Here is a 57,671-nt window from a genome sequence, read left to right on the forward strand (position 1 = left end):
GTATTTTTCGCTCGATGGCGGCCTCACGCGCGGACCGCTGTTTGCCAACGGCGCCTACCACGGCGACGGCCGCCAGGCCAGCCACTGGCGCGACCAGCTCGGTCTCGGCATCATGGACCCGACCGTCGCCTATGGCGAACGGCTGGTGCTGAGCGCCAGCGACCTGATCGCCCTGGACGCCATCGGCTGGGACGTCAGCCTGTTCGCCGTGCCCGTGCCGGGCACCCTGCCCCTGCTGGGCCTGGGACTGGCGCTGATGGCCTTGCTGCGCCATAAAAACAGGCAGTTTTCATAGGGAAGGCGCTTTTTTCACGTGAAAACAGTCTTTCTTGAAGAAAACAGCAAATGTTGATTGACCGAATGCGCGCCAACCCTTATGATTTTGTCCGTCGCTGCAGAACACGCAGCGATGAGCAAGAAAGCAGCAAAGCAGCACAATGCCCACGTGGCGGAATTGGTAGACGCGCATGGTTCAGGTCCATGTGCCTTCGGGTGTGGGGGTTCGAGTCCCTCCGTGGGCACCAGCAACGGGCAGTTTTCGTTGTTATCCGCAGTAAAGCAGCAGAAGTAAGGTAATAGTAGTCGGTAGCACATATGCCCACGTGGCGGAATTGGTAGACGCGCATGGTTCAGGTCCATGTGCCTTCGGGTGTAGGGGTTCGAGTCCCTTCGTGGGCACCAGCAACGAGCGGTTGTCGTTGTTATCCGCAGTAAAGTAGCAAGGCAAGAGCAGTCAAGTAATAAAGTAATACAGCAGCATCAGTGCCCACGTGGCGGAATTGGTAGACGCGCATGGTTCAGGTCCATGTGCCTTCGGGTGTAGGGGTTCGAGTCCCTTCGTGGGCACCATTACCTAATTCGCAAAAAAGCCGCAGACTTTCATGAGTCTGCGGCTTTTTTCATTCTGCCGCCCCTTTTATTTCGCCAGCGCCGTCTTCACGGCATCGGCCAGGCTGGTGGTCGGACGCTGGATCAGGGTGCTCAGCTGCTTGCCATGCTCTTCCAGGCCGCCCTTGGCCGTGCCCGCGTCGGAATCGGCCAGCAGTTCGGCAAAGCCTTCCGGCACGCCCACGCTCACCAGCGCCGCCTTGAAATCCGCTTGCGGCAAGTCCTTGTACACGATGCTCTTGCCCGACTGGCGCGCCACTTCGGCCGCATAGTCGCTCAAGCTAAAACTGTCGTCGCCGGCCAGCTCGTAGATGGCTTGCGGCGCGGCGGCCGTCAGCACGGCGGCGGCCGCTTCAGCGTAATCACGGCGCGCGGCCGACGAGAAGCGGCCGTCCTGCGCCGCGCCCAGCACCACGCCGTGCTCCAGCACCGGGGCCAGGTGTTCCGTGTGATTTTCCAGATACCAGCCATTGCGCAAAAAGCTGAACGGCAGGCCCGAGGCACGGATCGCCGCTTCGGTGATCACGTGTTCGGCCGCCAGGCCCAGCGGCGTGGTGTCGGCGCGCAGGACGCTGGTGTAGGCCAGCAATGCCACGCCGGCGCGCCTGGCCGCATCGATCACGTTCTGGTGCTGCTGGGCGCGCCGCCCCACTTCGCTCGACGAGATCAGCAGGATTTTGCGCGCGCCCTGGAACGCCGCGTCGAGGCTGGCGCCGTCGTTGTAGTCGGCCTGGCGTACCTGCACGCCTTGCGCGGCCAGGCCGGCGGCCTTGGCCGGATTGCGCACGGCGGCGATGATGGTGTTGGCGGGAACGGTTTTCAGCAGTGAGGCGATAACGTGCTGGCCCAGCTTGCCGGTGGCGCCGGTGATGACGATCATGATGAGTCCTTTGTTGTTGGGTGAGAACAATCTATAATAGCGCCACCACTTACGAAATGTAAGTACGTACCTTTTGGTAAGTATGAACATTTATTCTTTCAAGGTCACTACCATGTCCACAGACACTCCCGGCGCCAGCATGCGCGCCGCGCTCGCCAAACAGAACCAGGGCGCCCACCTGATGGCGGCCGCCTGCCCTTCGCGGGCCGTGCTCAGCCACCTGACCAGCCGCTGGGCGGTGCTGGTGCTGGTGCTGCTGCTGAGCGGCACCAGGCGCTTCAGCGAACTGCGCCGCGAAGTGGGCGGCGTCAGCGAAAAAATGCTGGCGCAAACCCTCGACGCCCTGTGCAGCGACGGCTTCGTGCTGCGCCAGGCCTATCTGGTGATACCGCCCAAGGTGGAATACAGCCTGACGCCGCTGGGACGCGAGGCGGCCGAACGGCTGGCCGTGCTGGTCGACTGGATCGAAGACAACTACCCGCGCATCGAACAGGCGCGCGCCGATCTGGCGCAGGCCGCGCCGGCGGACCTGGCCGCCTGACCTGCCGGATACCACTGCCGGATACTATTGCTTTTTGTTACCAGTCGAACATTTACAGTGAAGGGCCTTGATGTAATACTAGGCCCACGAACAGGCGTCATGATTGCGACACCATGAATCAGTTGATTTCCCCCACCGCGGACCGCGCCAGGGTCTTGCTGGTCAGCAGCGCCACCAGCGATATGCGCGAACTGCTGTATGTGCTGGACCGGCATAACCTGGGCACCGGCGTGGCCGGCGATATCGATGCCGGCGTGGAGCTGGCCGCCGGTGGCACCGACCTGATCCTGCTTGACGCGGCGCTGGCCGGCGCCAATATCGATGCCACCTGCCTGCGCCTGCGCAATGCCACCGAACGCCATGGCGTACCGCTGCTGCTGATGTCGTCCTCGCCCAGCGCCGAAGAACAGGGCCGCAGCGTGGGCGCCGGCGCCAGCGACTATATCAAGATGCCGTTCAATGCGCGCGACGTGGCCGAAAAAATCCTGATGGAACTGGCGCTGCACAAGACACATCAAAGTGACCCTGCCGCCGCGCCGCCGCGCCCCGTCCATCCGCAAACGCTGGAAGTCAATTACCACTCGATCCTGGCCGGCTCGCCCGATGCGGTGCTGCTGTTCGACATCGACAATGCCCTGCTGATCGACGCCAATCACCTGGCCGAAAAGCTGTTCGGCATGCCTCAAGCGACCCTGCTGCAAGGCGGCATCGAGCGCGTCTTTCCCGGCCGGCAGGCGGACGGCCGGGCCTCGACCCAGCTGCTGCAGGAAAAAATGCACGATACGCTGCAAGGCAAGATCGTGGTCTTCCGCGCCGAGTGCTGCCACCGCGACGGCCACGCCATCGCCTGCGAAATCCGGCTGATGCGCTTGTCGGTACCGGGCCGCCAGCTGGTGCACGCGCGCATCATCGACCTGACCGAGCGCAACCTGGCCGAAGCGCTGCGCGCCGGCCAGAACGCGCTGCTGGAAATGATCGCCAAGGGCGCGCCGCTGGTGCCCACCCTGGAGCGCCTGCTGCTGCTGATCGAAGGCCAGTCGCGCGGCGTGTATTGTTCCGTCATGCTGCTCGACGAAGATGGGCAGCACATGCACAGCGTGGCCGCCCCCAGCCTGCCGCGCGAGTACATGGACCTGCTCGAAGGCGTGCGGATCGGCGCCGGCGTCGGCTCCTGCGGCACCGCCATGTTCCTCGGCGAGGCGGTGGTCGTCAGCGATATCGAACACGATCCGCTGTGGGCGCCCTACCGCGGCATGGCCGCCGCGTTCGGCCTGCGCGCCTGCTGGTCGCAGCCGATCTTCGGCCAGGACGACACGGTACTCGGTTCGTTCGCCATGTATTACCGCGAAGTGCGCAGCCCGGTGCCGCAGGAACTGGTGCTGATCGACGTGGCGGCCGACCTGGCCGGCATCGCGATCGCCCGCATGCGCCACGAGCAGGAACTGCAGCGCCACCGCGCCCACCTGGAAGACCTGGTGGCCAAGCGCACGGCGGCGCTGACCCTGGCCAAGGAACAGTCGGAACAGGCCAACCGCGAACTGGCGGCGGCCCTCGAACACTTGTCGATTACCCGGGATGAACTGGTGCGGCGCGACAAGCTGGCGGCCCTCGGTGCGCTGGTGGCCGGCATCGCCCATGAACTCAATACGCCGATCGGCAACGGCCTGGTGGTGGCCACCACCATGGCCGAACGCACGCGGGCCCTGCAAGCCGGCCTGCAGGACGGCTTGCGCCGCTCGGAACTGGAAACCTATCTGGCGCAGGCCGGCGAAGCGGACGCCATCGTGCTGCGCAACCTGCAGCGCGCGGCCGACCTGGTGTCGAGCTTCAAGCAGATCGCCGTCGACCGCGCCAGCTCGCAGCGCCGCCACTTCCTGCTGCGCCAGTTCATCGCCGAACTGATGCTGCCGCTGTCGGCCACGTTGAAGGGCGCCGGCCATGTCCTGAGCCAGGACGTGGCGCCGGAGCTGGCGATGGACAGCTACCCCGGCCCGCTGGGCCAGGTGCTGAGCAACCTGGTGGAAAACTGCGTGCGCCACGCTTTCGAAGGGCGCAGCGGCGGCGCGATCGGCATCACGGCGCGCGCCAGCGCCGACGAGAAAACCATCAGCATCGCGATTGCCGACAATGGCGCGGGGATTGCCGCCGGCGACCTGGCGCGCATCTACGACCCCTTCTTTACCACCCGGCTCGGCTCGGGCGGCTCGGGCCTGGGCCTGCACGTGGCGCACAATATCGTCACCGGCGTGCTCGGTGGCCATATCGAGGCGGCCAGCAGCGAGGCCGGCACCACGTTTACCTTGCACCTGCCGGTCGTCGCGCCACAGGCCGGCGCCTTCACTGGAGAACAAGATGAAGCAGCTGATCGCCGCTAGCCTGCTGGCCGCCTGCACCGCCGCATGGGCCGCACCGGCGCCCTGGTACAAATGGCGCAGCAAGGTCGATGGCACCCTGTCGTGCGCGCAATCGACCCTGGGCTTCGGCTGGGAACTGGCCTCGGGACCGTACAAAGATAGCCGTTGCGAAAAACCGGCGCTTGTTAAATAATGGGGCACAACAACACGGGGCAACCGGCTTGACAGCAAGCGATGGCAATGCAGTGCCGAAGAGTATTGGAAGATAAAAACGTATCTATTCAAACCGAGGAGACCACATGTTTACCAATCCCGAACAATTCGCATCGGCCACCAAGGCCCTGTTCGAATTCCAGCTGATGACCTTCAACACCCTCACCACCAAGGCGGTGCAGGGCGTGGAGCAAGTACTGGCCTTGAACATGGCCACCGCCAAATCCGGCATGGAAGACAGCATCGCGGCCGGCAAGGAAATCAGCCAGGCCAGGGATCCGAAAGCGGCCATGGCCGCCGCCGCCGCCCAGCTGCAGCCCGGCGTGGCCGGCGCCAAGGCCTACAAGCAGCAGCTCGATGAAATCATCAAGGACATCCACACCGAGTTCACCACCGCCGCCGAAGCCCATGTGGCCGAAGCCAAAAGCAACTTGAGCGCCCTGATCTACGACGTGACGAAAAACGTGCCGCCCGGTTCGGAAAACGCCGTCGCCATCGTCAAGGCCGCCATCGACAACGCCTTCCTCGGCTACGAGCAAGTGACCAAGGCCACCAGACAGGCCGTGAAAACCGTGGAAGAGCAGATCGCCAAGGCTTCGGCGCAGGTAGCGCAGGCGTCGGACAAGGCGACGGCCGGCGTGCAGGAAGCGGTGGACAAGGTCACGCCGAAGGCGGCGAAAGCGACGAAGAAATAAGCGACACTGGGGTCAGATATCGCAAGTTGGCGTCCCGGAGCCACAGGCACACCGGCGAACCGTATTACAACCCCAGTATCGCGCGCAGGCATTCCGGGCCAAGCGGGCCTGAAAAATGTCGAGGGCAAGGCGCAGCGACGCAGACAGTACGCCAGTACGGCAAGGAGCTGCAACGCCGCCATCGGCATTTTCTCAGACCCGCGTCTCGGCCCGCCGTTTCTACGCCTTGTGCTTTTAGATACATCGCACAGTTTAACTTGACGGCATAAGGGCCTGACCACGCAATTTGCGGGTTTTACGTGGTTTTATATATCGGCACGATCCGGTACACGCACCTTCTCCCCCCTTCCAGCAAATACTCGCTGCGCTCCACCATGCAATCGTCGCCCAGCACGCGCTGAAAGATCGCCAGTTCCGAACGGCAGAATTTCTGGCACGCCGTTGCCGCCGCGCAGATCGGGCAATGGTTTTCCACCAGCAGCACGCTGCCGTCCGGCTGTGCCTTGCTGTCGGCCATATAGCCTTCGCCATCGCGCGCCATGGCCAGGCTGGCCACGCGGTCCGACAGCTGCGCGCCGTCATCGATCAGCGCGCGGTAGGCCGCTACGCTGCCCGCCTCGCGCGCGGCGATCAGTTTACCCAGTCCCTCGTCGCCGAACAGCTGGCGCACCTGGCTGATCAGTTCCAGGGTCAGGTCGGCGTGGCGGTCGGGAAAGCGCGCATGGCCGGCGTCCGTCAGCGACCAGCGCCGTGACGGCCGCCCCACCTTGTCGGCCACGTCCTCGAAAGTCACCAGGCCTTTGCCACGCGCCGCTTCGAGCTGGCGCCGCGCGCCCATCGAGGTCACATCGAGCAAGACCGCCAGTTGCTGCGCCGTTTGCGAGCCGCGCATTTTCAGCAGGAACAGCGTCTGTTCCGAGGTGGCCACAGTGGCGCTCATGCCGCCGCCTTCAGCTCCGGCGCATCGGTGGCGTTCAAATGCCGGCGCCAGCCATGCATGCGCCAGGCCGACCAGGCCGCGCACAAGGCGCCCACCACCAGCACCAGCCGCGTGTCAATCAGGATCAGCAGCGAGCCGCCCAGTGCGACGATGATATTGGCGATGCAAAAGGTGGTCGACAGCAAGCCCATCACGGCGCCCTGGCCGTGCGCGCTGAAACGCTCGGCGCACCAGCCTTGCAGCACCGTGTTGTACAGCGCGTTGGGAATGCCGAACAGCACGATGGCGGTAATGCCGACCCAGATATTGCCCATCGCCAGGATGGCGATCGCCAGCGCCACGGCGCAGGCATACCAGCCGGCGCGCAGCAGCGGCGCATGGCGGCTGGGTCCGCCGGCCAGCAGCGAGGTGATGGTCATGGTGCCGCACAGGCCCACGTTCACCCAGGCAATCGCCTGCGCATTGTAGTGCGCCGTTTCAACCAGCCACAGCGGATAAAACTCATAAAAGCTGGCCACGCCGCAGGTCAGTGCCAGTTGCACGATGAACAGGGTGCGCAGCTCTTCGTGGCGCAGCAGGTTCAGCGAATGGCGGTCGCGCGCCACCTGCCACCACGAGGTCGTGAGCAAGGATGGCGTTTCGCGCGGCAAGCCGACCGCCGCCAGCACGGCCACCAGCATCAGCGCGCCGGCGGCGATCCAGAACGGCACCGTCACGCCCCACACCAGGGTGGCGCCGGCCAGGATGGGCCCCACCAGCCAGCCCAGGTAAAAAGCGCCGTTCAGCCACGACATGGCGCGCAGGCGCAGCGGCCCCTGCAACTGGTCGGCCAGCATGGCCCGCGCGACGGCGCCATTGCCTTCGAGCAGGCCGGTGATAAAGCGCGCGACAATAAACAGCGGGTAGGACTGGATCACCAGGGCCCAGGCCGTGATCGCATGGCCGATGGCGGCGCCGACGGCGGTGCGCATCAGCAAAGGACGGCGGCCATAGCGGTCCGACAGCGGCCCCAGCAAGGCCGAGCCGATCAGCAGGCCCAGCGGATTGATGGTCAGCGCCAGGCCGAACAGCAACTTGGACGGCAGCCCCATGAAGTTATTGAAGGCATTCGGCGCCTCGGCCGCGAACAGCGGTGGCAAGATCGGATACGGCAAGGAGGCGCCGATGGTGGACAGCAGGGCCAGCAGGCAGGCGGCGGTGATCAGGATGACATTTTTCATATGCAGAATATACCGGGCGACTTGCAATAAGTAAACAAATTTGATTATTTATCAGTTCCCGCGCAACGCCTGGCGCACCCGCAGGGGAAATCGCTGGGCAAGCGGGCCGACACGGTTTAAACTGTATATAAACACAGTAAAACCATATCCAAGTAACATCAAAGAGCCTGCCTGCCCCATCATGTTGAGAGTCCTGGACAATCCCTTGTACTATCTGGAGAACTTCCAGGGCGTGCTGAACTGGATCAGCGAGCGCTATGCCGATCTGCTGAGCGTTGAAGAAACGCAATTCATCGCGCAGTTCGCGCAACTGCCGCAAGCGTCGCGCGCGCTGTTCGTGCGCCTGGTGATGCGCAAGGGTTGTCTGTTTCGCGCCAGCAAACTCAACTACGCTGAAATCGGCGACACGCGCAGCGCCGCCCTGCCCCTGCTGGCCACCGGCTGGGTGGTGGCGGACCCGGCCATCGATATCGCCACCCTGTTCGAGCTGCTGCTGAAACCCGAACTGCAGCAGGTATTCCTGCTCGCCGGCCCCTTGAAAGCGGCGCGCAAGACGGAACAGCTGGACGCATTGCGCGAGCAACATCCGGGCGAACAGCCGTTTTCCGCCTGGTATCCGGCCTCGAACGACGTGCTGTACAGCATATGCAACCAGCCCCTGTGCGACCGGCTGCGCCTGATTTATTTCGGCAACTACCACCAGGACTGGTCGGAATTCGTGTTGTCCGACCTAGGCGTGTATCAATATGAAAAAGTGGAGTTTTCGCTGGCCTCGCGCGGCTTTCGCACGCGCCAGGATATCGCCCACTACGAAGTGCTGCATCAGTGCCGCGAGCGCTTCAACGACGAGGCCGCGCCCGCCGCCCCCGACGAGGTGCTGCGGGAACTGGCGGCGCTGGCGCCCGTGAGCGACAACGCCTGGCTGGCCAGCCGCCGCGACAAATTGCAATTCCAGATCGCCCAGCAGCTGGAAAAATCGCAGGACTGGCCCGCCGCCTACCGCGCCTACGCCGACTGCCGCTATCCGGGCGCGCGCGGCCGCGCCATTCGCGTACTGGAAAAGGATGAACAGCCGGGCGCCGCCTACGAGCGATTGTCGATCGCCCTGCAGGCGCCCGAAAGCGAGGCCGAGCGCCAGTTGCTGCTGCGCATGGCGCCCCGCTTGCGGCGCAAACTGGGCCACGCGAAACAGGCCGCCACGCCAGCCGCGCCGGTCGAGCGCCTCGATCTGCTGCTGCCCTTCCCGCAAGAAAGCTGCCACGTGGAAGGCGTGGTGCTGCAGCACTTGACGCAGCAGGACGCACCCGTCTATTACGTGGAAAACACCCTGATCAATTCCCTGTTTGGCCTGTTGTGCTGGCACACGATTTTCAAGGCGATCCCGGGCGCCTTTTTCCACCCGTTCCACCGCGGCCCGGCCGACCTGCACAGCGCCGACTTCCATGCGCGCCGCCTGGACGACTTTGCGGCCTGCCTGGCGCAGCTCGACAATGGCGACTACCGCGCCAGCATGCGCGCCACCCATGCCGCCAAGGCCGGCATCGTGTCGCCGTTTGTCAGCTGGCAGGTGCTCGACAGCGAATTGCTGGAGCTGGCCCTGGCCTGCATCCCGGCCACCCATCTGAAAAAGGCGTTTGAACGCATCTTGCTCGACATAAAAAGCAACCGCACGGGATTTCCCGACCTGATCCAGTTCTGGCCGGCCGAACAGCGTTATCGCATGATCGAAGTGAAAGGCCCGGGCGACCGCCTGCAGGACAACCAGCAGCGCTGGATCGCGTATTGCGCCCAGCACGCGATGCCGGTGACCGTGTGCTACCTGCAATGGTCGCAGGCGGTGGCGGCGTGAAGCGATACACCATTGCCGTGCGCGCCCTGTGCGAATTTACCGCGAAAGTCGGCGACCTGGACCTGCGCTTCACGCCCTCGCCCACGGCGCAGGAGGGCATCGCCGGCCACGCCACCGTGACCGGCCGGCGCGACGATGATTACCAGCGCGAAATCAGCCTGGCCGGCGACTTCGGCCCGCTGCATGTGCGCGGCCGCGCCGACGGCTACGATCCGGCCCGCCGCCAGCTGGAAGAAATCAAGACCTACCGGGGCGACCTGTCCACCATGCCGGCCAACCACCGCCAGCTGCACTGGGCGCAGGCGCGCATCTATGGCTATTTGCTGTGCCAGCAACTGAACCTGCCCATGCTGCGCGTGGCGCTGGTGTATTTCGATATCGCCAGCCAGAAAGAAACCATCCTGCACGAGGAATGCACGGCGGAAGCGCTGCGCATCTTTTTCGAACAGCACTGCACCCTGTTTATCGACTGGGCCGAGCAGGAACTGACCCACCGCGACAGCCGCGACCGGCAACTGGCGGCGATGGCGTTTCCCCACGCCGATTTTCGGCCGGGCCAGCGCCAGCTGGCAGAAGCCATGTACAAGGCCAGCAACCGCGGCTGCTGCCTGCTGGCGCAAGCGCCCACCGGCATCGGCAAGACGGTGGGCAGCCTGTTTCCGATGCTCAAGGCCACGGCAGCGCATGGCCTCGACAAATTGTTTTTCCTGGCAGCCAAGGTGCCGGGCCGGCAGATGGCGCTCGACGCCTGCGCCATCCTGAAAAACAGCGCGCCGCTGCTACCGCTGCGGGTGCTGGAACTGAGCGCGAAAAGCAGCGCCTGCGAGCACCCGGACAAAGCCTGCCATGGCGAATCGTGCCCGCTGGCGCGCGGCTTTTACGACCGATTGCCGCTGGCGCGCGAAGTGGCGCTGGCCAGCGGCCTGATACTCGACAAGGAAGCCGTGCGCGCCATCGCCCTGCAGCAGGGCGTGTGTCCCTACTACCTGGGCATGGAACTGGCGCGCTGGAGCGATGTCGTGATCGGCGACTACAACTATTATTTCGACCTCAGCGCCATGCTGTACGGCATGACCCTGGCGCATGACTGGAAGGTCAATGTGCTGGTCGACGAAGCGCACAATATGGTGTCGCGCGCGCGCGGCATGTACACGGCCGAGCTTGAACATATCCAGCTGAAGGGCTTGCGCAAGTTCGCGCCCGAACCGTTGAAAAAACCGCTGGACCGGCTCAACCGCCAGTGGAACGCGCTGCTCAAGGAACAAGGCGAAGACTACCTGGTGCATGCGGCCCTGCCCGACAAATTCTTCGGCGCGCTGCAGGGCGTGGCCACCGCCATCGGCGACTACATGGCCGAGCATGCGGCGTCACTCGATGAAGATTTGCAGCGTTTTTATTTCGACGTGCTGCTGATCAACCGCCTGGCAGAGAGTTTCGGCGACCATTCGCTGTTTGACGTCAGCAAGACGGCCGGCGGCTCGACCATCTGCATCCGCAATATCGTGCCGGCACCGTTTTTGAAACCCCGCTTCGAGGCCAGCCACAGCACGGCCCTGTTCTCCGCCACCTTGAGTCCATGGAATTACTACAACGACACCCTCGGCATGCCGGCCGGCACTGCCTGGGTCGACGTCGACTCGCCCTTCCTGGCTGAGCAGCTGGCCGTGCGCGTGGCTGACAATATTTCCACGCGCTACCAGCACCGCGCCGCCTCGCTGCTGCCCATCGTCCAGCTGATGGCAAAACAGTATGCGGAAGCGCCGGGCAACTACCTGGCGTTTTTCAGCAGCTTCGACTACATGGAAAAGACCGCCACCCTGTTTGCCCAGCATTTCCCGGACGTGCCCACCTGGCAGCAGCCGCGCCGCATGGATGACACGGCGCGCACGCAGTTCCTGGGGCGCTTCGGACTGGAAACGCGCGGCATCGGCTTTGCCGTGCTCGGTGGCGCCTTTGGCGAAGGCATCGATTTACCGGGCGCGCGCCTGATCGGCGCGTTTATCGCCACCCTGGGCCTGCCGCAGATCAACCCGGTCAATGAACAGATACGCCAGCGCATGGGCGACATCTTTGGCGCCGGCTACGACTATACGTATCTGTACCCGGGCATGCAGAAAGTGGTACAGGCGGCCGGCCGCGTGATCCGCACGCAGACCGACAAGGGCGTGGTCTATCTGATCGACGACCGCTTTGCGCGGCCCGAAGTACGCCAGTTGCTGCCCACCTGGTGGGACGTGCGGATCGAGCCGCGAGCTAGCCTTCCAATATCTTGAGCTTTTGATAGCCTGACTTGCTGACCGGAATGCGCGTGCCGTCGTTGAGGATGGCCACATGGCTGTCCCTGGTCGCCGGTTCGATGCGGCTGATGACCTCGATATTGAGCAGGTAGGACCTGTGCACGCGCAGGAACTTTGCGGGGTCGAGCTGGGCTTCCAGCTCGCTCAGGCGCTGGCTTTTCAGCCAGCACTTGCCATCGGCGCAGATGCTGACGTAGTCATCCTGCGCCTCGACATAGGCAATGCTGGCGGCCGGGATCACATGCACCGTGGCGCCATCGCGCGTCAAGATGCGCGACAGGGGCGCGGCCCGTGTCGCGGCTTCGTGCACCACAGCTTGCAAGGCCGCCGCCGGCGCAAGGTGACTGCGCGCATGGGCCAGGGCCTGCTCGAAGCGCTGCTCGCTGTAGGGTTTCAGCAAATAATCGAGCGCATGGCATTCGAAGGCCTTGAGCGCATACTGGTCGTAGGCGGTGACAAAGATCAACCGGGTTTTCGCACCGATCAGCTCGGCCACTTCGAAACCGTCCAGGCGCGGCATCTGTATGTCGAGAAACACCAGTTCCGGCGCCAGCTCGGCGATGGCTTTCACCGCTTCAAAGCCATTCGCGCATTCGGCCACGATCTCGATATCGTCATGGCGCGCCAGGTATTCGCGCAATACGGCACGCGCCAGCATTTCATCGTCGACGATGGCCACCCGCATCTTGCTTTGCATTTATGCTTCCTCCGTGGAACCGGTCTGTGCCGGCATCGATATGCTCACTTCAAAACCGCCGTCCTGGCGCGCCCAGTGCACGCTGGCTTCATGGCCGTAGGCGCCCAGCAGGCGCTGGCGTACATTGTCCAGCCCGACGCCATTGCCGCGCGGCGACAGTTGCTCGTGGTCGACAGGATTGCTCACGCGAATACGCAGCAGGCTGCCCACGCGCCGCGCGTCAACCACGATCACGCCGCCCTCGGTCAGGCCGCAGATGCCATGCTTGACGGCATTTTCCACCAGCGGCTGTATCAGCATGGGTGGCAACAAACAGTCCAGCGCAGCGTCATCGATGGCCTCCTCCACTTGCAGGCGCTGGCCGAAGCGCACCTGCTCGATCGCCAGGAAGTGACGGATCAGTACCAGTTCCTGCGCCACCGTGATGTGCTTGTGCGCTTCCAGGCTCAGGCTTTGCCGGAAGAAACTGGCAAGCTCCACCGTCATGGTGCGCGCGCCCGCCGGATTAATGGACGTCAGCGCGCTGATCGAGTTCAGGCTGTTGAACAGGAAATGCGGATCGATCTGGGTGCGCAGCATGCGTAGCTGGGCTTGCTGCGCCATCAGCTGCGCTTCCAGCCCGCGCTGCTCGGCCGTCTTGGCGCGCACGAATTCGAGCAGCAGATAATGCACGGCGCCGGCCAGGCAATACAGCAATACGCCGAGACCAAAAAACAGCCACAGCAAAGCCGGGTTCAGGGACACGCCCAGCCACGGCACTTCCGGCAGCAGGCTGAGGCTGTTGATGAATTGCAGCAGGGTTGCCCACAACAAGCCGGCAAACAGGGCCGCCACCCCCATCACGCCCAGGATGGCGGCCGGACGGCGGCCATTGAGCGGATAGGCGCGGCACAGGTAAAAGGTGGAAAAGCCCGTGCCGATGGCGTACACCAGAGTGGCAGGCACCACCAGCAGCACGGCGTTGATCCAGCGCACCGGCGCCGCGCGCGACAGCACGAAGGCCAGCGCCAGGCCCAGCGCCAGGCATACCAGGAACGCCACCACGGCGGCGCGCCGTGTCGACAGGGCTGCGGTCATCCGGCGCCCTGGCCTAGTTGCGGATTTCCAGGCCGCCCATGATGGCGTAGCCGCTCACATACAGGCGCTTGTGCTGGTGCGGCGGCACGATGGTTTTTTCTTCGAAGCCGCCGAGGATGGGCGTGCCTTGCAGGATCACGCTCCAGTCGGGCGGCACCTTGATGGTGATGCCGCCGCACAGGGCGAACACATTGAGCACGGCTTCGCCTTCGATCGAGGCCTGGCGCAGGTCGATCTCGCAGCCGGCCATGATCACATTGATGTCGCCGCCGCGGAAACGCTGCGACGACACGCGCCGCACGAAGCCGCCCAGGATGGCGGACACTTCGATGATGCTGTCGTCATCCGCTTGTCCGCTGGCATCGGGCGCCGCCTTGTCCAGCGATACGGCGCCATTGCGGGCCTGGCCGAACGAGTCAGGCTGTGCCGGGCTTTCCTGGCGTGCGGCAAATCGCCGGCGCTGCTGGCGCTGGCGTGTGCCGGGCAGCGACTTGGTCACCACGGCAATACCGATGCCGATGATCACGAGCGGCCACAGCATGTTCCAGCTGATATAGAACAGGCCCATGGCGCGGAAGGTCCAGGTCACGCCCAGCAAGACCATCACGCCGCCCAGCACGTAGCCGGAACGGGTGCGGCTTTGCGAGATTTTCAGCAGGCCGAAGATGATCAGGATGGTCGGCCAGAAACGGAAGGTATAGCGCACGCTGATAAAGCCGAGGTTATCGAGCAGGAACACCAGCCCCAGGCCGATCACCAGTACGCCCAGGATGATCTGCGATGGCGAATCGAGTGGCGGTTTATTTTTCATGTTCGGACTCCCGGTAAGCCATGAAGTGTTTGTTCAGCAAGGGTTCGAGCACCATGCCCACGCCCCAGGCGATCAGCAGGGCGGGCCAGCTGTTGTAGAAACTCAGGTTCCACAGTTCTTCGTACGACACATACCACCAGGCGGCGAAAAAAATCAGCCACAGGCCACTCAAGACCTGCTTGGCCGAGACCGGCGCCACCAGCTTGTTGATGCCGAAAAGCACCATGATCACCGGCCAATAGTGCCATAGCTGGCGATAGTCGCGCAGATAGATGATGTCGAGCCGGTCGAGCAGGAAGACGGCGCCGACCACGATCAGCAGCACGCCCCACAGCAGCTGGCTGCGGCGCCAATAAGCTTGTTCAGATTTCACGATGCCCCCTGGTTGTTGGTTGATCGTAAAGATACGCGGTGGCGCGCGAAAAGGAAACGCCTGTTCGGCGAATGGCGGACGGGGATCGGTGAATGGCGCAGAAGACAAAAAAAAGGCCGGCTGAGCCGGCCCTGAAGGGGTCATTCAAAACAGACGCCGGAGAAAGCGATATCAGGCGTGGCGTCTGATCACAACATCCACGCGCTGGAAACTGGTGCCGATCCTTGAGGCGACCGGCTGACCTGCTGGAAGATCGAACATGCCGCCAACCTCACGGCAGTGCGCCTCAACCAAAGCGTAGCCATCTTAACCGCCATCTCCGCCATTCACCGTTCGCCAGCGCACATAACGCACGCTTTCTGAGCTGTATCAATAAGATGGCTTGAGCCATATCGTTATACACATTTTTCCACCGATAAAATCAATGGCTTGACGCTTCCCTGCCTCTGCTTTCAAGGCGTGCGCTGATAACTGCACGGCAAACATTTCAAGTCAGGCCACCGGATTTTCGCCTAATTTTCAGGCAAAAACTGCGCAAAACTCCGATTCGCGGTAAATGAGCGGACATCAGAAAAAGATCTGTAAAACGCTCGGGTTCGAGCATGGCCGGAATCTCGCTCATCGCTACCGCCAACTCAGCATATTTTAGAGGCATCTCTGTTATTATCGCTCGTCATATTATTAGCTACCCGCGCGACCATGCCAAACTTCTCACATTATGTCAGCGAATTGATAAAATTCTGGAATGATCTGGGATGGCTTGCCAATTTTCTGGCATTCGCCGCGATCATGTTGCCAGCAAGAGGCAAAATCAAAGCAATGATGAGCCGGCGGCGCCAGAAGAGGAGGTATGCTGCCAATAATAAAATGAACAGTGCATCTTATCTGGAATGGATGCAACGCGCCATATCAAAAATCTATGCAGGCCGCGAGCTTGTTTCGCTGTATGGCAAAAAACATCCCGCAATTATTCTCAGGCCGAGTAAAAAATTTCTTTATCCATTCAGTGATCTGTGTCATTTAGCATCCACGGATATCAAGCCCTTGCGCTTGAGTCGATTACAAAAGGATTACCTGCGCTTCCTCGGCGATTCGGTCAAACGACCAAAGATGAAGGGATTCGCCACCAAGGAAATTTTGCTGGACGAACGCGGAAAGATCGTCGCCGTGCACGCACAGGCAACAAACTATCAGCAGAATCTTGTTACGGCGCACATTCTGGAATGGGAGCTTTTCAAGCGTTACAAAAAAAATGCAGAAATCACCGACGACATCCTGTCGGAATTGAAGTTACGTTCGGCATATCACGGAGGCCAACCACCACTTCAAGCCGTATTGAAGCCATGCGACGCTTTCCCGTTAATCAGCGTTCAAGCACTGGTGATCTACAAAGACTACAAGGATCCCAACAACGTAATGTGGAAGGCGATCGTTGCGCAACGCGGCGAGAATGTGGCGATCAAGCCGGAGCTGTGGCAAATCCAGCCAGCCGGCGGCTTCGAGGTCTATGGGCACGAGGATGATGATCTTGACATACAGCTCAGACAAGGCTTTGATGTCCGTGCCGCGCTATTCAGGGAGTATGCGGAGGAGCTATATAACGTCGAGGAACTCAGCTTTCGCAGTGACGGAAGAGATTCCGGCAGCATTCTGGCGGAACCCCATATCTCACAGCTCATCACACTTATAGGCGATAACAAAGCGAGCATGGATTTTCTAGGCATCATCACCGATTTGACCACTATAGTGGATCCCGAATCTGAGACGATGGTTTAAGCTGTGGTCCGTGAAAGGATGACAGCAAATGAGTGAAGGTAAAAAACGTCGGGTACACACGGCCGAGTTTAAGGCCAAGGTCGGTCTGGAGGCCGTTCGCGGCGTCAAGACGGTGACGGAGATCGCGCAAGAGTTCGGCGTGCATCCGGTGCTGGTGGGCCAGTGGAAAAAGGAAATCCTGGAGAACGCCGGCGCGCTGTTCGACACCAAGCGCGGCCCCAAGCCGATCGATGAAAGCAGTCCCGAGGACAAACTATACGGCGAGATCGGTCGGCTGAAGATGGAAGTGGACTGGCTTAAAAAAAAGCTGGGGCCGTGAGCCAGGAGGCGCGCTTGGGCTGGATCGAAGCCGGGCACGAGAAGCTGCCGCTGACGCGCCAATGCGAGCTGGCAAGCGTGCCGCGCGCGACGGTGTACCGCCGGATCGACGCGGCATCCCGGCAGGCATGCGAGGACGAGAGCGACCTGAAGCTGAGCGCGCTGATTGACGAGGAATACACCAGTCGGCCTTTTTATGGCAGCAGGCGCATGGTCGTGTTCCTGCGCGCGACGGGCCATGTAGTCAACCGCAAGCGCGTGCAGCGTCTGATGCGCGGCATGGGGCTGGCGGGCATGGCGCCGGGGCCGAATACGAGCCGAGCGCATCCGCAGCACAAGGTCTATCCGTACCTGTTGCGCGGTGTGCCCGTGACGCGTCCTAATCACGTATGGTCGACCGATATCACCTACATCCGGTTGGCGCGGGGCTTCGCGTATTTGGTGGCGATCATCGACTGGTACAGCCGCAAGTTGCTGTCCTGGCGCCTCAGCAACAGCATGGACGCGTCGTTCTGCGTGGACTGCCTGGAGGACGCCTTGCGCCAGCATGGCAAGCCGGAGTTGTTCAACAGCGATCAGGGTTCGCAGTTCACCAGCACGGCCTTCACCGACGTGCTCAAGCGCGAAGGCGTCGCCATCAGCATGGACGGGCGCGGTCGGGCGCTGGACAACATCTTCGTCGAGCGGCTGTGGCGCAACGTGAAGTACGAGGATGTGTATCTGAAAGGATACGCCAATATGGCGGAATTGACGGTGGGCCTGGCGCAGTATTTCGCGTTCTATAACGCTGAGCGGCCGCACCAATCGCTGAGCTACCAGACGCCCGACCAAGTCTACCGCGACGGGGTTGGCGGCGGTGCGCTGATCGTCGACCGGTTTGGTGACGACAAGAAGAAGTCACAGGAAGAGAGCAATACGGGTCAGCGCCGAGCAGCTGGAGCAGTGGAAACGGGCACAGCTTAAATTAGTCGGGAAAGTGTCTTGACTGATGGATCCACTTTACACATTGCGCCATGAGCTGTCGTTTTTGATTGTCATCGATGATCCAGATTACTGCCGTTATCCCATCATCGGCAGTTCCGAGGCAAAAAGAATGTTCAGTCTCAGCATGGCCGAGTTAAAAACGACATTTTCAAACCAGAATGTGAATTCAAGCAGTGCTGGCCTGCTGCAACTGGCGATCGAAAGCGACAGACTGAAATCGCTCGGCATTTCCTCGTTGCTCGAGACTGCCGACGCGGGGACGCCCGGATAAGGCCGCGTTGTTCTTCGATCCGGACGACATTGAAGCGGCCTATCTGCTGCGGGAAAAACAGCCTTCGCCAAAGGCAACGATCAAACAGGTGCTACGCCAAATCGCTTGCCTCGGAGCTACCTGACGCGCAAAGGCGAAGGCGAGCCTGGTGTAAAAACCATCCGGCTCGGGTTGAAGGATCTACGCGTGGCCGTCAAGATGATGCGCGCCATGCGAAGAGTGGGGCAAGGATAGCGTTGCGTATCACGTGGTGGGCTTGAGCATATCGTGGGCGATCCAATCGAGCACGGTCGGTCCCGCCGGCTTCCAGCCCAGTGCACGGGCCCGTTCGCCACGCACGCGGCTATTGGAACCGAGTCCATACGAGGCCATTTCATAACCCCATTCGGCAATCGCTTCCGGCAACGGCCAGTCCTGCGCCGGCCCCAGCTGCAGGGCCTCGGCGATGGCCGCCGTCATGTCGCGGAACGCGGCTTCGCCGGACTCGACAAAGTAAAAGGTGCCGGCCGGCGATTTTTCCAGCGCCAGAAGATACAAGGCCACGACGTCATCGATATGCACATTCGACCAGACATTGCGGCCCGGCCCCACATGGCGCACGATGCCGCTCTTGCGCGCCTGCTTGAGCAAACGCGGCAGTTGTACGCTGTCGCGCGGCAGGGCGCCGTGGCCGTAGATCAAGGTATTGCACAGCACGCTGGCGCGCACGCCTTGCGTGGCGCTGGCCAATACCAGGTCGTCGATGGCGACGCGGGCCGCCTTGTCGGCGGTCGGCTGCGGCAGTTTGTCTTCGTAGTAGAGTTGCTCGCTGCCCTCGCCGCCCGAAGCATCGCCGACAATCGACGAGCCGCTGGTGTGCAGATAGGGTTTGTTGCTGCCGGCCAGCGCTTCGATGATCGCTTCCACGGCGCCGCGATGGTCGCTGCTGGCGGCGTTGATGACGGCATCGGCCGCCCTCGCCTGTTCGATGATCAGCTCACGGTCGTTGAGGGTGCCGAGCACGCCCTGCACGCCGATGCCGGCCAGTTCGGCCAGTTGTTCCGGTTTGCGCACCAGTCCGGTCACACTGTGGCCGGCGGCAACCAATCCCCTTGCGATGGAACTGCCGATAAAACCCGCCGCACCTGTCAGAAATACTTTCATGGTTTGCTCCTTGTTTGCTGTCTATCAGAGCAGGCAAGTATGCGCCGCATGCGCTGGCGCAAACAGCCTTGGCGCGGCAAATGATTTATGCATGCGCCGCAACAATGCCTCAGGTCTTGCCTTTCGCCAGCGGCAGCACGGCGATATAGCGGCTTTGATAGGCGGGGTCCTGCGGCGTCAAGATCGTCAGCCGGTCGCGCGCGCGGGTGGCCGCCACATAAAACCGGTTTTCTTCTTCCAGCGGATCGGTCTTGCTGCGCGGGAATTCGTCGACCGCCAGGTAGGGCAGGATCACGTGGTTGTATTCCAGGCCCTTGATCTGGTCGATGCAGGCGATCACCAGCCTGGCCTTGCCGGTCGATACCATCACGGCCTCTTCCATTTCCCCCAGCCAGCCGGCAAAACCACCCAGCGCCACACCCGCTTCCGTGCACACGGCAATAAAACCGTGCAGCGAGCGCGCCACCACCCTTGCCTGGGCGGGATCGACATAGATGCGGCGCGCCGTCTGTTCCAGTTGCAGCATGGCAAACACATGCTGCAAGGCGGGGCCGGCAGGCGCATCGGCCGGCTGGGTGCGCAGGTACTCGACGGCGGCCAGGGTCAGGGCCGCCTTGTCCTGGTTGACCGACTTGGCCAGCTGGTTGGTCAGAAAGCCTTCCAGCAACTCCGGATAATTCGCCACGTCGGCCTTGGCCTGCTGCAGTTCGGCGCGCGTAAACGGGATTTCCGCAAACGCCACCAGGGCTTCGAGGATCTCGCCGCGGCGCGGACCGCTCTTGATCGCATGCAAGTCCATGCGGGCGATGGCAACCATGCCGCGCAGCATCAGCACTTCCTGGTTCAACAGATAGCTGTTCATGTCGACCAGGCCATAGGCGATGCCGCTCTGGAACAGTGCCGTTTCCACGCGGATCGCCTGGTCGCGGTCGCGCAGCAAAATCGCCGTGGTGCCCGCATGCGCATGCTCGAGCGCGGCGATCAGCTGGGCGCTGCAGGCTTGCGGCTGGGTATGGTCATAGTGCAGCACCTCGACCGGCGTGCCGCGTGTCAGGGCCGACACGCTGGGCTTGTTCTTCAGCGCGCCGACGGCCTGCGCCAGCTGCGTGCCGTAGCGGTAGGACGCCGTCAGCGGCATGCGCTGCAAGGCGGGGAATTCCTGCTCGAAACGCTGGCGCAGGAAGCGGTGGTCGGCGCCCGACCAGGTATAGATCACCTGGTCCTTGTCGCCGGCGCCGCAGAAAAACGCGTTACCGCGCCGTATCAGCATGGTCAGCAGGCGGAACGACGCCTCGTTCAGGTCGTGCAGTTCATCGGCGACGATAATTTGATAGGCCGGCAACTGCTGGCGCAGCGGTTCGTCGCCGCCCAGCATGCGCACCAGGTCGTAGGTGGCGTCGAACGGCGCGCGGAACTGGATCTCGCCCGTATCGGCGCCGCGCAAGCCCTCGTATTCGCGCAGCCACAGATAATGCGTGCGCGACATGCCCAGCATCTCGAGATTGTCTTCCAGCGTATTGCTGTCGAAATCGGGCGCGTCAAAATCGAGCCGGGCCTTGGTGCGCAGCTGCAGCTTCAGGAACTCGGCGATCGCCGCATTGGTGGTGTTGATTTCGAGCGGATAGCGGTGGGCGTACTTTTCCGACACCACCTCCAGCGCTTCCCAGGCCATCGGCCGCAGTTCCTCGTTGCTGCGTATCGACGCCACCTGCATGCCTTCCATCTGCCGCAAGACGTTGGTTGCAAAGGTGTCGAAGGTATCGATCGTCAGGCGCTTGACCACGCCCAGCGGCACGCCGATCTCGAGCAGGCGCTGGCGCAGGGCCACCCGCGCCGCTTCCGTAAAGACCAGTGCCAGCATGCGCTCGGGCGGACGGCCGCGGTGCAGCGCTTCGGCCAGGCGCAGCGCCAGGGTGGTGGTTTTCGCGGCGCCGGCGTTGGCGTCGATCAGCACGACTTTTTTTTGCGCCGTCTGGATCGCCAGCTGTTCTGGCGTGGGCGTGATGCGCTTGGGAACAAATTGTGCGGCGTTATCTATACTCAAAAGAAATCCTGTGTGATGGTGTGCTGGCCGGCGTGAACGTGTGACCGTTACCAGGAACAGGTGCGCAGGCCGGTAAAACCCTCACCGCGTTCCGGCGCCTGGAAGGCGCGCATGCGCGGCGAGACAAGCCGGGGCGGCGTGGCAAACGAGGCGCCGCGCAGGACCTGGTGGTGCATGAAGTGTGGCGCCGAATATTCGCGCCAGGCAGCGGGCACGAAACCCGGATACGGTTCGAACGGCGTCGCCGTCCACTCCCACACCTGGCCCCACTGGAACAGCGGGTGGCCGGACGTCGCAGCATACTCCCATTCGGCCTCGGTCGCCAGGCGGCGCCCGATCCAGGCGCAATACGCTTGCGCCTCGTACAGATTGATGTGACGCACGGCTTCCTGCGGCGGCAAGATGGCCGGCTGGCCGAAACGCCGGGTACGCCACTGCAGCGCGTCGCGCTGCCAGTACAAGGGCGAGGACCGCTCCTGGCGCATCAGCCAGGCGCTGCCGGCCGCGCTCCAGAACTGGCGGTTCTGGTAGCCGCCATCCTGCACGAAATCGGCAAACTGGGCGTTCGTGACGGGCGCGCTGTCAATGGCAAACGGCGGCACGTAACAGGCTTGCGGCGGAGACTCATTGTCAAACGCAAAGCCCGCAGCGTGCGGCGAGCCCAGCTCGATGCTGGCGCCGGGAAATGCGATCTGGCCGCCGCTGGTTGCCGCCGGGCTGCTATCGAGCAGGCTGGCGGGCGCCTGCACGCCCAGCCACTGCAAGCCGGCCAGCATGGCTTCGCCGCACAGGTCTTCATGGGCCAGCGCCAGCCGGTACGGATACAGGGCGCTGTCGCGATTGGCCACGCGCGACAGCTTGTCGAGCACGCGGTCCAGCACTTCATGGGCATACATCCTGACCGCGCCGGTGCCCGGCAGTTCCAGGCTCCAGCGCGCGCGGTGCGCCACCAGATTGGCGTCGAACAGGTCGTCGCCACGGCTCAAGAGGCCGTTGTACACGGCATCGACCGGATGGCTGCTCGGCGCTTCGCGCAGGATGAACCATTCGGCAAACCAGGCGATATTGCCCAGTTGCCAGAGCGGTGGCAGCAGATGGGGTTCTTGCGGCAGGCGCGCGGCCACGTCGTAGCCCGCCTCCGCATAGCGGTCGAACAGCGCCAGCGTCTGCCGGCGCGCCGCGGTCAAGGCTTGCGCCAGTTGCTGGGCGCTGGCGTGGCGAAAAGAGGCATTTGAAGCAATTGGTAGGGTCATGGCTGATTGTAACGACTTTTGCCAGAACCTCCCTACTTGACCAGCAACTCCCCCTGCAGCGGACTGACGACGGACTTGGGCATGCTGACGATAAAGCTGCTGCCCTTGTCCGCTTCGGACTGGATCGCCAGGGTGCTGCCGTGGCGCAGCAGCACGTGCTTGACGATGGCCAGGCCCAGGCCCGTGCCCTGGGTTTCGCGCGAGCGACTCTTGTCGACGCGGTAGAAGCGCTCGGTCAGGCGCGAAATATGCTCCTGGCTGATGCCGATGCCGGTATCTTGCGCGATGAACTGCGGACCGGCCGGGCCGTCCTGCCAGCGCAAGGTGATGGTGCCGCCGGCCGGCGTGTAGCGCACGGCGTTCGAGGCCAGGTTGCCGAAGGCGCTGTACAGCTCGTCGTAACTGCCGAGCACGTCCGGGCCCTTGTATTCCAGCCTGATGTCATGCTTGCCACCCGACAAAGCTTTCGCATCGCGCGCCACCTGCTGCATCAGTTTCTTGACGTCCACCGGTTCGGGCCGCAGCGGGTAGTCGACCGATTCCAGGCGCGACAGGGTCAGCATGTCCTCGATCAGATGCTGCATGCGGTGGCCCTGCTCCGTCATCAGCTTGATGTGGGCCGCGCGCGTGGTGGCGTCCAGGTCGAGCTCGGTGGCAATTTCCAGGAAGCCCACGATCACCGTCAGCGGCGTGCGCAGCTCGTGCGAGGCGTTGGCGATAAAGTCGCGCCGCATGCGTTCCAGGCGTTCGGTTTCCGTCACGTCGTGGGTGACGAGGATCTGGCGGCGGTTTTCAAACGGGATGATCTGCACGATCAGCTTGCGGTTGCGGAAGGTGATCGTCAGCGGCTGGTCGTAGCGTCCCAGGATGATGTAATCCATGAACTCGGGGCTGCGGATCAGATTGGTCACGCGCATGCCCTTGTCGCGTTCATGCGTCAGGCCCAGGTGTTTCTCGGCGGCCGGGTTGCACCATTCGAGGAACAGCACGTCGTCCATGATGACCACGCCATCGGGCAACAGATGCATGGCCTGGCGGAAACGCGCCAGCCATTCGGTCAGTTCGGTCTGGTTTTTCTCGTCGTCGCGGCGCATGCGGTACAGGCGCGCGAAAATGCTGGTCCAGGCGCCCCAGCCGTCGGGCAGCTTGGCGCTTTCCGGATTGTCCAGCCAGTTACTGAGCTGGAACAGATACGACAGCTGTACGAATACCATCATCGCCATCAGCACAAAGGCGATGCCCAGCGCGTAAGTGGCGCCGAACAGATACCACACCACGGCCACGCCCACCAGCGCCAGCGCCATGCGCAGCGCGGCGGGTACCCAGAACAGCAATTTCGGATTCATATGAGACAGGCTTAAAAAAGGCTGTTAAAAGGCTAATGCCGTTTATTGAGTTAGCTTCCCGGCTGCGCCAGCACACCACAAAGCATATAAAACGCCAGTCCTCAGCACAGGCGTTCCGGGCCAAGCGAGCCTGAGAAAACGCCGATGGCGGCGTTATTATGCCTTGTTACGTGGAACAGCTTGATAACGGCATTACTATAAAAAACGCTTTATTTTTCAGACAACATGTAGCCAACGCTGCGCACGGTCTTGATCAGGCTTTCGGCCTCCTTCAAGGCTTTGCGCAAGCGCAATACGTGGACATCGACCGTGCGTTCCTCGATCACCACATGGTCGCCCCACACCTTGTCGAGCAGCTGGCTGCGCGAAAACACGCGCTCGGGGTGGGCCAGCAGGAATTTCAGCAGCTTGTATTCGGCATGGCCGATATCGATCTTCTGTTCATCCATCATGACGGTGCAGCTGACGGGGTCGAGCGCCACGTTGCCGGCGCGCATAGGCGCCTGCGCGTGTTCCGGACTCTTGCGGCGCAACAGCGCCTTGGCGCGCGCCAGCAGCTCGCGCGGCGAAAACGGCTTGGTGACGTAATCGTCGGCGCCGCTGTTGAGGCCAGCCAGCTTGTCTTCTTCCATGCTCTTGGCGGTGAGCATGATGACGGGAATGGCGGCGAAATTACGGTCGGCGCGGATGCGCGACAGCAAACGCAGCCCCGTCTGGTCCGGCAACATCCAGTCGAGCAGGATCAGGTGCGGGGTGCGGTGCTGGATGAATTCCCAAGCATCGGCGACATTTTGTACAGAACAGCAATTCCAGCCGGACTCGCGCAGCGAATAGGTCACCAGTTCAACGATGGCCGGCTCATCTTCTACAATCAATACCGTGGTTTTATCAGATGCCATAAATCTTACTCAGGGAGCTCCTCGGAAATGGCAGGGGCAGCCGATTTGGTGTGGCGGATGTCCTTGCCGTCCACCACGTAAATCACGTACTCGGCGATGTTTTTCGCATGGTCGCCGATCCGTTCGATGGCCTTGGCCACCCACAGGGTATCGAGCGCCGCCGAGATCGTGCGCGGGTCTTCCATCATAAACGTAATCAGGTTGCGCATGATAGAGCGAAATTCATGATCGATGATGGCGTCCTGTGCAATCAGGGCCAGCGCCTGCTGGCCATCGTTGCGCGCGAACGCGTCGAGCGCGTCATGCAACATGTCGGTGGCCGTATTGGCGACGCCGCGCACCATCTCGTAATGGTTGACGACGGCGTTGCCGCGCTTGTGCAAATTTTTTGCCACGCGGGCAATTTTGGTCGCTTCATCGCCCACGCGCTCGAGATCGGTAATGATCTTGATGGTGGCCATGATGGTGCGCAGGTCGTTGGCGGTCGGCTGACGGCGCACGATCAGGTGGCTGCAAGCGTCGTCGAGCGACACTTCGAGCTGGTTGACGACGTCGTCTTCGCGGATCACGCGGTCGGCGCGCTCCGGATTGCCGATGCGAAAGCAGGTCATCGCATCGAGGAACTGGGTTTCAACGATGCCGCCCATCAGGAGCACTTTCGAGCGGATCGCTTCGAGTTCGTTGTCGTATTGCTTGGATGAGTGTTCGCCTAACATGCTGTCTGTCTCCGTATTCAGTAATGGTATGCCGGTGTGCCGTTTGCGGGGCGAATCAGCCGAAGCGGCCGGTAATGTAATCCTGGGTTTCCTTGCGGGCCGGATTCATGAAGATCTGGTCCGTCTCGCCGAATTCCACCAGCTCGCCCAGGTACATATAAGCCGTGTAGTCCGAGCAGCGCGCCGCCTGCTGCATATTATGGGTCACGATGGCGATCGTGTAATCCTGTTTCAGTTCGCTGATCAGTTCTTCCACTTTCGAGGTCGAGATCGGATCCAGCGCCGAGGTCGGTTCATCGAGCAGCAGCACGTCCGGTTTCACCGCCACGCCGCGCGCGATGCACAGGCGCTGCTGCTGGCCGCCCGACAGCGACAGGCCGCTCTTGGTCAGCTTGTCCTTCACTTCGCCCCACAGCGCGGCCTTTTTCAGGGCCCATTCAACGCGCTCGTCCATCTCGCCTTTCGACAGGTCTTCATACAGGCGCACGCCGAAGGCGATATTGTCATAGACCGACATCGGGAACGGCGTCGGCTTCTGGAACACCATGCCGACCTTGGCGCGCAGCATGTTGACGTCCTGGTCGGCGTCGAGCACGTTGCGGCCGCGGTACAGGATAGTCCCTTCGGCGCGCTGGCCCGGATACAGGTCATACATGCGGTTCAGGGTGCGCAGCAGGGTCGACTTGCCGCAGCCCGACGGGCCGATAAAGGCCGTAACCTTCTTTTCATGGATGTCGAGATTGACGTTGTGCAGGCTCTGGGTCTTACCGTAGAAAAAGTTCAGGCCCGAAATCTCGATGGTTTTCTTTTTTGGCGCCAGTTCTTGGGCAGGATTCATTTGGGTATTCATGATTTCGCTTCGCTGTAATGAGCTGATAACGGCTGATAGTGATGATATTTAATTAGGAACTTTTTGGCTGAACACGGTACGCGACAGGATGTTCAGGGCCAGTACGCTGAAGGTGATCAGCAGTGCGCCACCCCAGGCCAGCGAGCGCCAGTTGTCGTACGGGCTCATGGCAAACGAGGCGATCACGGACGGCAGGTTGGCCATCGGCGCGTTCATGTTGAAGCTCTGGAACTGGTTGTTCAGGGCCGTGAACAGCAGCGGCGCGGTTTCGCCGGCGATACGGGCCAGGGCCAGCAGCACGCCGGTGATCACGCCGGCCTTCACCGCACGCAGACGCACCAGGGTGGCAACCTTCCAGCGCGGCGCACCGAGGGCAAATGCGGCTTCGAGCAGGCTGTTCGGCACCAGGCGCAGCATGTTGTCGGTGGTACGCACGACCACCGGCACGGCGATCAGCGACAGCGCGATGGCGCCGGCATAACCCGAGAAGTGTTTGACATGCGCCACATACAGGGCATACACGAACAGGCCGATCACGATCGATGGCGCCGACAGCATGATGTCGGTGACGAAACGCGTCACTTGCGCCAGCTTGTTTTCTTCGCCGTATTCGGCCAGGTAGATGCCGGCAAAGATGCCGATCGGGGTGCTGACCAGGGTCGCCAGGCCGACCATCAGGCCGCTGCCGACGATGGCATTGATCAGGCCGCCACCTTCGCTGCCGGGGGCCGGCGTGGTATTGGTGAACAGGTCGATCGACAGTGCGCCGAAACCCTTGATGATCAGGGTGATCAGGATCCATACCAGTACCGTCAGGCCCAGGGCCATGGCGGCCACCGACAGGGCGATGCCGATACGGTGCATCAGCAGGCGCTTGCGGTAGACCGGGTTCATGGCCGGCTTGGCCGGAACGTCGAGAGTGCTAACTTGGCTCATTTTGTGCCTTCTTTGCGGGACATGCCAGCCAGCATCAGCTTGGCGGCGGACAGGACGATAAAGGTGATGACAAACAGGATCAGTGCCAGCGAGAACAGCGAGGAGACGTGCAGTGCCGACTGCGCTTCGCCGAATTCATTGGCCAGCAGGGAGGTGATGCTGTTACCGGCGGCGAACAGCGACCACGACAGCTTGTTGGCGTTACCGATCACGAAGGTGACGGCCATGGTTTCGCCGAGCGCGCGGCCCAGGCCCAGCATGACGCCGCCGACCACGCCGGTCTTGGTGTAAGGCAGCACGATCTTGCGCACCACTTCCCAGCGCGTGCAGCCCAGGCCGTAAGCCGATTCTTTCAGCACGGCCGGCACGATCTCGAACACGTCGCGCATCACCGAAGCGATGAAGGGAATGATCATGATGGCCAGCACCAGGCCGGCGGTCAGCAGGCCGATACCCATCATCGGACCGCTGAACAGCGGGCCGATCAGGGGCACGTTGCCCAGCGTGGCTTTCAGCACCGGCTGCACGTAGTCGGCAAACAGGGGAGCGAACACGAACAGGCCCCAGATGCCGTAGATAATCGACGGCACGCCGGCCAGCAGTTCGACAGCCGTGCCCAGCGGGCGGCGCAGCCAGGCCGGGCAGATTTCGGTCAGGAACAGGGCGATGCCGAAGCTGACAGGAAAGGCGATCAGCAGGGCGATCACGGAGGTGACCAACGTACCGATGATGGGGATCAGGGCGCCATACTGGTCATTGACCGGGTCCCATTCGGCGGAAAAGATGAAGTGCAGGCCAAAGGTCTTGAAGGCCGGTATCGATTCGAGGATCAGCGAAATGATGATGCCGACCAGGACGACCAGCACCGACAGGGCGAACAGCATCGTCACCTTGTGGAACAGGAAGTCCTGCATGCGCTGCTTGCGCATGGTCGACAGCAATGCCGCCTGGCTGAGGGAATCGGTCATGGTGCCGCCTGGCATGGGGATCGTGGAGGAGTTGGATTGTGCGCTCATATTGGGCCATGTGTGGTGTTACTGACGGTACAGCTGAATGCCTGTTTTTTACTCGTTTAGCCGGGAGCGCCTGCCTTGCAATGCAGGGCGGGCGGTCCTGGCTAACTCCCTGCCCCGCCGCTGGCGCGGCGAAGCAAGGATGGGACGTTATGGTAACGCTGTCAGATTAGTAGATTGCCTTGCCCGATGCATCTTTCAGGTTGGCTTTCCACGATTCCTGCACCAGTTTCACGACCGATGCCGGCATTGGCACGTAGTCCAGTTCAACGGCGGCGGCGCCACCGTTTTTGTAGGCCCAGTCGAAGAATTTCAGGACTTCCTTGCCCTTGGCTGCATCAGCCTGGGTTTTGTGCATCAGGATGAACGACACGCCGGTGATTGGCCAGCTGTTTTTGCCAGCCTGGTCGGTCAGTACCACGCCGAAGCCTGGTGTCTGGGTCCATGGTGCCGAAGCAGCAGCTGCCTTGAAGTTTTCGTCGTCAGGCTGCAGGAAGTTGCCGTCCTTGTTTTGCAGCTGGGTGTGCGACATATTGTTTTTCTTGGCGTAAGCCCACTCGACGTAGCCGATCGAACCCTTGATACGCTGCACGTTGGCGGCGACGCCTTCGTTACCCTTGCCGCCCACGCCCACGGCCCATTTCACAGCCGAACCGGCGCCGATTTTCGATTTGAATTCCGGGTTGGTTTTCGACAGGAAGTCGGTGAACAGGAACGACGTGCCCGAACCGTCGGCGCGGTGCACCACGGTGATTTCCGTGTCCGGCAGCTTGACGCCGGTGTTCAGCGCGGCGATTTCCGGCGCGCTCCATTTGGTGATCTTGCCCAGGTAGATGTCGGCGACAACCTTGCCGGTCATTTTCAGCTGGCCAGGTTTCACGCCGTCCAGGTTGACGATGGTGACCACGCCGCCCATGATGGCCGGGAATTGCATCAGGCCGGCTTCTTCCAGCTCTTCTGCCTTCAACGGCATGTCGGACGCGCCGAATTCAACGGTCTTGGCCTTGATTTGCTTGATGCCTGCGCCGGAACCCACGGATTGATAGTTCAGGCCGTTGCCCGTGCTGGCTTTGTAGGTCTCGGCCCATTTGGCGTAGATCGGGTACGGGAAGGTTGCACCAGCACCTGTCATATCTGCCGCCATGACGGAAGCGGAAGAAAATGCCATCGCTGCCGAAGCACCCACGACGATAAATTTGAACATTTGCTTCATTTGCATATCAAGTCCTCAGGTTATTACAAGGTTGTTGGGGCCTCATGCCCCGGTGAATGCTGTGCAGTCTAGCAAGCGAATGTGACAGCTTTATGACATGCCTGGAATTTGTTGAAATATTTGCCTACGCCCCGCAAAACGCCTTTTTTGACGCGCTTCATGACATGCCCGAGAGCGCTTTATGACAGCTTGTGTCACGGTCTCGTCATATTTCATCATTACACTCTTGATACGTCATCATCATGTCAACGCGCCCGAATACGGCTAGAATTAACTATCTGTAAAGTTAGAAGAATATGAAACCTGAACTGCACACGGAAGTGACCAAATCGGGCATCCTGCTTGACCGGGAATTGTCGCAACTGACCTTCAACCGGCGCGTGATGGCGCAGGCCGAAGATCCGAATATTCCCTTGCTCGAACGCCTGCGCTATCTGTGCATCGTCAGCAGTAACATGGATGAGTTCTTCGAAGTGCGCGTGGCCAGCCTGCTGGCGGCCGGCAGCATCGGCGGCACCCTGGCCGGCCACCCTGCCCTGGCCGCCAATCTGCAGCGCATCGACAAGGAGTGCCATGCGCTGGTGGAACAGCAATACGAAATCCTCAATAACGACGTGCTGCCGGCCCTGCGCGCGGCGGGCGTGCATTTGCTGCGCGACCACGACCGCAACGAGGCGCAGCGCGCCTGGGTCAAGGATTATTTCGACCGCGAAGTGCGCCCGCTCCTGACGCCGATCGGCCTGGACCCGGCGCATCCGTTTCCACAAGTAATTAACAAGAGCCTCAATTTCATCGTCTCGCTGAGCGGAAAAGATGCATTTGGCCGCGGCACGGCGATCGCCATCGTCAAGGCGCCGCGGGTGTTGCCGCGCGTGATCAAGCTGCCGGACGAGATTTCCGACGGCGTTTCCTTCTGCTTGCTGTCTTCCGTGATCCACGCGCATATCTCGGATCTGTTCGCCGGCCGCGAAGTGATCGCCTATTCGCAGTTCCGCGTCACGCGCGACAGCGACTTGTGGGTCGACGAGGACGAAGTCAAGAACCTGCGCCAGGCCCTGAAGGGCGAACTGGTGGGCCGCCAGTTCGGCACCTCGGTACGCCTGGAAGTGGCGCGCAACTGCCCGCAGGAATTGTCGCAATTCCTGCTCGACCAGTTCAACCTCGACCAGAGCCGCCTGTACCGGGTCAACGGTCCCGTCAACCTGGTGCGTTTGTCGGAAATGATCGACCACGTCAAGCAGCCGGCCCTGCGCTTCGCGCCGTTCATCCCGGGCCAGGCGCACAAAGCCATCGGCAACGACCTGTTCGCCACCCTGGCCAAGCACGACATCCTGCTGCACCACCCGTACCAGTCGTTCCAGACCGTGATCGACTTTATCCGCAGCGCCGCCTACGACCCGGCGGTGGTGGCCATCAAGCAGACGATTTACCGCACCGGCATGAATTCGGACCTGATGGAGTCGCTGATCACGGCCGCCAAGCTGGGCAAGGAAGTGACCGTCATCGTCGAACTGATGGCGCGTTTCGACGAAGAAGCCAATATCAACTGGGCCGACAAGCTGGAACAGGCCGGCGCGCAAGTCGTCTACGGCGTGGTCGGCTTGAAAACCCATGCCAAGGTGGCCCTGGTCATCCGCCGCGAAGAAGGCGCGCTGCGCTTCTACGCCCACCTGGGCACCGGCAACTACCACCCGACCACCACCAAGCTGTACACGGACTTCGGCTTGCTGACGGCCAAGCAGGACCTGGCGGTGGAAGTCAATGAGGTCTTCATTCACCTCACCAGCCTGACCAAGCCGCACAACCTGAACCACCTGTGGCTGGCGCCGTTCGGCCTGCAAAGCGAGATCATCAAGGCCATCCGCAACGAGGCCAAGATCGCCCGATCGGGCCGCCGTGGCCGCATCATCGTCAAGATCAATGCGCTGGTCGATGAATCGGTGATCCGCGCCCTGTATGCGGCCTCGACCGACGGCGTGAAGATCGACCTGATCGTGCGCGGCGCCTGCACCCTGAAGCCTGGCGTGCCTGGCCTGTCGGAAAACATCAAGGTGCGTTCGGTGATCGGCCGCTTCCTGGAACACAGCCGCATCTATTATTTCAGGAATGATCTGGCGCACGATGTCTACCTGGCCAGCGCCGACTGGATGAGCCGCAACCTGTTCCGCCGCGTGGAAGTGGCGTTCCCGATCCTGGACCGTGCCCTGAAACGCCGCGTGATTGCCGAAGGCCTGAACCCGTATTTGAAGGATAATACGAATGCCTGGGAACTGGAACCGACCGGCCAGTACACGCGCCGCAAACCGCGTGCCAAGCAGACGCCGTTCAGCGCCCAGCAATACCTGATGCACAACCTGGGCACGCCCGCCCCGGACGTGGGCGAGTAAGCCCGCCGACAGCCACAGTCACTACCAGGAGGAAACCATCATGGATCTTATCTTGTGGCGCCATGCCGAAGCCGAACCGGGCGTGCCCGACCTGGAACGCGCGCTGACCGTCAAGGGCCAGAAACAGGCGCGCCGCATGGCCGAATGGCTGGGTTCGCAATTGCCCGACAATTGCCGCATCCTGGTCAGCCCGGCCGTGCGCACCTTGCAAACGGCCGAGGCGCTGGGCCGCAAGTTCAAGCTGATGCCGGAACTGGCGCCCGGCGCCGAAGCGGAAGATATCTTGAAGGCGGCCAACTGGCCCGGCAACAAGGAAACCGTGCTGATCGTCGGCCACCAGCCGACCCTGGGCCAGGCGGCCGCGTTGCTGCTGACGGGTGAAGTGCAGGACTGGGACATGCGCAAGGCCGGCGCCTGGTGGTTTTCGCAGCGCGAACCGGGCGATGCCCTGAGCGTCTATCTGAAGGCGGTGATGGCGCACGACCTGGTGGTGAAATAAACGTCAAGCCGGCGCAAGGCGACTGCGCAGTTTGCTTGTAAAGCGCCGGCTATCTGCTAGAGTTTAATTGCATCAACACCGCGCCGTATCAGGGTGACACCTGGCGCTGGCGCATTGAGCAACCCAGCGGACAGCCGTCCAACGGCGGCTGAAACATCATGTTGACCTTTCTTGTCTTTCTCTTTATCGCCATCTTCGCCGCCATCATCGGCTTTGTCGCCTTTGAACTGTTCGAAGAAACGCGCGGCAGCCACCACAAACTGATGGACCGCTATCACGAGTAGCGTACCCCGGTTACTATCAATGGCGCCAGTGACGGCAATCCCCGTCCCTCGCGCCATCGCTTTTTTCAGACTCCCGTTTTGAACTTGGTATAAATGCGCGTCATCAGGCGGCGGATGTCGGCCGTGATCGCTTCCGGCGCGGCCATGCGCTGCTTGTCGGCGTCCGGCAGGAAGATGGCCTTGTTCTCGGCGATATCCTTGCGCACGTATTTCAGGCTGGGCGTATTCGGATTGGCGTAGAACACCTTGTTGGTCAGGCTGGCATGCACTTGCGGACGCAGGATGTAGTTGATGAAGGCGTGCGCATTGTTCGGATGCGGCGCATCGGCGGGAATCGCCATCGTGTCGAACATCAGCGCCGCCGTTTTTGGCACCAGCACCTGGATCACATTGCCGTTCTTGGCGTCGAGCGCACGCTGGCGCGCGATATTGATGTCGCCCGACCAGCCCAGCGCCACGCAGACGGAACCGTTGGCCATGTCATTGATATAGCCCGACGAGCTGAACAGAGTCACGTAGGGACGGATCGCCTGCAGCACCTTGCCCGCTTCCTGGTAGTCGGCCGCCGTTTTCGAATACGCGGGCTTGCCCAGGTATTGCAGCGCGGCCGGCAGCACTTCGGAGGGCGAGTCGAGGAAGGAGACGCCGCACGATTTCAGCTTCGACACATATTTGGGGTCGAAGATCAGGTCCCAGGCGTTTTCCGGCATCGGCATGGTGCCGAGCGCGGCCTTGACCTTGTTGACGTTGATGCCCACCGTGGTATAGCCCCACAGCCAGTCCACCAGGTAGTCATTGTTCGGATCGATCTTGGCCAGCTTGGCCTGCAGGCTGGCGTCCAGGTTGCCGATGTTGTTCAGCTTGCTCTTGTCGAGCTTGCGCAGCAGGCCCGCATCGATCTGCAGCTTCGCCCATTGCGCCGTCGGCACCACGATGTCATAGCCCGACTTGCCCGCCACCAGTTTCGCATTGAGGATTTCGTTATTGTCGAAAACGTCGTAGCGCACCTTGATGCCGGTTTCCTTCTCAAAATTCTTGATCGTCTCGTCGCCGATATAGTCCGACCAGTTGTAGATATTCAGGACTTTTTCTTCCTGCGCATGCGCGGGCAGCGCCAGCACGGCCGCCGCCAAACTCATTCCAAGTACGATGCGTCGTCCTGCCTGCCATTTGCTTGCCATGTCCCGATCTCCAGAGTCGTCAAAAATAGGGTTGATGATAGCAACAAGGGCGCGGTCAGGTCCAGCCTGATCGCGCCCTCGCCCCCTGCTACAGGAAAGATTTATACCTTGTCGAGACCGACTTGCGCACCCGTAAACACCAGGTTGCCGCCCTGGGCATCGATATGGATCTCGTCTTTCGGCCCGAACTTGCCCTCCAGAATCAGCTTCGACAGCGGATTTTCGATCTGCTGCTGGATCGCCCGCTTCAACGGCCGCGCGCCATATACCGGATCGTAGCCCGCCTCGGCGATTTTCTGCAGCGCGGCATCGGTCAGTGCCAGGCCCATGTCCATGCGCGCCAGGCGTTCTTCGAGGATCTTCAGCTGGATCTTGGCGATCGCGCCGATATTTTTCTCGTCGAGGCCATGGAACACCACGATCTCATCGATACGGTTGACGAACTCGGGGCGGAAGTGCGAACGCACCTCGGCCATCACCGCCAGCTTCACCACGCCGGGATCATCGCTTTCCATCGCCTGGATCTTGTGCGAACCCAGGTTCGAGGTCATGATGATGACGGTGTTCTTGAAGTCCACCGTGCGGCCCTGGCCGTCCGTCATGCGGCCATCGTCGAGCACCTGCAGCAGCACGTTGAACACGTCGGCATGCGCCTTTTCCACCTCGTCGAGCAAAATCACGCTGTAGGGCTTGCGGCGCACGGCTTCCGTCAGGTAGCCACCCTCGTCGTAGCCCACATAGCCGGGTGGCGCACCGATCAGGCGGGCCACCGAGTGCTTCTCCATGAACTCGCTCATGTCGATGCGTATCATCGATTCTTCCGTATCGAACAGGAATGTCGCCAGCGCCTTGCTCAGTTCGGTCTTGCCGACACCGGTCGGCCCCAGGAACATGAAGGAGCCATACGGACGGTTCGGATCGGACAGGCCCGCGCGCGAACGGCGGATCGCATCGGCCACGGCCGTGATCGCCTCATCCTGGCCCACCACGCGCTCGTGCAGTTTCTCTTCGATATGCAGCAGCTTGTCGCGCTCGCCCTGCATCATGCGCGAGACGGGAATCCCGGTCGCGCGCGACACCACTTCGGCGATCTCTTCGGCGCCCACCTGCGTGCGCAGCAGTTTCGGCCGGTCCGACGGCACGCTGGCGGCGCCGCTGTCGGCCTGCTTGAGCTGGGCTTCCAGCTGCGGCAGCTTGCCGTACTGCAGTTCCGACACCCGCTGCCAGTTGCTCTCGCGCGTGGCCTGCTCCATCTGCAGCCTGACCTGTTCGATCTCTTCCTTGATATGCGTGCTGCCCTGCACCACGGCTTTTTCCGCCTTCAGGATTTCCTCGAAGTCGTTATATTCGCGCTGCAGCTTGACGATCTCTTCATCGATCAGGCCCAGCCGGCGCAGGGACGCCTCGTCCTTCTCTTTCTTGACGGCCTCTTTCTCGATTTTCAGCTGGATCAGCCGGCGTTCCAGGCGGTCCATCACTTCCGGCTTGGAATCGATCTCGATCTTGATCTTGGCCGCCGCCTCGTCGATCAGGTCGATGGCCTTGTCGGGCAAAAAGCGGTCGGTGATATAGCGGTGCGACAGTTCGGCAGCCGCGATAATGGCGGCGTCGGTGATCTCGACCTTGTGGTGCAGCGCGTATTTGTCCTGCAGGCCGCGCAGGATGGCGATCGTCGCCTCCACCGTCGGCTCGTCGACCAGCACCTTCTGGAAGCGGCGCTCAAGCGCGGCGTCCTTCTCGATATATTTGCGGTACTCGTCCAGAGTGGTGGCGCCCACGCAGTGCAGCTCGCCACGCGCCAGCGCCGGCTTGAGCATATTGCCGGCGTCCATCGCGCCTTCGGCCTTGCCGGCGCCAACCATGGTGTGCATCTCGTCGATAAAGACGATGCTCTGGCCTTCGTCCATCGCCAGCTCCTTCAGCACGGATTTCAGGCGTTCCTCGAATTCGCCGCGGTACTTGGCGCCGGCCAGCAGGGCCGCCATGTCGAGCGACAACACGCGCTTGCCCTTCAGCGACTCGGGCACTTCGCCATTGACGATGCGCTGCGCCAGGCCTTCGACGATGGCCGTCTTGCCGACACCGGGCTCGCCGATCAGCACCGGATTGTTCTTGGTGCGGCGCTGCAGGATCTGGATGGTGCGGCGGATCTCGTCGTCGCGGCCGATCACCGGGTCGAGTTTGCCCTTGCGCGCGCGCTCGGTCAGGTCAAGGGTGTATTTTTTCAGCGCCTCGCGCTGGCCTTCGGCCTCCTGCGAGTCGACTTTATTGCCGCCGCGTACGGCCTCGATGGCCGATTCGAGCGACTTGCGGCTCAATCCATTTTCGCGCGCCAGCTTGCCCGCGTCGGACTTGTCGTCGGCCATCGCCAGCAGCACCATTTCGCTGGAAATGAACTGGTCGCCGGCCTTTTGCGCTTCCTTGTCGGCCAGGTTCAACAATGCCGCGAATTCGCGGCTGATCTGCATATTGCCGTCGGTGCCCGAGACTTTCGGCAGGCGTTCCAGCGAAGACGTCAATGCCTTGGACAGGCCGCCGACATTCGCGCCAGCACGCTGCAACAGCGAGCGCGCGCCGCCGTCGTCCTGGTTCAGCAGGGCGGTCAGCAGGTGCACCGGTTCGATATAGGGATTGTCATTGCCCACGGCCAGGCTTTGCGCGTCGGCCAGGGCTTCCTGCAGTTTGGTGGTGAGTTTATCTTGTCGCATGATGAAAAGTGCTCCCGGTTAATTCGTTGTGAATCAAATTGGGGTGTGGCAGTACTTTTCAAGCATACACATTGCAACAAAATAATGCAGAGCGGCTGCGGGGAGAATCAAACCGGGCTGGCCGTCCATTTCGCCAGCGCGGCGTCATCGGTCACGCGGGCATCGACCCAGCGCGCGCCTTGCGGCGTGGCTTCTTTTTTCCAGAACGGCGCTTCCGTTTTCAGGTAGTCGATAATGAATTCGCAGGCGGCAAACGCCTCGCCGCGGTGGCCGGACGATACGGCCACCAGTACGATCTGCTCCTGTGGCCGCAAGGGCCCGACTCGGTGGATCACCAGCGCGCCGGCCAGCGGCCAGCGTGCCTTGGCCTGCTCGACGATGGCCAGGATCGACTTTTCCGTCATGCCCGGATAGTGCTCCAGCTCCATCGAAGCCACGTCCAGCCCCTCGTTCATGTCGCGCACGGTGCCAACGAATCCCACCACCGCACCCACCTTGGGGTCATGCGCGCGCAATTGTGCGATCTCTTGACTCAAGTCAAAATCGGCTTCCTGGATGCGAACGCCGATGCTCATTGCGCGCCACCGATGCGGCGCAGCAGCGCCTCGATGCGGCTGGCCGTGCGGGCATCGGTCAGCGCGGCGATGGCGCACAGCTGCATCAGCTGCGAGGCCTGCGTGAGCGGCTTCTGGCCCGATTTCAGCGACGACTGCAGCACTTCGACCTGCATCTTCAGGCGGTCGCGCGCGAACTCGGCGCCGCTGTCGACGCCGGCGACGATTTCCAGGCGCAGCACTTCTTCCAGCAGACGTGGCTGGTTCGCCTGCAGCCTGGCCACATAGGCGGCGCTGCCGTCACCGATGGCGGCCAGCGCGGCGGCAAAGCGCGTCTGCAGGCTGCGCTCATATTGCGCGTCCAGCGGCGGCAAGGCGCTCCAGCGTTCGGTCCAGTCCTGCGCGTCGAGCGCACCGGCCTCGGCCAGTTCCAGTTCCAGTGCCTGCACCAGGCGCAGCTTGTCGCGCATGGCGTTCGCTTGCGCGGCGCCGGCGCGCTGGGCGATGGCGTCGGCCTGCGCCTGCAGCGTGGCAATCGCATCCTGGTAGCGCTGCTCGATCTTCGCTTCGCTGGCGCGCGGCACGGGGCCGGTGGCGTTCCAGGCGGCGCGCGTGTCGCGCAGCAGCTGATTGATAAAGGCGGTGCGCTGCTTGTCGTCGCCTTCGGGCACGACGGCCGTTTCCAGTGCCGCGCACAGCGCTTCGCGCGCATGCAGGTGTTCGCGCCGCTCATGGTCGGCCGCATGCGCGGTTTCCTTGCGCCGGGCAAAGATATCGTCGCAGGCGGCGCGGAAACGCTGCCACAGGGCTTGTTCGGCGCGGCGTTCCAGCGGCAAGGCCTTGGCCAGTTCCTGCCATTTGTCCTGCAGGGCTTTCAGCATATCGACCGTATTGCGTTCGGACGGTTTCAGCAGGCCCACTTCGACGATCAGCTGTTCGCGGCGCGCCGTTTCGATCAGGCGCTGGGTGTCCAGCGGCTTCGACAAGGCGTCCAGCGCCGCGCCGAATTCGCCGTCCAGGCGTTTCTTTTCCTTGCGGTCGATGGTGCCCAGGCGCGTCCAGGCCTGGCGCAGGCGCTGCGAGTTCGATGCCACCTGTTTCCAGTCGGTGCTCTCCTGCGATGCCAGGGCGGTCGCCTCAAGGATCAGTTCCTGGGCCTTGGCCGCGTTGCCGTGGCGCTCTTCGGCCAGCTGCTTGAAATGCAGTGCCGCCGGCGCATAAGCCACCGTGCAGGCGGCGTCGAAACGCTCCCACAGCGACTTGGGCGCCGGGCCGGACAAGGTGTCGAGCGACTTCCAGCGCTCGCGCAGGCTGCCGACTTTTTTCGCCAGCTCGCTCATCGGCAGCGCTTGCGCCGGCAATTCCTCGCCCGCCTTGACCAATTCTTCGCGCGAGACGTTGCCGCCCCAGCGCGCCCAGTCGGCCAGTTGCTTGAATTGCGCGCGCACATGGGCCAGGCGGTCGGCCTGGGCCGGCGTCAGGCGGCCATGCTTGCTGTCGCGCAGAGTCTTGTCGTGCTCGGAGGCCACATGCAGCAGGCCTTCGGCCAGCGCCGCTTCCATGGCGTCGAGCGCCATGAAGAACTGCTCGGTGCTTTCTTTCGATACCGGTGCGGAATCCTGGCGTGGCTTGCGCGGCGCTGCAGGTTCACTGGCGACCGGCGCCTCGGGAACCAGCGGTGCGGGCGCCGTGGCCAGCAAGGCCTGGAATTGTTCTTGAAGACTGTCCGACAGCACCGACTCGGGCAGGCGCGGCAAGGCCTGCCATGCGCGCTTGAGCGCTGCCGGGTCCAGCGTGGCGGCGTCCTGCGCCTGCCATTCGGCCAGCGCCGCCTGGCGCGCATCGAATACGGCCTGGTGCTGCTGCAGCGCCTGCAAGGCCGTTTGCGCCTGCTCGCGCGCCTGGGCAAAATCAGCACCGAGGTGTTTCGGCAGCGAGGCGCGCTCGGGCGACTGCACATGCTGCGCATGCTCGGCATCGAGCGTCGCCAGCGCTTGGGCCAGCTCCTGCGCCGACTGGCCGCCAGCGGCCAGCTTGCGCGCAGAAGCGACCGCGTCGATCACCGCGCGCTGCAGCGCCACTTGCGCTTCCAGGCGGGCGGCCAGGCCGGCGCGCACGCTCGTGAATTGTTCGGCCAGTTCCGGCGTGGCCTTGATCACCTGCCATTGACGGTCCAGCTCGGCGACCTGGTTGGGGCTCAGTTTTTCATCGTTCAGCAAACGCTGGGCGGTGGCGATGCCGGCCTGGGCGCGCTGCGCCTCGGCCGCCTGGTGGCGGATCAGATCGATGCGGCCCTGCACCAGCTTGGCGACGCGGCGGTCGGTATTGCGCATGGCCTGATGGACTTTTTCCAGCAGCGGCAACGCGTGCACATGTTCGGCCGCGATCAGGCGGGCTTCGGCAAATTCACTGGCGATAATGAAGTCAAAGGCGGCCGCTTCATCGCCGGCCACGGCATGGGCGCGCGCCAGCTGTTCGGCGCGGCGCGATGCGCTCTGCGCCGTGGCGGCGGCCTGCTCTGCCACCACAGGATCCGGTGCGGTGGTTTTGCCGGCCTTGCCGGCCTTGCTGGCAGTACGCTTGAAGAGAAATTCGAACATGACGGGTTTCGCGTGGATCAAAACCACCATCATAACAAAGCCAGGGGCATTGCATCAGACAGCAATGAAGTAATTATCAAACTATAAACTTAAAGATTTTTCCATCAAACCAGGCCTGCCACCAGCCCTATGCCACATGATGTTGCGGTGCCGCGGCGTTGGCGCCGGCCCCGGAGTTAGCGGCCACTGCGGGTGCATGCACCGGTGCGGCAGCCGGGGCAAGCGCGGCTGGCGGTACAAAGGGCAGCACGCGCGCCTTGCTGCGGCGGTTTTCTTGCACCCGCGCATCGTGGGCCAGGAACTGGTAAGCGATGGCAAACCAGGCCTCGCCGGCGATCACCCGGCGCGCCAGGGCGAACAGCTCGCGCTCTTCCATCTCCAGCCGCGCCATCAGGGCCGCGCAAAAGCTGTCGATGGCCGCGCCCAGCTGCTCCACCTGCTGCTCCAGCTGTTCGGCGCTGTCGATGGCCGCCAGGGCGCGCCGCTGTACCACATTGACGCTTTCCAGCGCGGCATGGTTGAGCCTGTTAAGTTCCGCCAGCAGGCCATCGGCATGCGGCGTGGCCTGGCGGATCGCGGGCACCAGGTACTGGTCGACCTTGCGCCAGTAACCGAACTGATACAGGCGGTTCAGCCAGTCGCCCGCGTAGTCGAGGTGCGCCAGGCTCAGCTGGCACTGCTGGCGCTGCTGGCGCAACTGCGCATGCATATATTGCTGAAACGACAGCAAGCTGACACGGATGCTGGCCTGCTCGACCGACAAGGACACCAAAGTATATGTTGCTGTTAGCATGCACTCACTCCCTTACTCCCGATATGCCTTCGTTGACGCAGGCTGAAAGTGAAAGTGTAAGGATTGCCGACACACTCAGGCTTGATCCTGCACAAAACTGGTGCAGGCCAAGCGAACCCGGCCAACCATTATTTTGGCGCGCGCAGGCTGATGTGCAAGTCCACCACGCCAGGCTCTTCCGATGGCGTGACGGTGCCGCCAAAGCTTTTCACCAGCCTTTGCATGCCCTTGTTGCGCGCCATCGCCTCGCCCACCAGTTCCTCGGTGCCGCGGCTGCGGAAGTAGTCGACCAGCTTTGCAAACAGGATATGGCCCAGGCCCTGGGCTTTCAGTTTCGAGCGCACGGCGATCGCGAAATCGGCGGTGATATTGTCCGGGTCGGCCACCGCGCGCACCACGCCCAGGGTTTCCTGCTCGCCATCGGGCCGCACATGGGTGGCGATAAAGGCCATCGCGCGGTCGTAATCGATCTGCGTCAGGCGCGCCAGCTGCGACAGCGGCAGCTCGCGCATCGACGTGAAAAAACGCAGCCGCACGTCGTCCGGGTCGAGCGCATTGAACAGGTCGATATGATGCAGCGCGTCCTCGGGGCGGATCGGGCGCAGCACGATGGACTGGCCCATCCACGTCACCTCTTCTTCCAGCTCCTGCGGATACGGGCGGATCGCCAGGCGGTCGGCGCCTTGGCCCGGCTGCAGGCGGATGCGCGCGTCGAGCGCGATCACGCCATCGGCGTCGGCCACCAGCGGGTTGATGTCGAGTTCGGCCAGCTCGCCGATATCGGCCACCAGTTCGGCCACCTGGATCAGCGCATGGCAGATGGCGTCGATATTGGCGGGGGGCTGGTTGCGGTAGCCGGCCAGCAGTTTCGACACCCGCGTGCGCGACAGCATGTCGCGCGCCAGCACCATGTTCAGCGGCGGCAGGCCGATCGCGTGGTCGGCCGTCACCTCCACCGAAATGCCGCCCTGCCCCACCAGGATCACGGGGCCGAAGGCGCTGTCGGTGGTGACGCCGACGATCAGTTCATGCGACTGCGGCCGGCGCGCCATCTGCTGCACCGTGAAGCCGTCGATCAGCGCATCGGGCCGCATCTTGCGCACGCGCTTTTCCATCGCGGCGGCCGCCGTGCGCAGGATGCCGGGATTGTCGAGGTCCAGCGCCACGCCGCCGACGTCCGATTTATGCGCGATATCGGGCGAGTGGATCTTCAGCGCCACCGGATAGCCGATGTCGGCCGCCACCGCCAGTGCCTCTTCCACGTCGGCCGCCATGCGGGTGGTGGCCACCGGGATGCCGTAGGCGGCCAGGATTTCTTTCGAGCGGCATTCGCCGAGCACCGTCTGGCCGGCGGCCAGCGCCTGCGCGACGATTTCGCGCACGCGCGCGCGGCGCGGCGTGCCGGAGAGCGGCAGCTGGGCCGGCACCTCCATCAAGGTGTCCTGGTTGCGCCGGTACTGCACGATCTGCATGAAACCATGCACGGCTTTTTCGGGCGTGTCGTAGGTGGGGATGCCGGCGCGGTTGAACACCTGGCGCGCCGGCGCCACCATGGTCCCGCCCAGCATGCACGACAGCACCGTGCGCGAGGTGGCCTTGATCAAGGGCGTGACGGCTTCCGCGATCTCGATCGAGGACACCATCGCGCTGGGCGCATGCAGCAGCAGCATGGCGTCCGCTTCCGGCTCCGACAGCAGGGGCTTGATGGCGTCGACATAGCGCTGCACCGGCGCGTCGCCGGCCAGGCCGACCGGGTTGTCGTGCGACCAGCCGGGCGGCAGCGCCTTTTCCAGCGCGATCACGGTTTCCGGCGACAGTTCGGCCAGCTTGCCGCCGCTGCCCACCAGCGCATCGGTGGCCATCACGCCCAGGCCGCCGCCATTGCACAGTATCGCCAGGCGCTCGCCGCGCTGGGCGCGGATATGCGTCAGCGTTTCGACCGCGTCGAACAGCTCTTCGGCCGAATACACGCGCAGCATGCCGGCGCGGCGTATCGCCGCGTCATATACGGCATCGGACCCCGCCAGCGCGCCCGTATGCCAGGCCGCCATCGCCGCGCCTTCCGCCTCGCGCCCCGCTTTCAGCACGATCACGGGTTTGCTGCGGGCGGCGGCGCGCGCGGCCGACATGAATTTGCGCGCCGCCTGGATGTCTTCCATGTACAGCAGAATGGCGGCCGTATCGATGTCGCCGGCCAGATAGTCGAGCAGGTCGCCGAAATCGATATCGGCGCTGCCGCCCAGCGAGATGAATTTCGAAAAGCCCACGCCGTGGGCATGCGCCCAGTCCAGCACGCCCGACACCAGCGCCCCCGATTGCGACACGAAGGCGATCTTGCCGGCGCTGGCCCCCACATGGGTAAAACTGGCGTTCAGGCCGATTTTCGGCACCAGCAAGCCCATGCTGTTCGGCCCCAGGATGCGCAGCAGGTGCGGCTTGGCCGCTTTCAGCATCAGGTGGCGCTGCTTGCCGTGTTCGGCATTGTCCAGGCCCGCCGTCATGACGATGGCCGCGCGCGTGCCCATCGCGCCCAGATCGCGTATCAGGCCCGGCAAGGTGGCCGGCGGGGTGCAGATGATGGCCAGGTCGGGCGCTTTCGGCAATTGCCCCAGCTTGTGGTAGCAGCGCAGGTCGTGCAATTGATCGTACTTGGGATTGACGGGATAGATGGCGCCCTGGAAGCCGCCTTGCAGCAGATTGCCCAGGGCGATGGCGCCCAGGCTGCGTTCGCGCCGGGAGGCGCCGATCAGGGCCACCGAGGCCGGCTTGAACAGCTTGTCGAGATTACGGATACTCATGCTCTGGCCTTATGGACTGTGCTGCTGATCTGCCTGCAGCGGCTGCGACAGTGTATAGGATGCGCCGGCAAAAAAACTTGACCTTGTGGTGTCTTTTGCAAAAAAGTGCCAGCGCTGCGAAGCGCGCCGCTACCAGCGCGAACGGTGGCTTTCCGTCACGCCCGCCAGCTGGGCCACGATGCGCTTGGGCGCCTGCGCGCTGGCGCGCACCCAGCCGCTGAAGGTGCCGATCGGCTGGATATAGCGGCTGGACGCCAGCCACAGATTGCGTTCTTCGCGGCGCGCCCCTTCCGGCTTGAAATGCAGGTCCAGCAGGTCGTCGTCGGTCCAGACGTGCCAGGGCGCCATCGGATTGTCGGGATTGAAGTCGAAATGGGCACGCGCCAGCGGATACAGCTGGCCATCGAGCCACAGCGCGTTTTCGTGGGCGCCGAAATACCCTGCCTGCAGATTGAAGCCCAGGTCCAGGCCATGCGCCGAGGCCCAGCGCCATTCCGTTTCGCGCGCCAGGAGGCCGTTCGAATAGTCGAAGCTGGCCACGCCGTCGTCGAGGCTGTAGCCGATGGCGCCGCAGCGCACCGTGCCCCACAGCGGCAGGCCGCCCGACTTTTGCGTCGCATGTACGCCGCCGCCGTCCACCGGGCCGACGGCCAGCAGGATCGGCGACACGGTCGGGCCGAATTCGGCGTCGATGCCGAAGTGGCCGCTATCGAGCCGCAAGCGGTAGCGGTGCTGGGGCGCCGCCTCGATGGTGATCGTCTGCGACAGGAAACGAAAGCGGCTGCAGCTGTTGGCGGCCACATGCGGCGCCACCCTGGCCGACAGGCCCGGCACGCCATCACGCGAGAAAGACGCCACCAGCTTGCCCTTGCGCCGGTCGAAGGCGTAGGCAAAGGCGGTGCTGGTCCAGCCCAGGTCGACGATGGCGACGGCGCAAAACAGTTCCGGCGTGGCCAGCGCCACGTAATGCCAGCGCTTGTGGTGGAACAGCCGCCACAGCGCGCCGCGCGCGTGCGGCGGCGCCAGCCGTGCCCAGTCAAAGGCGTGCGCCAGGCCGGCATGGCGGCCGAACGGCGGCGCGCCGCTGGCGTCGGGCAAGGTGGCTGGCGCTGGCGGCAAGGTCATGCGGCTGGCCTCCGGCATGGAATGATTCGGCGACGCTGGCGATCGGTTTGGTTCATGCGATAAAGATACCGCATTTTGCCCGCGCCGTACGCATGTTTGACGACCGGCTTGCCGCGCCAGCGCGCCACTTCACGGCACGCTTGACAGGCCCCGGAGGCTGGGATAATGTGAGCAAATATTTCCATACGGAAATTAAATTCCCCGGCACCAATGATCATTCTGTACACGCCTCGCGCGCGCGGGCGGCGCCTTGGTGGCTGGAAAACCGTCTCTTCTTATCTCTCACTAAATAAAAATCAAGGAAGCGTGTCATGAATCAATTTCGGCATAGCCTGCGCGCAGTTCCACTGCTGCCGCTGGTATTGGCGCTGGCGGCCTGCGGCGGTGGTGGCGGCAGCGAAACAACGACGGCGGCGTTGCCCACGGCGCAGCTGGGCGCGGTAGTGTCGTCGGAAACCGTGCTCACGCCCGTCGGCGCCACGGCCAGTTCGGCCGAACGGGGCGACCTGTCGGCGGCGGCGGCCATCGACCGCAACGACAGCACGCGCTGGGGCAGCGGCTTTAGCGATGGCGAATACCTGACGCTCGATTTCGGCGTGTCGAAACCGATCACCCGCGTGCGCATCTCGTGGGAAAACGCGCACGCCAGCGCCTACCTGCTGCAAGTCTCGGATGACCTGAACAACTGGACCACCATCCGCAGCGTCGACAACAGCAGCGGTGGCGTCGAGGACATCACGGGCCTGTCGGGCCAGGGTCGCTACCTGCGCATGCAGGGCGTCAAGCGCGCCGGCCAGTACGGCTATTCCATCTTCGAGATCCAGGCGTTTACCGGCACGCCGGCCACCGTGCCGGCAGAACCGCCGGTGACGCCGCCCGTGGCGCCAAGCGACCCGACCCAGCCGGGCGTAGCGATCAAGCCGGTCGCCGCCACCTCGTCGCCGGTGGAAAACCCCGGCATGTCGGCCGCCATGGCGATCGACGGCAAGAGCGCCACGCGCTGGGACAGCAGCTTTGAAGACGGCGCCTGGATCCAGTTCGACTTCGGCGCGCCGACCGCCATCGGTTATATGCAACTGCAATGGGAAAACGCCTACGGCAAGGAGTATGCCTTGCAGACCTCGAACGACGGCAACACCTGGACCCAGGTACGCTACGTCGCGAACGGCAAGGGCGGCACCGAAGAATTCTTCAACCTGGGCGTCACCGCGCGCTTTATTCGCCTGCAGGGCGTGGCGCGCGCCACCCAGTATGGCTATTCGCTGCTGGAAGCGGTGTTCAAGTCGCCCGGCAGCGACAATTCCCTGCCGCTGCAAACCACCTCGGCGCTGAAATTCCCGCTCGATGGCAGCGCCCTGGTGCCCCTGCCCTCCGCCAGGGAACCGCTTGAAACGCTGCAGTTCTCGCTGGCCGACGGCACCCTGGTGACGCGCTTCGGCGCGCGCGGCCTGGCCCGCCATGGCCGCGAACGGGGCGAGGAATGGAACGAGATCGGCTACGGCCCGAACGAGACGGTCGACCCGGTTACCGGCCTGGCCGTCGACAAGGGGCCGGGCAACTACCTCACCTTCGTGCCGCAATACTTCAAGAACCGCACCTGGGGCGTCGAGATCATCGACAACAGCAAGGTGGCGGGCGTGACCAAACCGACCCTGATCGTCAACCAGTACACCACGGTCGACTTCCTGTCCGGCGGCGTGGCCTTCTTCCGCGGCTTCGACCGCCCCGGCGTGACGGGCTACGGCTGGATGTCGCCCGGCGAACTGGTCGACCGCAACGTCCCCGTGTGCAAACCGCTGGCCTACCCGGCCGCCGGCAAGCTCAATACCGCCAACGGCATCAACGGCGCCTGTACCCTGTTGATCAAGGAGTATCCGGGCCATGGCGGACTCGATGCCAACGGCATGCCGAATGGCACGGACGTCAAGGCGCGCGCCCTGGTGTCCGGCGACATCATCGAAGTGTCGCCGTCGATGTTTTCCACCAAGGAGGCGATGGCGGCCCAGGGCGACGATGGCGGCATCCGCTACTACTCGTATGAATGGACGTATGTGGTGGGCGCCGGCCTGCGGCCGTGGTATGGCGTGCAGCCGCGCCTCAATTCCGTGCCGCTGCCGGCCGAGACGCTGTCGGGCGGCCTCGGTTCCGTGTCCTATAACTACTCGGACAACGCGCTGTTCATGTTCCAGCAGCCGCACAACCATATCGGCATGCAGAACATGCAGCGCTTTGTCGAAGGCCGGCGCCTGGTGCACACCAATTTCCGCACCGGCGAACACAATGAAGGCGGCAACGACCGCTACGCGCCGGCCGTCGGCCTGCAGGGCCAGCGCTACACACAGTCGGCGTGTATCGCCTGCCACGTCAACAATGGCCGCAGCCCGGCGCCCGCCTCCATCAACCAGCGCCTCGACATGATGGCCGTGCGGGTCGCCGCGCTCGATGCAGCCGGCCAGCAGGTGCCGCATCCGCAATACGGCACGGCGATCCAGATGAACGCCGTGTCCGGCAGCGGCGTGCCGCAGAACTGGGGCAACAGCGTGGCCGTCGGCGGTTTCGAAACCAGCAAGGTCACCCTGGCCGATGGCACGCAAGTCGAATTGCGCAAGCCGACGCTGGCCTTCGACGGCGCCGTGCCGGCCATCGTCTCGCTGCGCGCCGCGCCGCCGATGATCGGCACCGGCTTGCTCGAAGCGGTGCCGGAAGCGGACATCCTGGCGCGCGTGCGCTCCACCCCGGACGCCGACGGCGTCAAGGGCCAGGCCAACTTCGTGTTCGATCCGGAATCGGGCGCGGTGCGCCTGGGCCGCTTCGGCTGGAAGGCCGCCAAGGCCACCTTGCGCCAGCAGGCGGCCGAGGCCCTGCTGCTGGACATGGCCGTCACGTCGCCGGTCTATCCGAACCGCGCCTGCATTGCCGGCCCGGCCGCCTGCGCGGCCGGCGGCAAGCAGGCCGGCATCTCGGAATCGGACCTGCAGTCGATCTCGCACTACCTGGCGCTGGTGGCGGTACCGGCACAGCGCAGTGTCGCCAGCGGTTTCCCGAAAGGCGTGGCGCCGATCGACGAACTGAAGGTCGATGCGCAGCAAGTGGCAGCCGGATCGAAACTGTTCCAGGGCATGCGCTGCGCCGCCTGCCATACGGCGGAAATGAAGACCGGCTCCGGCCACCTGTTCGCCGAACTGCGCGACCAGACCATCCGCCCCTACACCGACCTGCTGCTGCATGACATGGGCCCGGGCCTGGCCGACAAGTTCGCCGAAGGCCAGGCGCAAGGGGCCATGTGGCGCACCGCTCCGCTGTGGGGCATCGGCTACACGGAAAAAGTGCTGGGCAAGGAAGGCAAGGCGGGCTACCTGCATGACGGCCGCGCACGCAGCCTGACGGAAGCCATCCTGTGGCACGGCGGCGAAGGCACGCGTGCAAGGCAGCGGTTCGAAGCGCTGTCGAAGGCGGAACGCGAGTCGCTGCTGGCGTTCCTGAAGTCGCTGTAACGTTGCAAAAGGGCCGGCGCCAGCGCGCCGGCCCTCCTCTTCAGTCCTTTTTCTTGATCAGCCCCGCCAGCGCCGCGAACGGGTTGTGCGTGGCCTGCGCCACCTCGGCCGACAGCAAACCCGCGCCACGGTCCGCTTCCAGATAGCGCGAGTGCTCGTTGTCGTGACAGTACAGGCACAGCAGCTCCCAGTTGCTGCCGTCGGGCGGGTTGTTGTCGTGATTATGGTCGCGGTGATGCACGGTCAACTGCTGCACGTTGGCGCGCGTGAATTCGCGCATGCAGCGGCCGCAGATCCACGGATACATTTTCAGCGAACGTTCGCGGTAGCCGCTCTCGCGCTGGTCGGCGGCGCGGCGCGCTTCGGCGACGATTTTGTCCAGCCGGGCCGCGTCGGGCTTTTTGGTTTGCATGGCAAGCAACTTTCAAGATGGGAGGGAGAAGCCGCCATTTTAGCGCCAGCGCCAGCCAAACTGGCGGTAGCGGCAGCGTCTTGTCACGGCTGGACAACTTTTTTAGCTTAAATTGCGCCATGGGGCTTTGATTTAACGCAAAATAGACTGAGCGAACCACCCTTCCATGACTCTTGCGCGCAAACATATCGATGACAAGAACCCTGCAACGCCTGGCCAGCCGTGTTTACAACGTCAGCCTGCTTCCCCTGTTCGCGCTGCCGCTGCTGCTGGCGCTGTGGGGCGGCCTGGTCTACCAAGTGGGCCAGGAACGCGCCGGCGCCAGGCGCGACGCGGTGGCGGCCAGCCAGTCGCTGGCGCGCACCCTGGCCGACCATACCGGCTATATCCTGCGCCAGACAGATCACGCCACCCAGCTGTTCAAACTGCAATATGAAGCCACCGGCGCCCGCCTCTTGCTGGCCCGGTTCACGCGCACCCAGGGCCTGATGGACAGCGTGCTGCCGTCCAAGCTGGAGCTGCCGATCGCCGTCACCGACGGGCTTGGCAATATCGTCGACAGCGCCAATGGCCATGCGGCCGGCAACCTGGCCGGCCAGCCCTTCTTTCGCACCCTGGCGGCCACGCCCGGCGATATCGCCCTGGTCGACACGCCGGTGGTCGATGCCGCCAGCAAGAAATGGATGATACGCTCGGCGCGCCGCCTGAACGATGGCGAAGGCCGCTTTGCCGGCGTCATCGTGATCCTGGTCGACCCCACCTATTTTGTCGACGACTATGACCGCCTGAACCTCGACGAACACGGCGCGCTGATGCTGGTCTCGCGCGACAGCGGCCACTCGGTGGGCCGCATCGGCGAACGGCTGGTCATCAGCGACAGGATCGACTTTCGCATGCCGGGCCCGCCCACCCATGCGCCTGACGAAGCGGACATCACGCCGCCGCTGGACGCCACACCGCGCATCTACAGCTACCGCGACCTGGGCCGCTATCCGCTGCTGGCGGTGGTGGGCGTGAGCAGCGCCACCGCGCTGGCCCATTTCGAGCACCGGCGCCGCGTGTATATCGGCGTGCTGCTGCTGGCCAGCTTCCTGATCATCGGCTTCACTGCCCTGCTGATGCGCCAGAGCGGGCGGCTGCGGCGCAGCATCCGCCAGGCCAAGGACGCCCAGGCGCTGCTGCGCGCGGCGCACCAGGGCAGCCTCGATTCGGTGATGCTGCTGAAAGCCTGGCGCCCGGCACCGGGCAAGCCACCCGAGGACTTCATTTTCGCCGACGTCAACGAGCGCGCCGCCGAAGTGCTGGGCAAGCCGCGCGCCGAACTGCTGGGCCAGCGCGCGCTGCCGCTGGCGCCCGTGCTGCGCGACGAGCGCTTCTTCCAGCGCTTCGTGCTGGTGATGGAGTCGGGCCAGCCGCTGGAAGACGAATTCGAACTGGCCTTGCCACACGGCGGCACGCGCTGGCTGCGCCACCAGATCGTGCCGATCAGCGACGGCGTGGCCGTCACCTCGCGCGACATCAGCGCGCGCAAACGCGACGAACTGGCGCTGCAGGACAACCGCAGCTTCCTGCAATCCCTGATCGATCACCTGCCGGTCATGGTCTACGTGAAAAGTGCGCGGTTTGAGAACTTCGGCCAGATGGAGGTGTGGAACCGGGCCGCCGAAGACATCACCGGCTACCTGGCCGGCGACGTGATCGGCAAGACCGACTGCGCCGCCTTCCCGGCGGACTTCGGCCTGCACGACGAAGCGGACGACCGCGCCATCCTGGCCGAGCGGGGCGTGATCGACCATCCTGAAAAGCCGCTGCGCCTGCCCGACGGCAGCGTATGCCACCTGCACGCGGTATCGGTGCCGGTGTTCGACGAGCGCGGCCAGGTCGAGCATATCCTCGGCATCGCCGAAGACATTTCGCAGCGCCGCCAGCAGGAACAGGCGCTGCGCCAGAACCAGGCAGAACTGGCGGCCGTCAACGACGCCTCGCCACTGGGCCTGGTGCGGCTGGACCGCGAAGGCCGCTGCACCTATGTCAACCGCACTTTTGAAGCGATCACCGGCCAGCCGCGCGCGTCGGCTCTGGGCGCCGGCTGGACCAGCGCCCTGCACCCCGACGATTTTCCGCTGATGCACGCGGCCTTGGCCCAGCTGCGGCGCAGCCACACGCCGTTCCAGTCCACCCTGCGCTGGCTGCACCGCGACGGCAAGCTGGTGTGGGTCTCGATGAAGATCGCGCCCATCCTGGTCGACGGCAGCATCGAGGGCTATGTGGGCAGCCTGGACGACATCACCATCCTGCGCGAATCCGAAGTGGCGCTGCTGGAAAGCGAAGCGCGCCTGCGCACCATCGCCAACGCCCTGCCGGCCATGATCGCCTATGTCGACGCCGACGAGATCTACCGCTTCCTGAACCTGGCCTACGAGCGCGAGTTCGGCCTGACCGGCTTGCAGGCGCTGGGACGCAGCGTGCGCGAAACCGTGGGCGCCGTGCGCTACGGCACGGTGGCGCCGTATATCGCGCGCGTGCTGGCCGGCGAAACGCTGAGCTTTGAAGAGGACGACGTCAAGGAGGGCATAGCACGCTGCATGGAAGTGATCTATATCCCGCAGATCGGCGAAGACCATCCGCAAGTGGTGGGCTTTCACGTGATGCGCCAGGATATCACCGTGCAGAAGCGTGAAAAACAGCGCCTGCTGCAGCTGGCCCAGGTCGATGCGCTGACCGGTTTGTCGAACCGCGCCGGCTTCGTGCAAAAGCTCACCGACGCCATGCACGCCAGCCGCAAGCAGGGCCGGCTGATGGCCGTCATGTACATGGACATCGACCGCTTCAAGCCGGTCAACGACACCCACGGCCACGGCACCGGCGACGCCCTGCTGCGCGCCTTTGCCCAGCGCCTGACGCAAACCATGCGCGCCACCGACATCATCGCGCGCCTCGGCGGCGACGAATTCACCATCATCATGGAGAGCATCAGCCGGCCCGAAGACGCGGCCGTGCTGGCCGCCAATATCGTCTACGCCATGCGCCAGCCGTTCGAACTCGATGGCATCACCGTCGATATCTCGGCCAGCATCGGCGTGGCCTACTACCGCAACGAAGACATCTCGCCGGCCGCCCTGCTGCAGCAGGCCGACGTGCTGCTGTACGAGGCCAAGCAGGACGGCCGCAATACCTACCGGGCGGCGGCCATGATCAGCTAGGTGGGTGGTATATTGGCGCCTGTCTCTTCTCGCCGAACCCACCATGCGCCTGCTGCACACTTCCGACTGGCATCTGGGCCAGACCCTGCACAATTACGAGCGGGGCTACGAGCACCAGCACTTCCTCGACTGGCTGCTGGCCACCCTGGTGGCCGAACGCATCGACGTGCTGCTGGTGGCCGGCGATGTGTTCGACAACGCCAACCCGTCGGCCGCCTCGCAAAAGCAGCTGTATGTGTTCCTGCAGCAGGCGCGCGCCCGCCTGCCGGCCCTGCAGATGATCGTGATCGCCGGCAACCACGATTCGGCCGGCCGGCTGGAAGCGCCGGCGCCGCTGCTGGCGGACTACGGCACCCACATGCTGGGCCATATCTTGCGCGACGAGGCCGGCCAGATCGACCTGGAACGGCTGCTGCTGCCGTTGACGGGCCCAAACGGCCAGGTCGAAGCCTGGTGCCTGGCCGTGCCTTTCCTGCGCCCCGGCGACGTGCCGAAACTGCCGGCCGGCAGCGGCCAGGACGCCTACTTGGGCGGGATTGCCCTGCTGTACCGGCAACTGACGGAACTGGCGCTGGCGCGGCGCCAGCCCGGCCAGGCCATTATCGCCATGGGCCACTGCCATATGGTGGGCGGCGAGATGTCGAACGACTCGGAGCGGCGCATCGTCATCGGCGGCACCGAGATGCTGCCCTCGGGGATTTTCGATCCGGCGATCGCCTATGCGGCGCTGGGCCATCTGCACCTGGCGCAGGCGGTCGGCGGCCAGCCGCATATCCGCTACTGCGGCAGCCCGATCCCGCTGTCGTTCGCCGAAGTGCATTACCGCCACCAGGTGCTGTGCCTCGATATCGCCGGCGAACGATTGCAGGAAGTGCGCGCCATCGACATTCCACGCGCCGTGCCGCTGCTGCGCGTGCCCGACAAACCGGCGCCGGTGGCCGAGGTGCTGGCGCAGCTGGCCGCGCTCGACCTTCCCGACGCGCCGATGGAGGCCCAGCCTTTCCTGGAAGTACGCGTGCGCCTGGACGCGCCCGAACCGGGCCTGCGCACGCGCATCGAAGCGGCGCTGGACGGCAAGCCGGTGCGCCTGGCCAAGATCGAGACCTCGAGCGCGGCCAGGTCCACCGCCATTGAATCGATGACACTGGACCAGCTGGCGCAGCTGCAGCCCGACGAAATCTTCCGCCGCCTGTACCAGCAAAAATTCGGCAAGGAAGCGCCGCCCGAACAACTGTCGGCGCTGGCGGAACTGCTGTTGCCCCAATACTGAAGAATCATGAAAATCCTCAATATCAGCGGCAAGAACCTGGCCTCGCTGGCCGGCGAATTCATGGTCGACTTCGAGCAGGAGCCCCTGGCCTCCGCCGGCCTGTTCGCCATCAGCGGCCCCACGGGCGCGGGCAAAAGTACCCTGCTCGACGCGCTGTGCCTGGCCTTGTACGACGCCACGCCGCGCCTGCTCAAGGTACAGGGCCGCAACGCCCTGCCCGACGTCGGCAAGGAAACCGTCAACGCCCAGGATACGCGCACCCTGCTGCGCCGCGGCACGCCGGACGGCTACGCGCAGGTCGATTTCGTCGGCAACGACGGCCACAGCTACCGCGCGCGCTGGAGCGTGCGCCGCTCGCGCACCAAGGCCGAAGGCGCGCTGCAGGCCACCGCCATGCAGTTGCACCAGCTGCCCGCGGTGCAGGCCATCGGCGGCACCAAGACGGAAGTCAAGGAGGCGATCGAACAGCGCATCGGCCTGTCGTTCGACCAGTTTACGCGCGCCGTGCTGCTGGCGCAGAACGAGTTTTCCACCTTCCTGAAAACCGAGGACAACGAGCGCGGCGAACTGCTGGAAACCCTGACCGGCAGCACCATCTATTCCGATATCTCGATACGCGCTTTTGAACGCGCCAAGCAGGAAAAACAGGCGCTGGAACGCCTCGCCGACAAGCTGGCCGACCAGCGCCCCTTGCCCGCCGAAGAGCGTGCGCAGGTCGAACAGCAAGGCGCGCAAGCGGAAGCGGCCTTGCAGCAGCTGGAACTGCATAAAGCTGTGCTGGAATTGCAGCAGCGCTGGCACGGCGATGCGCAGCGATTGCAAGTCCAGGCCAGGCAAGCCAGCGACGCGCTCGATGCGGCAAGCGTGGCGTGCAACGCCGCCGATACGCGCCGCGACGCGCTGGCGCAGTGGGACTTGCTGCAGCCGGCCCGCCCGCTACTGGCGGACGTGGCGCGCCTGCAGCGCGACAGCGACGCCGCCGCGCTGGCGGTATCCACGGCGCGCCAGCAGGCGCAGGATGCCTTGGCTGGCCAGGAGCAACTGGCCGTGGCCGCCCTGCACGCCTCGACGCAGTTGCAGGCGCAGGAGGCGGCGCAGCGCGATGCGGCGCCGCTGCTTGACCAGGCCAAGGCGCTCGACGCCAGCATCGCCGCGCAATTGCCGGCCCACCGCCAGGCCAGGGACGCCGCGCAGGCGGCAGATACGGCCAACGACGCGGCGCGCGCCCAGCTGCTGGCGCTGCAACAGCACCAGAAGGATTTGAATACACAGCAGCAAACGGCATCGCAATGGCTGGCCGGCCATCGTCACTGGCAGGCGCTGGCGAAAGACTGGACCTTGTGGGACCAGCTGTTTGCCCAGGCCGGTCAGGCGGCCGCGCAGGCCGACACGCTGGATGCCACCCTGGCGCAGGCGGCGCAACTGGTAGCCCAGGCCACGCAGGACGCCGGCAGCGCGCAGGATGCGCTGGCGGCCGCCGTCAACAAGACGGCCACGCTGGAAGAACAAAGGACGGAGGCGGCCGCCAAGGTGCAGGTCATCGATGGCGAACAGTTGCCGGCGCAGCGCCAGCAGCTGGAAAGCCACGCCAAAGTGCTGGCGGCGGCCGACAAGACCTGGGCCGAACTGTCGCGCCAGCAGCAGCAGCTGGCGCACTGGCAAGCCAGGACGGCGCAACTGGCGCAGGCCGCCGCTGCCGAAAACGCGGCGCTGGCGCAGGAAGCGGCCAAGACGCCCATCATCGAGGCCTCGCTGGCGCAGGCCGAAAAAGCGTTAAAAGGCGCGGAAGCGGCATGCGCGGCCAGCGTCGAGCAGCTGCGCGCCACCCTGGTCGATGACGCGCCCTGCCCCGTCTGCGGCGCGCTCGAACACCCGTATCAACACGCCGACCATGCGCTGCACGCCATGCTGGCCAGCCTGCAGGAAGGCGTGCGTGACTGCCGCGCCCAGGCGCAAGTCAATACCCGACAGCTGGCGGCGCACCAGGCCGCCTTGCACGGCTACGCACGCGAACAGGCGGGGGCGGTGCAGGAGCTCGATGTGCTGCCGCCAAAGATAGCCGGCCTCGCCACCCAATGGCAGGCGCAGTCAAGCGGCCTGCAAGTGCCCGAAGAGTGCTTGCGAGGCGCATGGTTCGGCGAACAGCTCGCCGCCAATGAAGCGGGACTGCAGGCACTGGCCGCACAGGAAAGCGCACTGCGCCTGGCCAATGCACGACGCGAGCAGGTACAAGCCGCGCATGAACAGGCGACGCAGGAACAGGCACGCCTGACCGCCCTGGTATCGCAAGCACAGGCGCGGCTGGCGCAGCTGCAGGCGCAGCAGGCGGCGGCCAGCGACAAGGGACAGACGGCGCGCGCCCATCTAGACGCCTTGCTGGCGCAACTGGATAGCGCCTTTGGCGACGCCGATGGGGCGGAGGACTGGAAGGACACCTGGCGCCAGGGACCGGCGGATTTCCGCACCGCGCGGCAGGCCGAAAGCCAGCAATGGAGCAAACAGCAGGCGGCGCAGGACGAACGCGGCCAGGCGCTGCTGACGGTGGCGGCACAGCTGGAAGCGCTGGACACGGCCGTCGCCAGAGCGCGCCAGGCGGCGCAGGACGCCGATACGGCCTTCAAGGCGCTGGACACGAAACTGATCGCCACCCAGGCCGAACGTGCCGCGCTGTGGCAGGGCCAGCCGGTGCTGGATGTGGAGCGCGCGCTGGCGGGCGCCGTCGAGACGGCCAGGACCACCCTGGCCGCGCGGCAGGCGGCGGTGCAGCAAGCCAGCGAGCAGCGCACGCGGTTTGATGAAGCGCGCGCGCAAGCCATGCGGCGCCTGGACAGCCTGCAGGCACAGGCAGCAGTCGCGGCAACGGCACTGGAGGACTGGTTGCGCCAGTTCCAGCATGATCATCCTGAACACGCACCGGACGATACCGCCACCCTGCGCGAACGCCTGAACCTGGCGCCGGAAACGGTGCGCGCCGAACGCGAGGCCCTGCAGCTGCTGGACGCCCAGCTGGCCGAAGCGCGCACGGTGCTGGCCGAGCGGCTGCGCCAGCAAACCTTGCACCAGGAGCAGCCTCCGGCCAACCTGGAGATGGACGTGGCCGTGTTGCAGGCGTCGCTGGACGCCCTGCTGGCCGAACGCCAGCAAGCCAGCCAGGCCGCCACGGCATTGCGCCTGGCGCTGGCCCAGGACGATGCGCGGCGCCACAGCGCGCAGGCCATGCTGGCGCAGATCGATGCACAGGCGATAGTCGAGCGGCGCTGGGCCAGCCTGAACGAGTTGATCGGTTCGGCCGACGGCAAGAAATTTCGCAACTACGCCCAACAATTCACCCTGGAAGTGCTGCTCGGCTATGCCAACGCGCATTTGAATCATCTGGCACGCCGCTATCAACTGGAACGCATCAGCAATCCCAACAGCCCTTCGCTGGGCCTGATGGTACGCGACCAGGACATGGGCGGCGAGCTGCGTTCGGTGCACTCGCTGTCGGGCGGCGAATCGTTCCTGGTATCGCTGGCGCTGGCGCTGGGCCTGGCCTCGCTGTCATCGAACCGGGTGCGGGTCGAGTCGCTGTTCATCGACGAGGGCTTCGGCAGCCTGGACACGGAAACCCTGCGCGTGGCCATGGATGCGCTCGACGGCCTGCAGGCCATGGGCCGCAAGGTGGGCGTCATCTCGCACGTGCAGGAAATGACGGAACGCATCGCCACCCGGATACTCGTGCAACCTGGCGCCGGCGGCAAGAGCGTGGTCAGCGTGCGCTGAGCGCCGCTTGCCCCGTCAGCGCGGCACGCTGGCCTTTTTCAGCTGCAGCAGATGCCAGCCCAGTTCACGACGTATCTGTTCCGGTCCCGGCGGCGGGCGGCGCTGCGCCAGCTCCGCTTTCAGCCACTGTCTCACGAGTTCCTTGTCTGCCAGTATGCGTTGTTGCATGATGCGACCTTTCGAAAGCCCTTGATGGCTTATATTCCCATTCAACGCGCCATCGTTCCGGGCGTTGACACACACAAGCGCCGCGCGTGGCGCCTTTGCAACAGAATGTAAAGCCGGGCCGCTTGCGTTAGAATCCCGCCCTCGCCTGACCCTTCAAGCCATTCAACAAGGAATCCCATGAAAGCCGCCCGCAGCCTTACCTTCAAATGCGTCAAATGCCAGAAAGCCGTGCAGGTCTACCTGCAAAAAGTGTCGGCCTGCTCGCATATCCAGCCATACCAGGGCCTGTGCCAGTGCGGCGAACTGAAACGCCACGCCACCGGCCAGGCCGACGCCGTCAAGTCCTACCTGGAATCGGCCGACGGCAGCTGGTCGCATCACCACTGATCCGTCCACCACTGATTGTTACAAACCAACAGTTAAAGAATGCGCGCAGCCTGCCGTTAATTCCGATACAACGTTGATTTGGATATCGCCATGGCCACTACCCTGCCCCAGCTTCCCGCCCTAGGCGCGCGCCAGACCGGCGCCAGCACGCTCACCGGCCAGCAGCCGGCCAAGACCGGCGGCAACGGCGGCAACGCCTCCGCCGCCGCCAACGCCCTGATGCAGCGCACGGCGCAGGACGTGGTGGCCCTGTCGAAAAAAGGCCTGGACCTGTCGGCGCAGGGCCTGGCGCAGCGCACCGATGCGCTGGGCAACGCCACCGTCGACGTGGCGCAGGATTTCGTCGGCAATATGGCCCGCCAACTCTTCGGCGACGGCGCCAGCATCAGCTTTGACTCGATCGACTTGTCGGCCGCTTCCGGCTATGCCGCGCAGGCGTCCAGCATGTC

The 57,671-nt window shown here is 63.7% G+C and carries 45 protein-coding genes and 3 tRNA genes (2 of these 48 only partly in view); 22 read left to right on the forward strand and 26 right to left on the reverse strand.

Annotated features, from left to right (window positions below):
• The 4 genes from Q8L25_RS25515 to Q8L25_RS25530 all read left to right on the forward strand — a co-directional run.
• Nucleotides 1–295, forward strand: the 3' portion of a protein-coding gene (locus Q8L25_RS25515) for an NF038122 family metalloprotease (RefSeq protein WP_308922066.1). The gene continues 791 nt to the left of window position 1, outside the view; the window shows 295 of its 1,086 coding nt (coding positions 792–1,086); its start codon lies beyond the left edge, outside the window; its stop codon occupies nucleotides 293–295.
• Between the two features lie 144 nt (nucleotides 296–439).
• Nucleotides 440–524, forward strand: a tRNA-Leu gene (locus Q8L25_RS25520).
• Between the two features lie 72 nt (nucleotides 525–596).
• Nucleotides 597–681: transfer RNA gene (locus tag Q8L25_RS25525), tRNA-Leu, on the forward strand.
• Between the two features lie 83 nt (nucleotides 682–764).
• A tRNA-Leu gene (locus Q8L25_RS25530) sits at nucleotides 765–849 on the forward strand.
• Between the two features lie 67 nt (nucleotides 850–916).
• Here Q8L25_RS25530 and Q8L25_RS25535 read toward each other — a convergent pair.
• A complete protein-coding gene (locus Q8L25_RS25535) occupies nucleotides 917–1,768 on the reverse strand; it encodes an SDR family oxidoreductase (protein WP_308922067.1) in 852 nt (283 codons plus the stop codon).
• A 112-nt stretch (nucleotides 1,769–1,880) separates the two neighbouring features.
• Here Q8L25_RS25535 and Q8L25_RS25540 point away from each other — a divergent pair, with 112 nt between their 5' ends.
• The 4 genes from Q8L25_RS25540 to phaP all read left to right on the forward strand — a co-directional run bounded on the left by Q8L25_RS25540 (nucleotide 1,881) and on the right by phaP (nucleotide 5,571).
• Nucleotides 1,881–2,309, forward strand: coding sequence for a helix-turn-helix domain-containing protein (locus Q8L25_RS25540; RefSeq protein WP_308922068.1), 429 nt, complete (start codon nucleotides 1,881–1,883; stop codon nucleotides 2,307–2,309).
• Nucleotides 2,310–2,422: 113 nt separating this feature from the next.
• Nucleotides 2,423–4,684 (forward strand): ATP-binding protein, encoded by a 2,262-nt coding sequence (locus tag Q8L25_RS25545; protein WP_308922069.1) that lies wholly within the window; start codon nucleotides 2,423–2,425, stop codon nucleotides 4,682–4,684.
• Nucleotides 4,662–4,856 carry a hypothetical protein gene (locus Q8L25_RS25550; protein ID WP_308922070.1) on the forward strand — a complete coding sequence of 65 codons (195 nt, stop codon included), beginning with the start codon at nucleotides 4,662–4,664 and terminating at the stop codon, nucleotides 4,854–4,856. Before Q8L25_RS25545 ends, Q8L25_RS25550 begins: the two co-directional genes overlap by 23 nt.
• 106 nt (nucleotides 4,857–4,962) lie before the next feature.
• Nucleotides 4,963–5,571 carry a TIGR01841 family phasin gene (gene phaP / locus Q8L25_RS25555; protein ID WP_308922071.1) on the forward strand — a complete coding sequence of 203 codons (609 nt, stop codon included), beginning with the start codon at nucleotides 4,963–4,965 and terminating at the stop codon, nucleotides 5,569–5,571.
• 295 nt (nucleotides 5,572–5,866) lie between these two features.
• Here the strand turns inward: phaP and Q8L25_RS25560 are convergent, their stop codons facing one another.
• Both Q8L25_RS25560 and Q8L25_RS25565 read right to left on the reverse strand, forming a co-directional pair.
• Nucleotides 5,867–6,511 carry a transcriptional regulator gene (locus Q8L25_RS25560; protein ID WP_308922072.1) on the reverse strand — a complete coding sequence of 215 codons (645 nt, stop codon included), beginning with the start codon at nucleotides 6,509–6,511 and terminating at the stop codon, nucleotides 5,867–5,869.
• The gene (locus Q8L25_RS25565) at nucleotides 6,508–7,731 is read right to left on the reverse strand and encodes an MFS transporter (protein WP_308922073.1); all 1,224 of its coding nucleotides are present in this window, start codon (nucleotides 7,729–7,731) and stop codon (nucleotides 6,508–6,510) included. Before Q8L25_RS25565 ends, Q8L25_RS25560 begins: the two co-directional genes overlap by 4 nt.
• Nucleotides 7,732–7,912: 181 nt before the next feature.
• Here Q8L25_RS25565 and Q8L25_RS25570 point away from each other — a divergent pair, with 181 nt between their 5' ends.
• Together Q8L25_RS25570 and Q8L25_RS25575 are read left to right on the forward strand one after the other, a co-directional pair.
• Entirely contained in the window at nucleotides 7,913–9,580 is a 1,668-nt protein-coding gene (locus Q8L25_RS25570; RefSeq protein ID WP_308922074.1) for a VRR-NUC domain-containing protein, read from the forward strand.
• Nucleotides 9,556–11,853 carry a helicase C-terminal domain-containing protein gene (locus Q8L25_RS25575; protein WP_374694201.1) on the forward strand — a complete coding sequence of 766 codons (2,298 nt, stop codon included), beginning with the start codon at nucleotides 9,556–9,558 and terminating at the stop codon, nucleotides 11,851–11,853. Before Q8L25_RS25570 ends, Q8L25_RS25575 begins: the two co-directional genes overlap by 25 nt.
• On the opposite strand, the gene Q8L25_RS25580 is transcribed toward Q8L25_RS25575, so the two are convergent.
• Genes Q8L25_RS25580 through Q8L25_RS25595 form a run of 4 tightly spaced genes read right to left on the reverse strand, consistent with a single transcriptional unit; the run spans nucleotide 11,834 to nucleotide 14,835 of the window.
• Nucleotides 11,834–12,562: a LytTR family DNA-binding domain-containing protein gene (locus tag Q8L25_RS25580; RefSeq protein ID WP_308925804.1), complete on the reverse strand. Its 729-nt coding sequence runs from the start codon at nucleotides 12,560–12,562 to the stop codon at nucleotides 11,834–11,836. The two genes, Q8L25_RS25575 and Q8L25_RS25580, sit on opposite strands and share 20 nt — an antisense overlap.
• A gap of 12 nt (nucleotides 12,563–12,574) precedes the next feature.
• Nucleotides 12,575–13,651: a histidine kinase gene (locus tag Q8L25_RS25585; protein ID WP_308922076.1), complete on the reverse strand. Its 1,077-nt coding sequence runs from the start codon at nucleotides 13,649–13,651 to the stop codon at nucleotides 12,575–12,577.
• Between the two features lie 13 nt (nucleotides 13,652–13,664).
• The gene (locus Q8L25_RS25590; RefSeq protein ID WP_308922077.1) at nucleotides 13,665–14,462 is read right to left on the reverse strand and encodes a LiaI-LiaF-like domain-containing protein; all 798 of its coding nucleotides are present in this window, start codon (nucleotides 14,460–14,462) and stop codon (nucleotides 13,665–13,667) included.
• Complete coding sequence (locus Q8L25_RS25595; protein WP_308922078.1) at nucleotides 14,452–14,835, reverse strand: LiaI-LiaF-like domain-containing protein; 384 nt, start codon at nucleotides 14,833–14,835, stop codon at nucleotides 14,452–14,454. Before Q8L25_RS25595 ends, Q8L25_RS25590 begins: the two co-directional genes overlap by 11 nt.
• A 699-nt stretch (nucleotides 14,836–15,534) precedes the next feature.
• Between Q8L25_RS25595 and Q8L25_RS25600 the strand changes: the two genes are divergently transcribed.
• The 3 genes from Q8L25_RS25600 to Q8L25_RS25610 all read left to right on the forward strand — a co-directional run bounded on the left by Q8L25_RS25600 (nucleotide 15,535) and on the right by Q8L25_RS25610 (nucleotide 18,184).
• On the forward strand, nucleotides 15,535–16,611 hold the full coding sequence (locus Q8L25_RS25600) for a hypothetical protein (protein ID WP_308922079.1): 1,077 nt from the start codon (nucleotides 15,535–15,537) through the stop codon (nucleotides 16,609–16,611).
• A gap of 28 nt (nucleotides 16,612–16,639) precedes the next feature.
• A protein-coding gene (locus tag Q8L25_RS25605; protein ID WP_100429696.1) for an IS3 family transposase occupies nucleotides 16,640–17,892 on the forward strand; the annotation gives its coding sequence in 2 pieces (ribosomal slippage) (nucleotides 16,640–16,919 and nucleotides 16,919–17,892; 1,254 coding nt in all).
• A 25-nt stretch (nucleotides 17,893–17,917) separates the two neighbouring features.
• Complete coding sequence (locus Q8L25_RS25610; RefSeq protein ID WP_308922080.1) at nucleotides 17,918–18,184, forward strand: hypothetical protein; 267 nt, start codon at nucleotides 17,918–17,920, stop codon at nucleotides 18,182–18,184.
• Between the two features lie 243 nt (nucleotides 18,185–18,427).
• On the opposite strand, the gene Q8L25_RS25615 is transcribed toward Q8L25_RS25610, so the two are convergent.
• The 10 genes from Q8L25_RS25615 to pstS all read right to left on the reverse strand — a co-directional run bounded on the left by Q8L25_RS25615 (nucleotide 18,428) and on the right by pstS (nucleotide 29,603).
• On the reverse strand, nucleotides 18,428–19,327 hold the full coding sequence (locus Q8L25_RS25615) for an NAD-dependent epimerase/dehydratase family protein (protein WP_308922081.1): 900 nt from the start codon (nucleotides 19,325–19,327) through the stop codon (nucleotides 18,428–18,430).
• Nucleotides 19,328–19,436: 109 nt separating this feature from the next.
• Nucleotides 19,437–21,371, reverse strand: a complete 1,935-nt coding sequence (locus Q8L25_RS25620) for an ATP-dependent helicase (RefSeq protein ID WP_308922082.1) — start codon at nucleotides 21,369–21,371, stop codon at nucleotides 19,437–19,439.
• A 47-nt stretch (nucleotides 21,372–21,418) separates the two neighbouring features.
• Entirely contained in the window at nucleotides 21,419–22,624 is a 1,206-nt protein-coding gene (gene senA / locus Q8L25_RS25625) for a selenoneine synthase SenA (RefSeq protein WP_308922083.1), read from the reverse strand.
• 32 nt (nucleotides 22,625–22,656) lie between these two features.
• Nucleotides 22,657–23,970 carry a phosphate regulon sensor histidine kinase PhoR gene (gene phoR, locus Q8L25_RS25630; protein ID WP_308922084.1) on the reverse strand — a complete coding sequence of 438 codons (1,314 nt, stop codon included), beginning with the start codon at nucleotides 23,968–23,970 and terminating at the stop codon, nucleotides 22,657–22,659.
• A gap of 209 nt (nucleotides 23,971–24,179) precedes the next feature.
• Nucleotides 24,180–24,869 carry a response regulator gene (locus tag Q8L25_RS25635; protein ID WP_034755074.1) on the reverse strand — a complete coding sequence of 230 codons (690 nt, stop codon included), beginning with the start codon at nucleotides 24,867–24,869 and terminating at the stop codon, nucleotides 24,180–24,182.
• Nucleotides 24,870–24,874: 5 nt separating this feature from the next.
• On the reverse strand, nucleotides 24,875–25,585 hold the full coding sequence (gene phoU, locus Q8L25_RS25640) for a phosphate signaling complex protein PhoU (protein WP_308922085.1): 711 nt from the start codon (nucleotides 25,583–25,585) through the stop codon (nucleotides 24,875–24,877).
• Between the two features lie 55 nt (nucleotides 25,586–25,640).
• Nucleotides 25,641–26,423: a phosphate ABC transporter ATP-binding protein PstB gene (gene pstB, locus Q8L25_RS25645; RefSeq protein ID WP_374694202.1), complete on the reverse strand. Its 783-nt coding sequence runs from the start codon at nucleotides 26,421–26,423 to the stop codon at nucleotides 25,641–25,643.
• Nucleotides 26,424–26,483: 60 nt separating this feature from the next.
• Nucleotides 26,484–27,371 carry a phosphate ABC transporter permease PstA gene (pstA, locus tag Q8L25_RS25650; RefSeq protein ID WP_308922087.1) on the reverse strand — a complete coding sequence of 296 codons (888 nt, stop codon included), beginning with the start codon at nucleotides 27,369–27,371 and terminating at the stop codon, nucleotides 26,484–26,486.
• Nucleotides 27,368–28,339: a phosphate ABC transporter permease subunit PstC gene (gene pstC / locus Q8L25_RS25655; RefSeq protein WP_308922088.1), complete on the reverse strand. Its 972-nt coding sequence runs from the start codon at nucleotides 28,337–28,339 to the stop codon at nucleotides 27,368–27,370. Before pstC ends, pstA begins: the two co-directional genes overlap by 4 nt.
• Nucleotides 28,340–28,553: 214 nt before the next feature.
• Complete coding sequence (gene pstS / locus Q8L25_RS25660) at nucleotides 28,554–29,603, reverse strand: phosphate ABC transporter substrate-binding protein PstS (protein WP_308922089.1); 1,050 nt, start codon at nucleotides 29,601–29,603, stop codon at nucleotides 28,554–28,556.
• Between the two features lie 290 nt (nucleotides 29,604–29,893).
• On the opposite strand from pstS, the gene ppk1 reads away from it, so the two are divergent.
• The 3 genes from ppk1 to Q8L25_RS25675 all read left to right on the forward strand — a co-directional run bounded on the left by ppk1 (nucleotide 29,894) and on the right by Q8L25_RS25675 (nucleotide 32,767).
• On the forward strand, nucleotides 29,894–31,984 hold the full coding sequence (gene ppk1 / locus Q8L25_RS25665) for a polyphosphate kinase 1 (RefSeq protein ID WP_308922090.1): 2,091 nt from the start codon (nucleotides 29,894–29,896) through the stop codon (nucleotides 31,982–31,984).
• 40 nt (nucleotides 31,985–32,024) lie between these two features.
• Nucleotides 32,025–32,483, forward strand: a complete 459-nt coding sequence (gene sixA / locus Q8L25_RS25670; protein ID WP_308922091.1) for a phosphohistidine phosphatase SixA — start codon at nucleotides 32,025–32,027, stop codon at nucleotides 32,481–32,483.
• Between the two features lie 158 nt (nucleotides 32,484–32,641).
• A complete protein-coding gene (locus Q8L25_RS25675) occupies nucleotides 32,642–32,767 on the forward strand; it encodes a hypothetical protein (RefSeq protein WP_308922092.1) in 126 nt (41 codons plus the stop codon).
• Between the two features lie 65 nt (nucleotides 32,768–32,832).
• Here Q8L25_RS25675 and Q8L25_RS25680 read toward each other — a convergent pair whose 3' ends face one another.
• From Q8L25_RS25680 to Q8L25_RS25710, 7 genes are all read right to left on the reverse strand, one after another.
• Nucleotides 32,833–33,906, reverse strand: coding sequence for a polyamine ABC transporter substrate-binding protein (locus Q8L25_RS25680; RefSeq protein WP_308922093.1), 1,074 nt, complete (start codon nucleotides 33,904–33,906; stop codon nucleotides 32,833–32,835).
• 143 nt (nucleotides 33,907–34,049) lie between these two features.
• Nucleotides 34,050–36,656, reverse strand: a complete 2,607-nt coding sequence (gene clpB, locus Q8L25_RS25685; RefSeq protein WP_308922094.1) for an ATP-dependent chaperone ClpB — start codon at nucleotides 36,654–36,656, stop codon at nucleotides 34,050–34,052.
• A gap of 107 nt (nucleotides 36,657–36,763) precedes the next feature.
• Nucleotides 36,764–37,231: a molybdenum cofactor biosynthesis protein MoaE gene (locus Q8L25_RS25690; RefSeq protein ID WP_308922095.1), complete on the reverse strand. Its 468-nt coding sequence runs from the start codon at nucleotides 37,229–37,231 to the stop codon at nucleotides 36,764–36,766.
• Nucleotides 37,228–39,810, reverse strand: a complete 2,583-nt coding sequence (locus Q8L25_RS25695) for a DUF349 domain-containing protein (protein ID WP_308922096.1) — start codon at nucleotides 39,808–39,810, stop codon at nucleotides 37,228–37,230. The genes Q8L25_RS25690 and Q8L25_RS25695 overlap by 4 nt, the downstream gene beginning before the upstream one ends.
• Before the next feature lie 127 nt (nucleotides 39,811–39,937).
• A complete protein-coding gene (locus Q8L25_RS25700; protein ID WP_308922097.1) occupies nucleotides 39,938–40,603 on the reverse strand; it encodes a hypothetical protein in 666 nt (221 codons plus the stop codon).
• Nucleotides 40,604–40,731: 128 nt separating this feature from the next.
• On the reverse strand, nucleotides 40,732–43,401 hold the full coding sequence (locus tag Q8L25_RS25705; protein ID WP_308922098.1) for a bifunctional acetate--CoA ligase family protein/GNAT family N-acetyltransferase: 2,670 nt from the start codon (nucleotides 43,399–43,401) through the stop codon (nucleotides 40,732–40,734).
• Between the two features lie 129 nt (nucleotides 43,402–43,530).
• The gene (locus tag Q8L25_RS25710; RefSeq protein WP_308922099.1) at nucleotides 43,531–44,526 is read right to left on the reverse strand and encodes a DUF2804 domain-containing protein; all 996 of its coding nucleotides are present in this window, start codon (nucleotides 44,524–44,526) and stop codon (nucleotides 43,531–43,533) included.
• 311 nt (nucleotides 44,527–44,837) lie between these two features.
• Between Q8L25_RS25710 and Q8L25_RS25715 the strand changes: the two genes are divergently transcribed.
• A complete protein-coding gene (locus Q8L25_RS25715) occupies nucleotides 44,838–48,020 on the forward strand; it encodes a di-heme oxidoredictase family protein (protein ID WP_308922100.1) in 3,183 nt (1,060 codons plus the stop codon).
• A gap of 40 nt (nucleotides 48,021–48,060) precedes the next feature.
• Here the strand turns inward: Q8L25_RS25715 and Q8L25_RS25720 are convergent, their stop codons facing one another.
• A complete protein-coding gene (locus Q8L25_RS25720; RefSeq protein ID WP_308922101.1) occupies nucleotides 48,061–48,432 on the reverse strand; it encodes a YajD family HNH nuclease in 372 nt (123 codons plus the stop codon).
• Between the two features lie 191 nt (nucleotides 48,433–48,623).
• Between Q8L25_RS25720 and Q8L25_RS25725 the strand changes: the two genes are divergently transcribed.
• The 3 genes from Q8L25_RS25725 to Q8L25_RS25735 are packed head-to-tail and all read left to right on the forward strand — an operon-like array spanning nucleotide 48,624 to nucleotide 56,667.
• Nucleotides 48,624–51,635, forward strand: coding sequence for a PAS domain S-box protein (locus Q8L25_RS25725; protein ID WP_308922102.1), 3,012 nt, complete (start codon nucleotides 48,624–48,626; stop codon nucleotides 51,633–51,635).
• Between the two features lie 43 nt (nucleotides 51,636–51,678).
• Complete coding sequence (locus tag Q8L25_RS25730; RefSeq protein ID WP_308922103.1) at nucleotides 51,679–52,905, forward strand: exonuclease SbcCD subunit D C-terminal domain-containing protein; 1,227 nt, start codon at nucleotides 51,679–51,681, stop codon at nucleotides 52,903–52,905.
• A 6-nt stretch (nucleotides 52,906–52,911) separates the two neighbouring features.
• Entirely contained in the window at nucleotides 52,912–56,667 is a 3,756-nt protein-coding gene (locus Q8L25_RS25735; protein ID WP_308922104.1) for an AAA family ATPase, read from the forward strand.
• A 15-nt stretch (nucleotides 56,668–56,682) separates the two neighbouring features.
• On the opposite strand, the gene Q8L25_RS25740 is transcribed toward Q8L25_RS25735, so the two are convergent.
• Complete coding sequence (locus tag Q8L25_RS25740) at nucleotides 56,683–56,835, reverse strand: hypothetical protein (protein WP_308922105.1); 153 nt, start codon at nucleotides 56,833–56,835, stop codon at nucleotides 56,683–56,685.
• 177 nt (nucleotides 56,836–57,012) lie between these two features.
• On the opposite strand from Q8L25_RS25740, the gene Q8L25_RS25745 reads away from it, so the two are divergent.
• Together Q8L25_RS25745 and Q8L25_RS25750 are read left to right on the forward strand one after the other, a co-directional pair.
• Complete coding sequence (locus tag Q8L25_RS25745; protein ID WP_065308902.1) at nucleotides 57,013–57,222, forward strand: hypothetical protein; 210 nt, start codon at nucleotides 57,013–57,015, stop codon at nucleotides 57,220–57,222.
• A gap of 90 nt (nucleotides 57,223–57,312) precedes the next feature.
• Nucleotides 57,313–57,671, forward strand: the 5' end (the start) of a protein-coding gene (locus Q8L25_RS25750; RefSeq protein ID WP_308922106.1) for a hypothetical protein. 532 nt of this gene lie beyond the right edge of the window; only the first 359 of its 891 coding nucleotides appear in the window; it begins with the start codon at nucleotides 57,313–57,315; the stop codon falls past the right edge of the window.

The sequence above is a fragment of the Janthinobacterium sp. J1-1 genome, assembly GCF_030944405.1.
Lineage (GTDB): Bacteria > Pseudomonadota > Gammaproteobacteria > Burkholderiales > Burkholderiaceae_D > Janthinobacterium.

Bases quoted from the DNA above. Each gene is read 5' to 3' on its own strand.
- Q8L25_RS25535 (WP_308922067.1), bottom strand. From the start codon at position 1,768: ATGATCGTCATCACCGGCGCCACCGGCAAGCTGGGCCAGCACGTTATC.
- Q8L25_RS25540 (WP_308922068.1), top strand. From the start codon at position 1,881: ATGTCCACAGACACTCCCGGCGCCAGCATGCGCGCCGCGCTCGCCAAA.
- Q8L25_RS25545 (WP_308922069.1), top strand. From the start codon at position 2,423: ATGAATCAGTTGATTTCCCCCACCGCGGACCGCGCCAGGGTCTTGCTG.
- Q8L25_RS25550 (WP_308922070.1), top strand. From the start codon at position 4,662: ATGAAGCAGCTGATCGCCGCTAGCCTGCTGGCCGCCTGCACCGCCGCA.
- phaP (WP_308922071.1), top strand. From the start codon at position 4,963: ATGTTTACCAATCCCGAACAATTCGCATCGGCCACCAAGGCCCTGTTC.
- Q8L25_RS25560 (WP_308922072.1), bottom strand. From the start codon at position 6,511: ATGAGCGCCACTGTGGCCACCTCGGAACAGACGCTGTTCCTGCTGAAA.
- Q8L25_RS25565 (WP_308922073.1), bottom strand. From the start codon at position 7,731: ATGAAAAATGTCATCCTGATCACCGCCGCCTGCCTGCTGGCCCTGCTG.
- Q8L25_RS25570 (WP_308922074.1), top strand. From the start codon at position 7,913: ATGTTGAGAGTCCTGGACAATCCCTTGTACTATCTGGAGAACTTCCAG.
- Q8L25_RS25575 (WP_374694201.1), top strand. From the start codon at position 9,556: ATGGTCGCAGGCGGTGGCGGCGTGAAGCGATACACCATTGCCGTGCGC.
- Q8L25_RS25580 (WP_308925804.1), bottom strand. From the start codon at position 12,562: ATGCGGGTGGCCATCGTCGACGATGAAATGCTGGCGCGTGCCGTATTG.
- Q8L25_RS25585 (WP_308922076.1), bottom strand. From the start codon at position 13,651: ATGACCGCAGCCCTGTCGACACGGCGCGCCGCCGTGGTGGCGTTCCTG.
- Q8L25_RS25590 (WP_308922077.1), bottom strand. From the start codon at position 14,462: ATGAAAAATAAACCGCCACTCGATTCGCCATCGCAGATCATCCTGGGC.
- Q8L25_RS25600 (WP_308922079.1), top strand. From the start codon at position 15,535: ATGCCAAACTTCTCACATTATGTCAGCGAATTGATAAAATTCTGGAAT.
- Q8L25_RS25610 (WP_308922080.1), top strand. From the start codon at position 17,918: ATGGATCCACTTTACACATTGCGCCATGAGCTGTCGTTTTTGATTGTC.
- Q8L25_RS25615 (WP_308922081.1), bottom strand. From the start codon at position 19,327: ATGAAAGTATTTCTGACAGGTGCGGCGGGTTTTATCGGCAGTTCCATC.
- senA (WP_308922083.1), bottom strand. From the start codon at position 22,624: ATGACCCTACCAATTGCTTCAAATGCCTCTTTTCGCCACGCCAGCGCC.
- phoR (WP_308922084.1), bottom strand. From the start codon at position 23,970: ATGAATCCGAAATTGCTGTTCTGGGTACCCGCCGCGCTGCGCATGGCG.
- Q8L25_RS25635 (WP_034755074.1), bottom strand. From the start codon at position 24,869: ATGGCATCTGATAAAACCACGGTATTGATTGTAGAAGATGAGCCGGCC.
- phoU (WP_308922085.1), bottom strand. From the start codon at position 25,585: ATGTTAGGCGAACACTCATCCAAGCAATACGACAACGAACTCGAAGCG.
- pstB (WP_374694202.1), bottom strand. From the start codon at position 26,423: ATGAATCCTGCCCAAGAACTGGCGCCAAAAAAGAAAACCATCGAGATT.
- pstA (WP_308922087.1), bottom strand. From the start codon at position 27,371: ATGAGCCAAGTTAGCACTCTCGACGTTCCGGCCAAGCCGGCCATGAAC.
- pstC (WP_308922088.1), bottom strand. From the start codon at position 28,339: ATGACCGATTCCCTCAGCCAGGCGGCATTGCTGTCGACCATGCGCAAG.
- pstS (WP_308922089.1), bottom strand. From the start codon at position 29,603: ATGCAAATGAAGCAAATGTTCAAATTTATCGTCGTGGGTGCTTCGGCA.
- ppk1 (WP_308922090.1), top strand. From the start codon at position 29,894: ATGAAACCTGAACTGCACACGGAAGTGACCAAATCGGGCATCCTGCTT.
- sixA (WP_308922091.1), top strand. From the start codon at position 32,025: ATGGATCTTATCTTGTGGCGCCATGCCGAAGCCGAACCGGGCGTGCCC.
- Q8L25_RS25675 (WP_308922092.1), top strand. From the start codon at position 32,642: ATGTTGACCTTTCTTGTCTTTCTCTTTATCGCCATCTTCGCCGCCATC.
- Q8L25_RS25680 (WP_308922093.1), bottom strand. From the start codon at position 33,906: ATGAGTTTGGCGGCGGCCGTGCTGGCGCTGCCCGCGCATGCGCAGGAA.
- clpB (WP_308922094.1), bottom strand. From the start codon at position 36,656: ATGCGACAAGATAAACTCACCACCAAACTGCAGGAAGCCCTGGCCGAC.
- Q8L25_RS25690 (WP_308922095.1), bottom strand. From the start codon at position 37,231: ATGAGCATCGGCGTTCGCATCCAGGAAGCCGATTTTGACTTGAGTCAA.
- Q8L25_RS25695 (WP_308922096.1), bottom strand. From the start codon at position 39,810: ATGTTCGAATTTCTCTTCAAGCGTACTGCCAGCAAGGCCGGCAAGGCC.
- Q8L25_RS25700 (WP_308922097.1), bottom strand. From the start codon at position 40,603: ATGCTAACAGCAACATATACTTTGGTGTCCTTGTCGGTCGAGCAGGCC.
- Q8L25_RS25705 (WP_308922098.1), bottom strand. From the start codon at position 43,401: ATGAGTATCCGTAATCTCGACAAGCTGTTCAAGCCGGCCTCGGTGGCC.
- Q8L25_RS25710 (WP_308922099.1), bottom strand. From the start codon at position 44,526: ATGACCTTGCCGCCAGCGCCAGCCACCTTGCCCGACGCCAGCGGCGCG.
- Q8L25_RS25715 (WP_308922100.1), top strand. From the start codon at position 44,838: ATGAATCAATTTCGGCATAGCCTGCGCGCAGTTCCACTGCTGCCGCTG.
- Q8L25_RS25720 (WP_308922101.1), bottom strand. From the start codon at position 48,432: ATGCAAACCAAAAAGCCCGACGCGGCCCGGCTGGACAAAATCGTCGCC.
- Q8L25_RS25725 (WP_308922102.1), top strand. From the start codon at position 48,624: ATGACAAGAACCCTGCAACGCCTGGCCAGCCGTGTTTACAACGTCAGC.
- Q8L25_RS25730 (WP_308922103.1), top strand. From the start codon at position 51,679: ATGCGCCTGCTGCACACTTCCGACTGGCATCTGGGCCAGACCCTGCAC.
- Q8L25_RS25735 (WP_308922104.1), top strand. From the start codon at position 52,912: ATGAAAATCCTCAATATCAGCGGCAAGAACCTGGCCTCGCTGGCCGGC.
- Q8L25_RS25740 (WP_308922105.1), bottom strand. From the start codon at position 56,835: ATGCAACAACGCATACTGGCAGACAAGGAACTCGTGAGACAGTGGCTG.
- Q8L25_RS25745 (WP_065308902.1), top strand. From the start codon at position 57,013: ATGAAAGCCGCCCGCAGCCTTACCTTCAAATGCGTCAAATGCCAGAAA.